This window comes from Thermococcus prieurii (genome assembly GCF_054657655.1).
Genome location: NZ_BAAHYH010000002.1, coordinates 1,480,924 through 1,534,703, shown reverse-complemented (window position 1 = coordinate 1,534,703; position 53,780 = coordinate 1,480,924). Strand labels below are relative to the sequence as shown.

The 53,780-nt window shown below is 55.7% G+C and carries 63 protein-coding genes and 2 tRNA genes (2 of these 65 only partly in view); 29 read left to right on the top strand and 36 right to left on the bottom strand.

Annotated elements, in window-relative coordinates:
- A protein-coding gene (locus ACYQ04_RS11730) for a replication factor C large subunit (protein WP_460129749.1) crosses the window boundary here: on the bottom strand, positions 1-228 show its 5' end (the start). It extends 1,290 nt beyond the left edge of the window; the window shows 228 of its 1,518 coding nt (coding positions 1-228); the start codon lies at positions 226-228; its stop codon lies beyond the left edge, outside the window.
- The gene (locus ACYQ04_RS11725) at positions 228-2,828 is read right to left on the bottom strand and encodes a replication factor C small subunit (protein ID WP_460130230.1); all 2,601 of its coding nucleotides are present in this window, start codon (positions 2,826-2,828) and stop codon (positions 228-230) included. The genes ACYQ04_RS11730 and ACYQ04_RS11725 overlap by 1 nt, the downstream gene beginning before the upstream one ends.
- Before the next feature lie 48 nt (positions 2,829-2,876).
- Between ACYQ04_RS11725 and ACYQ04_RS11720 the strand changes: the two genes are divergently transcribed.
- From ACYQ04_RS11720 to ACYQ04_RS11710, 3 genes are all read left to right on the top strand, one after another.
- A complete protein-coding gene (locus ACYQ04_RS11720; RefSeq protein ID WP_460129747.1) occupies positions 2,877-3,335 on the top strand; it encodes a metal-dependent hydrolase in 459 nt (152 codons plus the stop codon).
- Between the two features lie 55 nt (positions 3,336-3,390).
- On the top strand, positions 3,391-4,578 hold the full coding sequence (locus tag ACYQ04_RS11715) for a glycine C-acetyltransferase (protein ID WP_460130229.1): 1,188 nt from the start codon (positions 3,391-3,393) through the stop codon (positions 4,576-4,578).
- A gap of 165 nt (positions 4,579-4,743) precedes the next feature.
- Complete coding sequence (locus tag ACYQ04_RS11710) at positions 4,744-5,127, top strand: hypothetical protein (protein WP_460129744.1); 384 nt, start codon at positions 4,744-4,746, stop codon at positions 5,125-5,127.
- A gap of 69 nt (positions 5,128-5,196) precedes the next feature.
- Here ACYQ04_RS11710 and endA read toward each other — a convergent pair whose 3' ends face one another.
- Complete coding sequence (gene endA, locus ACYQ04_RS11705) at positions 5,197-5,703, bottom strand: tRNA-intron lyase (RefSeq protein ID WP_099212332.1); 507 nt, start codon at positions 5,701-5,703, stop codon at positions 5,197-5,199.
- A complete protein-coding gene (gene rimI, locus ACYQ04_RS11700) occupies positions 5,703-6,203 on the bottom strand; it encodes a ribosomal protein S18-alanine N-acetyltransferase (protein ID WP_460129743.1) in 501 nt (166 codons plus the stop codon). Before rimI ends, endA begins: the two co-directional genes overlap by 1 nt.
- Positions 6,204-6,359: 156 nt before the next feature.
- On the opposite strand from rimI, the gene ACYQ04_RS11695 reads away from it, so the two are divergent.
- Genes ACYQ04_RS11695 through thrC form a run of 5 tightly spaced genes read left to right on the top strand, consistent with a single transcriptional unit; the run spans position 6,360 to position 11,065 of the window.
- Complete coding sequence (locus tag ACYQ04_RS11695; protein WP_460129741.1) at positions 6,360-7,445, top strand: FecCD family ABC transporter permease; 1,086 nt, start codon at positions 6,360-6,362, stop codon at positions 7,443-7,445.
- Positions 7,429-8,160, top strand: a complete 732-nt coding sequence (locus tag ACYQ04_RS11690) for an ABC transporter ATP-binding protein (RefSeq protein ID WP_460129739.1) — start codon at positions 7,429-7,431, stop codon at positions 8,158-8,160. Before ACYQ04_RS11695 ends, ACYQ04_RS11690 begins: the two co-directional genes overlap by 17 nt.
- A gap of 42 nt (positions 8,161-8,202) precedes the next feature.
- Positions 8,203-8,796 carry an archaeal proteasome endopeptidase complex subunit beta gene (gene psmB, locus ACYQ04_RS11685; RefSeq protein ID WP_460129737.1) on the top strand — a complete coding sequence of 198 codons (594 nt, stop codon included), beginning with the start codon at positions 8,203-8,205 and terminating at the stop codon, positions 8,794-8,796.
- Between the two features lie 45 nt (positions 8,797-8,841).
- Positions 8,842-9,942, top strand: a complete 1,101-nt coding sequence (locus ACYQ04_RS11680) for an eCIS core domain-containing protein (RefSeq protein WP_460129736.1) — start codon at positions 8,842-8,844, stop codon at positions 9,940-9,942.
- Complete coding sequence (gene thrC, locus ACYQ04_RS11675) at positions 9,932-11,065, top strand: threonine synthase (protein ID WP_460129734.1); 1,134 nt, start codon at positions 9,932-9,934, stop codon at positions 11,063-11,065. The genes ACYQ04_RS11680 and thrC overlap by 11 nt, the downstream gene beginning before the upstream one ends.
- A gap of 1 nt (position 11,066) precedes the next feature.
- Here the strand turns inward: thrC and ACYQ04_RS11670 are convergent, their stop codons facing one another.
- Complete coding sequence (locus tag ACYQ04_RS11670; protein ID WP_460129732.1) at positions 11,067-11,354, bottom strand: hypothetical protein; 288 nt, start codon at positions 11,352-11,354, stop codon at positions 11,067-11,069.
- A 109-nt stretch (positions 11,355-11,463) separates the two neighbouring features.
- Here ACYQ04_RS11670 and ACYQ04_RS11665 point away from each other — a divergent pair, with 109 nt between their 5' ends.
- The 3 genes from ACYQ04_RS11665 (at position 11,464) to ACYQ04_RS11655 (ending at position 14,880) form a co-directional block, all read left to right on the top strand.
- The gene (locus ACYQ04_RS11665) at positions 11,464-12,255 is read left to right on the top strand and encodes a DODA-type extradiol aromatic ring-opening family dioxygenase (protein WP_460130227.1); all 792 of its coding nucleotides are present in this window, start codon (positions 11,464-11,466) and stop codon (positions 12,253-12,255) included.
- Between the two features lie 281 nt (positions 12,256-12,536).
- Positions 12,537-13,541, top strand: coding sequence for a hypothetical protein (locus tag ACYQ04_RS11660; RefSeq protein WP_460129730.1), 1,005 nt, complete (start codon positions 12,537-12,539; stop codon positions 13,539-13,541).
- A 61-nt stretch (positions 13,542-13,602) separates the two neighbouring features.
- Positions 13,603-14,880, top strand: a complete 1,278-nt coding sequence (locus tag ACYQ04_RS11655) for an ATP-binding protein (RefSeq protein ID WP_460129728.1) — start codon at positions 13,603-13,605, stop codon at positions 14,878-14,880.
- Here ACYQ04_RS11655 and ACYQ04_RS11650 read toward each other — a convergent pair.
- Positions 14,834-15,295, bottom strand: a complete 462-nt coding sequence (locus tag ACYQ04_RS11650; RefSeq protein WP_460129726.1) for an alanyl-tRNA editing protein — start codon at positions 15,293-15,295, stop codon at positions 14,834-14,836. The two genes, ACYQ04_RS11655 and ACYQ04_RS11650, sit on opposite strands and share 47 nt — an antisense overlap.
- A gap of 207 nt (positions 15,296-15,502) precedes the next feature.
- Between ACYQ04_RS11650 and ACYQ04_RS11645 the strand changes: the two genes are divergently transcribed.
- Both ACYQ04_RS11645 and ACYQ04_RS11640 read left to right on the top strand, forming a co-directional pair.
- The gene (locus tag ACYQ04_RS11645) at positions 15,503-16,852 is read left to right on the top strand and encodes a cyclic 2,3-diphosphoglycerate synthase (protein ID WP_460129724.1); all 1,350 of its coding nucleotides are present in this window, start codon (positions 15,503-15,505) and stop codon (positions 16,850-16,852) included.
- Positions 16,853-16,883: 31 nt separating this feature from the next.
- Entirely contained in the window at positions 16,884-17,135 is a 252-nt protein-coding gene (locus ACYQ04_RS11640) for a hypothetical protein (protein WP_460129722.1), read from the top strand.
- 206 nt (positions 17,136-17,341) lie between these two features.
- On the opposite strand, the gene ACYQ04_RS11635 is transcribed toward ACYQ04_RS11640, so the two are convergent.
- Both ACYQ04_RS11635 and ACYQ04_RS11630 read right to left on the bottom strand, forming a co-directional pair.
- Positions 17,342-17,752, bottom strand: a complete 411-nt coding sequence (locus ACYQ04_RS11635; protein ID WP_460129721.1) for a secondary thiamine-phosphate synthase enzyme YjbQ — start codon at positions 17,750-17,752, stop codon at positions 17,342-17,344.
- A complete protein-coding gene (locus ACYQ04_RS11630) occupies positions 17,749-18,636 on the bottom strand; it encodes a thiamine-phosphate synthase family protein (RefSeq protein ID WP_460129718.1) in 888 nt (295 codons plus the stop codon). The genes ACYQ04_RS11635 and ACYQ04_RS11630 overlap by 4 nt, the downstream gene beginning before the upstream one ends.
- Before the next feature lie 115 nt (positions 18,637-18,751).
- Between ACYQ04_RS11630 and pyrB the strand changes: the two genes are divergently transcribed.
- Positions 18,752-19,678, top strand: coding sequence for an aspartate carbamoyltransferase (gene pyrB / locus ACYQ04_RS11625; RefSeq protein WP_460129717.1), 927 nt, complete (start codon positions 18,752-18,754; stop codon positions 19,676-19,678).
- Between the two features lies 1 nt (position 19,679).
- Positions 19,680-20,135 carry an aspartate carbamoyltransferase regulatory subunit gene (pyrI, locus tag ACYQ04_RS11620; protein ID WP_099209260.1) on the top strand — a complete coding sequence of 152 codons (456 nt, stop codon included), beginning with the start codon at positions 19,680-19,682 and terminating at the stop codon, positions 20,133-20,135.
- Positions 20,136-20,163: 28 nt separating this feature from the next.
- Here the strand turns inward: pyrI and ACYQ04_RS11615 are convergent, their stop codons facing one another.
- From ACYQ04_RS11615 to ACYQ04_RS11590, 6 genes are all read right to left on the bottom strand, one after another.
- A complete protein-coding gene (locus tag ACYQ04_RS11615; RefSeq protein WP_460129716.1) occupies positions 20,164-20,787 on the bottom strand; it encodes an ECF transporter S component in 624 nt (207 codons plus the stop codon).
- A gap of 68 nt (positions 20,788-20,855) precedes the next feature.
- Positions 20,856-21,467, bottom strand: coding sequence for a hypothetical protein (locus ACYQ04_RS11610; RefSeq protein ID WP_460129715.1), 612 nt, complete (start codon positions 21,465-21,467; stop codon positions 20,856-20,858).
- 60 nt (positions 21,468-21,527) lie between these two features.
- The gene (locus tag ACYQ04_RS11605) at positions 21,528-22,433 is read right to left on the bottom strand and encodes a hypothetical protein (protein ID WP_460130225.1); all 906 of its coding nucleotides are present in this window, start codon (positions 22,431-22,433) and stop codon (positions 21,528-21,530) included.
- 56 nt (positions 22,434-22,489) lie between these two features.
- Complete coding sequence (locus ACYQ04_RS11600; RefSeq protein WP_460129714.1) at positions 22,490-23,617, bottom strand: ATP-NAD kinase family protein; 1,128 nt, start codon at positions 23,615-23,617, stop codon at positions 22,490-22,492.
- 4 nt (positions 23,618-23,621) lie between these two features.
- Complete coding sequence (locus tag ACYQ04_RS11595; RefSeq protein ID WP_460129712.1) at positions 23,622-25,058, bottom strand: potassium channel family protein; 1,437 nt, start codon at positions 25,056-25,058, stop codon at positions 23,622-23,624.
- A 24-nt stretch (positions 25,059-25,082) separates the two neighbouring features.
- Positions 25,083-26,027 (bottom strand): radical SAM protein, encoded by a 945-nt coding sequence (locus ACYQ04_RS11590; protein ID WP_460129709.1) that lies wholly within the window; start codon positions 26,025-26,027, stop codon positions 25,083-25,085.
- 93 nt (positions 26,028-26,120) lie between these two features.
- Between ACYQ04_RS11590 and ACYQ04_RS11585 the strand changes: the two genes are divergently transcribed.
- Positions 26,121-27,764 (top strand): bifunctional aspartate transaminase/aspartate 4-decarboxylase, encoded by a 1,644-nt coding sequence (locus ACYQ04_RS11585; protein WP_460129708.1) that lies wholly within the window; start codon positions 26,121-26,123, stop codon positions 27,762-27,764.
- A 15-nt stretch (positions 27,765-27,779) separates the two neighbouring features.
- Here the strand turns inward: ACYQ04_RS11585 and ACYQ04_RS11580 are convergent, their stop codons facing one another.
- The gene (locus tag ACYQ04_RS11580; protein ID WP_099209268.1) at positions 27,780-28,022 is read right to left on the bottom strand and encodes a DUF4405 domain-containing protein; all 243 of its coding nucleotides are present in this window, start codon (positions 28,020-28,022) and stop codon (positions 27,780-27,782) included.
- 3 nt (positions 28,023-28,025) lie between these two features.
- Positions 28,026-28,817: a hypothetical protein gene (locus ACYQ04_RS11575; RefSeq protein ID WP_460129706.1), complete on the bottom strand. Its 792-nt coding sequence runs from the start codon at positions 28,815-28,817 to the stop codon at positions 28,026-28,028.
- 94 nt (positions 28,818-28,911) lie between these two features.
- Here ACYQ04_RS11575 and ACYQ04_RS11570 point away from each other — a divergent pair.
- The 4 genes from ACYQ04_RS11570 to lplA all read left to right on the top strand — a co-directional run bounded on the left by ACYQ04_RS11570 (position 28,912) and on the right by lplA (position 31,521).
- Positions 28,912-28,989 (top strand) — tRNA-Ala (locus ACYQ04_RS11570).
- Positions 28,990-29,035: 46 nt separating this feature from the next.
- Complete coding sequence (locus ACYQ04_RS11565; protein ID WP_460129704.1) at positions 29,036-29,581, top strand: hypothetical protein; 546 nt, start codon at positions 29,036-29,038, stop codon at positions 29,579-29,581.
- The gene (locus tag ACYQ04_RS11560) at positions 29,574-30,686 is read left to right on the top strand and encodes a M20 family metallopeptidase (protein WP_460130223.1); all 1,113 of its coding nucleotides are present in this window, start codon (positions 29,574-29,576) and stop codon (positions 30,684-30,686) included. Before ACYQ04_RS11565 ends, ACYQ04_RS11560 begins: the two co-directional genes overlap by 8 nt.
- Before the next feature lie 85 nt (positions 30,687-30,771).
- A complete protein-coding gene (gene lplA / locus ACYQ04_RS11555; RefSeq protein ID WP_460129702.1) occupies positions 30,772-31,521 on the top strand; it encodes a lipoate-protein ligase large subunit in 750 nt (249 codons plus the stop codon).
- Between the two features lie 6 nt (positions 31,522-31,527).
- On the opposite strand, the gene ACYQ04_RS11550 is transcribed toward lplA, so the two are convergent.
- Genes ACYQ04_RS11550 through ACYQ04_RS11540 form a run of 3 tightly spaced genes read right to left on the bottom strand, consistent with a single transcriptional unit; the run spans position 31,528 to position 33,868 of the window.
- Entirely contained in the window at positions 31,528-31,857 is a 330-nt protein-coding gene (locus ACYQ04_RS11550; RefSeq protein WP_460129700.1) for a HepT-like ribonuclease domain-containing protein, read from the bottom strand.
- Positions 31,854-32,147 carry a type VII toxin-antitoxin system antitoxin protein adenylyltransferase MntA gene (gene mntA / locus ACYQ04_RS11545; protein WP_042690912.1) on the bottom strand — a complete coding sequence of 98 codons (294 nt, stop codon included), beginning with the start codon at positions 32,145-32,147 and terminating at the stop codon, positions 31,854-31,856. Before mntA ends, ACYQ04_RS11550 begins: the two co-directional genes overlap by 4 nt.
- Before the next feature lie 44 nt (positions 32,148-32,191).
- The gene (locus tag ACYQ04_RS11540) at positions 32,192-33,868 is read right to left on the bottom strand and encodes an ABC transporter ATP-binding protein (RefSeq protein ID WP_460129698.1); all 1,677 of its coding nucleotides are present in this window, start codon (positions 33,866-33,868) and stop codon (positions 32,192-32,194) included.
- Between the two features lie 277 nt (positions 33,869-34,145).
- On the opposite strand from ACYQ04_RS11540, the gene ACYQ04_RS11535 reads away from it, so the two are divergent.
- On the top strand, positions 34,146-34,313 hold the full coding sequence (locus tag ACYQ04_RS11535) for a hypothetical protein (protein WP_460129696.1): 168 nt from the start codon (positions 34,146-34,148) through the stop codon (positions 34,311-34,313).
- Entirely contained in the window at positions 34,310-34,540 is a 231-nt protein-coding gene (locus tag ACYQ04_RS11530) for a hypothetical protein (protein WP_460129695.1), read from the top strand. The genes ACYQ04_RS11535 and ACYQ04_RS11530 overlap by 4 nt, the downstream gene beginning before the upstream one ends.
- A 25-nt stretch (positions 34,541-34,565) precedes the next feature.
- Here the strand turns inward: ACYQ04_RS11530 and taw3 are convergent, their stop codons facing one another.
- Positions 34,566-35,195, bottom strand: a complete 630-nt coding sequence (gene taw3 / locus ACYQ04_RS11525) for a tRNA(Phe) 7-((3-amino-3-carboxypropyl)-4-demethylwyosine(37)-N(4))-methyltransferase Taw3 (protein ID WP_460129693.1) — start codon at positions 35,193-35,195, stop codon at positions 34,566-34,568.
- A 142-nt stretch (positions 35,196-35,337) separates the two neighbouring features.
- On the opposite strand from taw3, the gene ACYQ04_RS11520 reads away from it, so the two are divergent.
- A tRNA-His gene (locus ACYQ04_RS11520) sits at positions 35,338-35,414 on the top strand.
- Positions 35,415-35,805: 391 nt separating this feature from the next.
- On the opposite strand, the gene ACYQ04_RS11515 is transcribed toward ACYQ04_RS11520, so the two are convergent.
- The 5 genes from ACYQ04_RS11515 to ACYQ04_RS11495 all read right to left on the bottom strand — a co-directional run bounded on the left by ACYQ04_RS11515 (position 35,806) and on the right by ACYQ04_RS11495 (position 41,755).
- Positions 35,806-36,630, bottom strand: a complete 825-nt coding sequence (locus ACYQ04_RS11515) for a DMT family transporter (RefSeq protein ID WP_460129692.1) — start codon at positions 36,628-36,630, stop codon at positions 35,806-35,808.
- A gap of 125 nt (positions 36,631-36,755) precedes the next feature.
- Entirely contained in the window at positions 36,756-37,952 is a 1,197-nt protein-coding gene (gcvT, locus tag ACYQ04_RS11510) for a glycine cleavage system aminomethyltransferase GcvT (protein ID WP_460130221.1), read from the bottom strand.
- A 44-nt stretch (positions 37,953-37,996) separates the two neighbouring features.
- Positions 37,997-39,220: an ABC transporter permease gene (locus ACYQ04_RS11505; protein WP_460129691.1), complete on the bottom strand. Its 1,224-nt coding sequence runs from the start codon at positions 39,218-39,220 to the stop codon at positions 37,997-37,999.
- Positions 39,213-41,066 (bottom strand): COG1361 S-layer family protein, encoded by a 1,854-nt coding sequence (locus tag ACYQ04_RS11500; RefSeq protein ID WP_460129689.1) that lies wholly within the window; start codon positions 41,064-41,066, stop codon positions 39,213-39,215. Before ACYQ04_RS11500 ends, ACYQ04_RS11505 begins: the two co-directional genes overlap by 8 nt.
- A complete protein-coding gene (locus ACYQ04_RS11495) occupies positions 41,063-41,755 on the bottom strand; it encodes an ABC transporter ATP-binding protein (protein WP_460129687.1) in 693 nt (230 codons plus the stop codon). Before ACYQ04_RS11495 ends, ACYQ04_RS11500 begins: the two co-directional genes overlap by 4 nt.
- 92 nt (positions 41,756-41,847) lie before the next feature.
- Here ACYQ04_RS11495 and ACYQ04_RS11490 point away from each other — a divergent pair, with 92 nt between their 5' ends.
- Positions 41,848-42,684, top strand: a complete 837-nt coding sequence (locus ACYQ04_RS11490; RefSeq protein WP_460129685.1) for a universal stress protein — start codon at positions 41,848-41,850, stop codon at positions 42,682-42,684.
- A gap of 89 nt (positions 42,685-42,773) precedes the next feature.
- Here ACYQ04_RS11490 and ACYQ04_RS11485 read toward each other — a convergent pair whose 3' ends face one another.
- Positions 42,774-43,361 carry an endonuclease dU gene (locus tag ACYQ04_RS11485; RefSeq protein ID WP_460129683.1) on the bottom strand — a complete coding sequence of 196 codons (588 nt, stop codon included), beginning with the start codon at positions 43,359-43,361 and terminating at the stop codon, positions 42,774-42,776.
- Positions 43,358-43,672 carry a divalent-cation tolerance protein CutA gene (gene cutA, locus ACYQ04_RS11480; protein WP_460129681.1) on the bottom strand — a complete coding sequence of 105 codons (315 nt, stop codon included), beginning with the start codon at positions 43,670-43,672 and terminating at the stop codon, positions 43,358-43,360. The genes ACYQ04_RS11485 and cutA overlap by 4 nt, the downstream gene beginning before the upstream one ends.
- 69 nt (positions 43,673-43,741) lie before the next feature.
- Between cutA and ACYQ04_RS11475 the strand changes: the two genes are divergently transcribed.
- A complete protein-coding gene (locus tag ACYQ04_RS11475; RefSeq protein ID WP_460129678.1) occupies positions 43,742-44,017 on the top strand; it encodes an acylphosphatase in 276 nt (91 codons plus the stop codon).
- On the opposite strand, the gene ACYQ04_RS11470 is transcribed toward ACYQ04_RS11475, so the two are convergent.
- Positions 44,007-44,594, bottom strand: a complete 588-nt coding sequence (locus tag ACYQ04_RS11470; RefSeq protein ID WP_460129676.1) for a regulator of amino acid metabolism, contains ACT domain protein — start codon at positions 44,592-44,594, stop codon at positions 44,007-44,009. The two genes, ACYQ04_RS11475 and ACYQ04_RS11470, sit on opposite strands and share 11 nt — an antisense overlap.
- 107 nt (positions 44,595-44,701) lie before the next feature.
- On the opposite strand from ACYQ04_RS11470, the gene ACYQ04_RS11465 reads away from it, so the two are divergent.
- The 4 genes from ACYQ04_RS11465 to ACYQ04_RS11450 all read left to right on the top strand — a co-directional run bounded on the left by ACYQ04_RS11465 (position 44,702) and on the right by ACYQ04_RS11450 (position 47,434).
- The gene (locus tag ACYQ04_RS11465) at positions 44,702-45,574 is read left to right on the top strand and encodes an ADP-dependent ribose-1-phosphate kinase (RefSeq protein WP_460129674.1); all 873 of its coding nucleotides are present in this window, start codon (positions 44,702-44,704) and stop codon (positions 45,572-45,574) included.
- A 125-nt stretch (positions 45,575-45,699) separates the two neighbouring features.
- Positions 45,700-45,987 carry a hypothetical protein gene (locus ACYQ04_RS11460; RefSeq protein WP_099209284.1) on the top strand — a complete coding sequence of 96 codons (288 nt, stop codon included), beginning with the start codon at positions 45,700-45,702 and terminating at the stop codon, positions 45,985-45,987.
- A 135-nt stretch (positions 45,988-46,122) separates the two neighbouring features.
- A complete protein-coding gene (gene tfe, locus ACYQ04_RS11455) occupies positions 46,123-46,662 on the top strand; it encodes a transcription factor E (RefSeq protein WP_099209285.1) in 540 nt (179 codons plus the stop codon).
- Positions 46,663-46,702: 40 nt separating this feature from the next.
- Positions 46,703-47,434, top strand: a complete 732-nt coding sequence (locus tag ACYQ04_RS11450; protein WP_460130219.1) for a DUF2110 family protein — start codon at positions 46,703-46,705, stop codon at positions 47,432-47,434.
- Here ACYQ04_RS11450 and ACYQ04_RS11445 read toward each other — a convergent pair.
- From ACYQ04_RS11445 to ACYQ04_RS11410, 8 genes are all read right to left on the bottom strand, one after another.
- Positions 47,421-48,779 carry a hypothetical protein gene (locus ACYQ04_RS11445; protein ID WP_460129672.1) on the bottom strand — a complete coding sequence of 453 codons (1,359 nt, stop codon included), beginning with the start codon at positions 48,777-48,779 and terminating at the stop codon, positions 47,421-47,423. The two genes, ACYQ04_RS11450 and ACYQ04_RS11445, sit on opposite strands and share 14 nt — an antisense overlap.
- 129 nt (positions 48,780-48,908) lie before the next feature.
- Positions 48,909-49,805: an Mrp/NBP35 family ATP-binding protein gene (locus ACYQ04_RS11440; protein ID WP_460129669.1), complete on the bottom strand. Its 897-nt coding sequence runs from the start codon at positions 49,803-49,805 to the stop codon at positions 48,909-48,911.
- Between the two features lie 79 nt (positions 49,806-49,884).
- Positions 49,885-50,406, bottom strand: coding sequence for a hypothetical protein (locus ACYQ04_RS11435; RefSeq protein ID WP_460129667.1), 522 nt, complete (start codon positions 50,404-50,406; stop codon positions 49,885-49,887).
- Positions 50,403-50,678, bottom strand: coding sequence for a hypothetical protein (locus tag ACYQ04_RS11430; protein ID WP_460129666.1), 276 nt, complete (start codon positions 50,676-50,678; stop codon positions 50,403-50,405). Before ACYQ04_RS11430 ends, ACYQ04_RS11435 begins: the two co-directional genes overlap by 4 nt.
- 95 nt (positions 50,679-50,773) lie before the next feature.
- Complete coding sequence (porB, locus tag ACYQ04_RS11425) at positions 50,774-51,769, bottom strand: pyruvate synthase subunit PorB (RefSeq protein ID WP_460130217.1); 996 nt, start codon at positions 51,767-51,769, stop codon at positions 50,774-50,776.
- Between the two features lie 10 nt (positions 51,770-51,779).
- Complete coding sequence (gene porA, locus ACYQ04_RS11420) at positions 51,780-52,964, bottom strand: pyruvate synthase subunit PorA (protein WP_460129664.1); 1,185 nt, start codon at positions 52,962-52,964, stop codon at positions 51,780-51,782.
- 11 nt (positions 52,965-52,975) lie between these two features.
- Entirely contained in the window at positions 52,976-53,293 is a 318-nt protein-coding gene (gene porD / locus ACYQ04_RS11415; protein WP_014122958.1) for a pyruvate synthase subunit PorD, read from the bottom strand.
- Positions 53,294-53,363: 70 nt separating this feature from the next.
- On the bottom strand, positions 53,364-53,780 hold the end of the coding sequence (locus tag ACYQ04_RS11410; protein WP_460129659.1) for a 3-methyl-2-oxobutanoate dehydrogenase subunit beta. Its footprint extends 519 nt past the window's final position; 417 of the gene's 936 nt are visible here — the last part of the coding sequence; its start codon lies beyond the right edge, outside the window; its stop codon occupies positions 53,364-53,366.

Below are 53,780 nucleotides of genomic sequence, written 5' to 3'. Positions count from 1 at the left end.
CGCGTTGAGCTCGATGACCTCGAAGCCGTACTCGTTCGCCAAAGCGTAGACGGTCGTCGTCTTTCCAACACCGGGAGGTCCGGCGAGGATTAATGCCTTCTTCTTCGGCGGATTGCCGTGGAGCCAGGCCTCTATCCAGGCCCTAACCTGCTCTATGGCCTTCTCCTGGTTCACTATCTCACTCAGCTTCCTCGGCCGGTATTTCTCAACCCATGGCTTCATGGCCATCACTTGCCCATAATCGTGAACTGGGCGAGCAACGCCTCGAGCTGTATCATCTCGTTGGCCCCTTCAACGAGGCGGAAGTTGTACTCGCCTATCTTGTCCGCCAAAGCGACCTTCTTGTCCTCGGGAATCGGCAGGTTAAAGACCTCCTTGTGCATCTGAATCAGCACGTCCTCACCGCTGAGGCCCTGCTTGAGGAGAACCTCCCTCAGCTTCTCCCTTGCCTTCAGGAAGTTGCCCTCCAGAGCCAGAGTCATCATCTCACGAACGTCCTCGGGACGAGCCCTGCTGGCAACGAGGAAGACGTTCTCGTCGGTTATCCTCTTGTCGAGAGCCGCTGCCGCCTGGAGGACGTTGATTGCCCTCCTCAAATCGCCTTCCGCAACGTAGAGAATCGCCTGCAGGCCCTCCTCGGTGAGCTCAAGCCCCTCCTGCTGGGCGATGTATTTTATGCGCTTCGCTATGTCCTCGTCGTTGAGGGGCCTGAAGCGGAAGATTGCACACCTCGACTGTATCGGCTCGATTATCTTTGAGGAGTAGTTACAGCTCAGGATAAAGCGAACGTTGTTGGAGAACATCTCCATCGTTCTCCTCAAAGCCTGCTGGGCGTCCTGCGTTAGAGCGTCTGCCTCGTCGAGGAAGATTATCTTGAAGCTCGCCCCTCCTATCGGCTTCGTCCTCGCGAACTCCTTGACCTTCTCCCTAATCACGTTTATTCCGCGCTCGTCGCTCGCGTTGAGCTCTAGGAAGTTGTGGCGCCAGTTTTCGCCGAATAACTCCCTAGCAAGGGCTAGAGCGGCCGTTGTGTTGTGGAGAACCGTCGGAAGGTTGCCGCCTATGAAGTTGTGGTAACCGGGCACATGGAGGTCATAGATTACGAAGTCACCCTTAAGCTTCTCGACCTCAACTATCTCATCCCAGAGGAGCTCGTTCTGGGCGAGGAATATCAGGTAAGCGACACCCCTTTTGAGCTTTTCGTCGTTGAGTATCTCCCTTAAAAGCTTCAGCTCGGCCTTTCTAATCTCTTCAAGGGCCTCTATCTTCTCGGTGTTGCTCTCAAGGACAATCCTCACGCTTGAGTTCCAAGTTCCGACGAGCCTTCCAATCTCGGCATAGCTTGAGTACTTCCTCGCAAAGGTGCGCATGGCTTCTATCGTTTCTTCCAGCTGAATTCCAAGGGCACCGGCAATCTTAAGGTAGTTCCTCAGGCTCGGCTTCCGCTTGCCCTTAATGTATTCAAGAAGTCTGTCAGGCCTTATACCTGTCTTCTCAGCTATCTCCTTTCTTCTCCTCGCGACCTCGTTCCAGTCTATGAGGATGCTCCTCGACAGGGCCTTCTCAAGCTTTTCGAGCTCGTCAAGGCGGTAGTAGATTTCCTTCATCAGCTCCCAGGCTATCCTCTTGGCCTTCTCCGGGCTCCACCGGGCCTTGTCATCGTAGAAGTTCAACTTGAGCCTGTCCCTGACGTAGGAAATCAGCTCCCTGTCGGCGTAGAGCGAGCCGAGGTTGGGGTTCGGCTTCTTCACCAACGCCTCAGCCTTCCTCCTCTTCTCCTCGACCGAGAAGCCGACCTCCCTGAGGAAGCGCGATATGTTCTCGGAGCCCGAGATGACGACGTAGTAGTAGGTGAGTCCTTTGACGGCCTTGCTCCTCACTTTGGCGACCACTCCAAGCCCCGCCAACGCGTAAGAGACCTGCTCTGCCATCTCTCTGCTCGCGGTTGAGAGAACTATCCCGTTCTTCTCAACGCCCGCGTCGCAGTCGAAGTAAGCCCTCAAGAAGGAGCGCAGGCCCTTCCAGCCCTGCCCGGGTATGTAAACCCTATCCGCCTTCCTGCCGGCGAGGCCGAGGCTCTCAACGAGCTCCTTTGCCATCTTTGAGTTCACGTAAACGTCAGGGGCACGGTCCTTGTGGATTCTCTCCTTAATCCTCGCGTCCGGGAAGAGCCTTTCGGTGAGCCCCATGAAGCGCTTTCTGAGCTTCTCGTCCGTGTTGGTGAAGGTTATGGCGTTTGTTTGAGCGTCGGCGTGGCCGTCGCCGATGAAGTAGCCGAGCCACTCGGCCAGGGGGTCCTCATCGAGAATCGCCGGGAGGAAGCGCGGAACTGCTAACCTGTCCCCAGGCCTGAGCTCCTCGGCCTTGACCCACTCTATTCTCCCGTCCTTCCTGTTCACGAGGAGCGGGTGGTATGGGGTTACCTTGAGCTCCCTGCCGAGTCTCGTTCTTATCCTGACGAGCTCATCGGTTCTGTCCTTGTAAACGTACTCAACTGGCAACTCTCTGAGTTTTCCATCCTCATCAACGCCGAGAACAGTTAGACCCTTGACGGGGGTTGGACCAAATCTACCGTTGCTCAGCCTCTCGACGAGTTCACCTATGGTGGTCAGCTCACCGTTGATTACAACCTTAGCATCTCCAGTAAGGCACTTTCCAACGCCGGGAGGTCCAGCGAAGAGCAGGTGGGGCATCGAACCGGTTTTAGCGTAGTGTTTGAGCCTCTTGACTATGTGCTCCTGACCAACGATGTCATCGAGCCTCTGAGGGCGGTACTTTTCAACCCAGGGCTTCTCGAGAACCTTAACCTCTCTAATCTCCTCGGCCATGTATTCCACCTAAACCTTTATGAGAGCCAAGAGTTTAAGGGCTTTGCCATGGACCCGCTTGAGCACGCCTCGATTCCGAGCCTCGTTTATCTCTCCCTCTCAAGCGAGCCGACGATAGCGGGACTCACCGCCCTCGTCCTCGGCGCGGTCTTCCCTGACCTCGATGCCCTCGCCAGGGAGCACCGCTCATACCTCCACTCCCTCCTGCCCTTTCTCCCGGCCCTTCTCCTCGGCTTGAACCTCGGCGGTCCATTCCTCCTCTTCGCCCTCGGCTGGGGAAGCCATCTCTTCCTCGACTTCTTCACCGGCGTCGTGCCCGTTGCTTATCCGCTCTCGCGGAGGGGCTGGGGGTTGTCAATTATCGTCATTGGACAGGGGAATTTTAGAATTAAGGTCGAGCTAATCGAAAGGTATCCGGACAGAAAGCACGATTACAGGCTGGAAATCGGCGGGAGCTTCGCACTCGCCCTTTTGGCAATCCTCACGGCAATAATTAGACTGCACTAACCGGTTCAGTGCAAAACTTTTATACCTCGATGTCCAACTAGGACCGGTGGTTCTCATGGGGAAGCTTGATTGGATTAGGGAAGAGCTCCAAGAGCTCAAGGATAAGGGCCTCTACGTGACCATAAGGAAGCTTGAGAGCGCCCAGGGCCCGTGGGTCGTCGTCGACGGCAAGAAGGTTCTCAACATGTGCTCCAACAACTACCTCGGCCTTGCCGCGCACCCGGAGATTAGATACGCGGCCATAAGGGCCATTCTCGACTACGGTGTCGGTGCCGGCGCGGTCAGGACAATAGCCGGAACCATGGAGCTCCACGTCGAGCTCGAAGAGAAGCTGGCAAAGTTCAAGAAGAGAGAGGCCGCGATACTCTTCCAGAGCGGTTACAACGCGAACCTCGGAGCCCTAAGCGCCCTCCTAACTAAAAAGGATGATGGCGTCTTCATCAGCGAAGAGCTCAACCACGCGAGCATCATAGACGGAATGCGCCTCAGCGGTGCGCCGAAGGTAATCTACAAGCACCTCGACATGGAGGACCTCGAGAGGAAGCTCAAGGAGAACAAGGACAGGAAGAAGAAAATCATCGTCAGCGACGGTGTCTTCTCGATGGACGGTGACCTCGCCCCGCTCCCGGAGATGGCGGAGCTGGCGGAGCAGTACGACGCGATACTCTACATAGACGACGCCCACGGTGAGGGTGTTCTCGGAGACAGCGGGAGAGGTATCGTCGACCACTTCAAGCTCCACGACAAGGTTGACTTCGAGATGGGTACGCTCAGCAAGGCCTTCGGAGTAATTGGCGGCTACGTTGCCGGTCCCGAGGAGGCCATCGAGTACCTCCGCCAGCGCGGAAGGCCGTTCCTCTTCTCGAGCGCGCCCAATCCGCCTGACGTCGCGGCGGCAATAGCGTCCGTCGAGATTCTCCAGAGGAGCGATGAGCTCGTCAGGAAGCTCTGGGACAACACCCACTTCCTCCAGAACGGGTTGAGAGACCTCGGCTACGACCTCGGGAACACCAAGCACCCGATTACGCCGGTCATGCTCTACGACGAGAAGCTCGCCCAGGAGTTCAGCAGGAGGCTCTACGACGAGTACAACATCTTCGCTCAGGCGATAGTTTATCCGACCGTCCCGCTCGGAACGGCCAGAATAAGGCTCGAACCTTCAGCGGCCCACAGCAAGGAGGACCTCCAGTACGTTCTGGACGCCTTCGAGGACCTCGGGAAGAAGACAGGGTTCTTGAAGTGAGGTTTCTCTTTTTCTTCCATTATGCCCTGTGGACAGTGGTTGTTGCCAGGGAATCCCTTCTGCATCCCCGGGAATCCACAAAACCCATTTTTGGCAAATCAGGAGGACGTTATTTGATGGTCTTTAGTGGTAAAACTTATAATTGACCTCGTTAAGAAGAACGTGGTGGTTATGGTGAGAGCAAAACGGGTGTTTTTTGTGGAGGGGTTTTTGTCTGTGCTTCATCCTTGGTTGGCGGTTGTCGTTTTGGTGCTCAACTGGATAATTAAGCCCCAAATGAAGTACTACTCGGAGAGACCTGCGAGCATTCAGTTCCTAGCGGGAATGCCAGTTGGATTCATACTCAGCTATGGAGCATTCAGAGGGGAATACCTCCAGTGGTGGCTAGATTACAGAGGCGACCTCCTCAGGATAGTCGCCGGAAGCAGACCCGCCTGGGTTCTCGCAGTACTGGCAGGACTCGCACTATGGGGACTCACAAAGAAAGGAACTAAAAATGAAACAGGTAGTCCGGCGTTAACACCCAAGCGCCATTCCCTAAACAGGTGACGGGAATGGGGATGACCAGAGTCTGGGTCTTAAAAGGGTCGTGGAAGCACTGAGCAGAAAATAAGGTCCTCAGAACTTCGTCCACTCAACCCTGTAGTATGTAACGTCCGCATCTTCGTCAACTATCGCCATCACCATGTTCTTCCTGACGCCGTGGGCGACCCTGACGCGAGCGGTTATGTCGTTCGGGCTCAGGCGGGAGTTCTCAGGCAGGACCCACACGAGCCACTGGGAGTGCTCGTCCATGCCCCTGCGGTAAACTCGGAAGTGCGAGCCGAACTTGAGGCCGGACTTGACGGTGTAGCCCCTGTCGCGCAGGTCCTTGTAGACGAGGTACTTGGCGTCGAACAGCTCGTCCCTCTTCCTCCCGAGGTTCATGAGTTCCTCGACGGTTAGTTTTCTCTTCCCGTCCCTGACCTCTATCTTGCCCCTCTCGACGAGATATGTAGCTTCAAGTAGCGAGAGGAAGAGCTTGCCCTCCACCAGCTTCCCAAAGTGGCGCTTGTTGTAGAGGCCGTTTATCGCGTTCTGGTCGGTCGAGAAGACCCTGTCCCCGCTCAGGTAAAAGACTATCATCAGCTTCCCCTCCACTCTTCAGCAGGCAGGAGCATGTAGTATGCATCTTCGCCGTCCGAGTAGTAGCCGATAATCCGCTTCACCTTCCGGAAGCCAAAGCGCTCGTAGAGCTTTATGGCCTTTTCGTTGCTCACGCGAACTTCGAGGCCGATGTAGCGGGCCCCCCGCGCGATGAGCCTGTCTATCGCCTCGGCGAGCAGAGCCGAGCCTATGCCGTTTCCACGGTAGCGTTTGTCAACGGCTATGCTCATTATGTGCCCCTCAAGGTCCGGACGGAGGTAGGCCATGACGTAGCCGATTACCCTGCCGTTGTACTCGGCAACGAGAAACGTATCGGGATTGTTTTCAAGGAAGACTAAGAATATTCCCCTCGGGTAGGCCTCGCGGAAGGACTCCCTCTCGATTCTCATCACGTCGCTTATGTCGAAGAGCTTCGCCGGCCGTATCGTGACGAGTGCCAGCGGTATTCTGGCCCTCACTTCCCTCGCTGAGACGCTCATGTTAATAACTCTCCCCCAAGGCTTTTAAGGCTTGAGGGGACTCCCTATGGGGTGGCCACCCCAACGTGATGAGCACTCTCGAACCTGACCCCGGGATGATGACCGGATTCCTGGCTGATGCATCAACTTTAAAAGGCTGGACAAAAACTCCAGCACATGCGAAAATGGCTTCCGGCACTCCTCGCACTTTCCGTGATTTCAATATTCCTCGGCATCTACTTCGGCCCGGTTAGCTTGAGTTTTCACGACGTCGCCGAAAGCGTGGATTACGGGGTAAAAACGACCATCGCGAGCTGGCTCTCGTGGGTTCTCGACAAACTTGCCCTGGTTATCCACTCGAACGTCCTCGCGGAGGAGGCCAAGTACGTAGCGGAGAGGGCCTCCGGCCAACCCCCAGAGTACTTCACCATAGTGTGGCAACTCCGCCTTCCGGAGGTCCTCCTAGCTTACTTCGTTGGCCTCGCGCTGGCGAGTGCGGGAGTCGCGAGCCAGGCCCTCTTTCGAAACCCCCTCGCGGACCCTTACATAATCGGAATAAGCTCCGGTGCTGCGCTCGGGGCGGCGATAGCGACGCTGATTAACCCCCTCTACATGGCTCCGTTCGCGCTCGTCTTTTCGTTTCTCTCGGTCTTCATCGTCTACGCGATAGCGAGAACGAACGGCGCGGTTCCCGTTGACACCCTCCTCCTGGCGGGAATAGCATACGGCTTCCTTGCAAACGCAATAACGTGGTACATCTACGTCACCCACCCGCAGGAAAGCCATCTCGGCTGGATGTGGCTTCTCGGAAGCTTCAACGGGAGTACCTGGCGGGACGTCGCGGTAATGCTCGTCGTCTCGGTTCTCGGTGTCCTGTTCCTCAGCTGGCGCTGGCGCGAGCTCAACCTCATTCTGCTCGGCGAGGAGAGCATAGCCCTCGGCCTCGACCTCCACATGTACAGAAAAATCTTCCTCGGCGTCATAGCGACGCTTACTGCTTTCGCCGTTTACACCGCCGGAATAATCGGCTTCATCGGACTGGTAAGCCCCCACATAATGCGCCTCCTCCTCGGACCGAACCACAGGGAGTTAACGCCAGCAACTGCCCTCTTCGGCGGAGTTCTGCTCGTCGTTGCGGATTTGCTCGCGAGAACCGTGGCGAAGCCCACCGTAATCCCCGTCGGCATAGTAACGGCCCTCATGGGCGCGCCCTTCTTCCTCTACCTCCTGATGAGGCACAAGAGGGGTGAGCTCGTTGCTTGAGGCGAGAATCTCTTTCGCATACGGTGAGAGGAAAGTCCTGAGAGACGTCGAGCTCAAAGCCGAGAGGGGTGAACTGCTCGCGGTAATCGGGCCCAACGGAGCCGGGAAGAGCACGCTCCTCAAGTGCCTCGTCGGAATTTTAAAGCCGATGGGAACGGCAAGGCTCGACGGCGTTGAGCTGACATCGCTCAGGCCGGCTGAAAGGGCGAGGCTGATAACCTACGTCCCCCAGAGTTCCCTTCCCCAGTTCGCCTTCACCGTCGAGGAGTTCGTCGAGATGGGCGCCTACATAACGCGGGGGAGCGTGAGGGATGCCCTTGAGAGGGTCGGCCTCTGGAAGAGGCGGAAAGAAAAGGTAACCAGCCTGAGCGGTGGAGAATTCCAGCTCGTCCTCATCGCGAGGGCTTTAGCACAGGGGAGCAGGGCAATCCTCCTCGACGAGCCCACGAGCCACCTCGACGTGAACCACGCACTCATGGTGATGGAGTTGCTTAACGAGCTTAAAGGGGAGAAGATTATCGTTGCGGTCCTCCACGACCTCAACCTCGCGTTAAGCTACGCCGACAGGGTTCTCGTCCTGAAGGACGGCGAAAAAGTCTGGGAGGGACCGTCGAGGAAGTTGGAGCCAGCGGTGATAGAGACCACCTACGGGATAAGGGCGAAGATAATCGAGGTCGAGGGGAAGCGCCTTCTCGTGCCGGGACTGAAGGGCTAAGGTTTAAAACTTCGGCGCGTTTCTTACTTCAGGTGAGAGAAGGTGGAGAAGAAGACCGGAACAACAACGGTGGGAATAAAGGCCAAGGACGGGGTGGTTCTCGCGGCTGACACTCAGGCCTCGCTCGACCACATGGTTGAAACCCTGAACATCAAGAAGATACTCCCGATAACCGAGGGGATAGCGATAACCACCGCGGGAAGCGTCGGCGACGTCCAGGCTCTGGCGAGAATGCTGGAGGCAGAGGCGCGCTACTACCAGTTCACTTGGGGAAGGCCGATGACGGCCAAGGCGATGGCCCATCTGCTCAGCAACATCCTCAACGAGAACAAGTGGTTCCCCTACATGGTGCAGATTATCATAGGTGGCTACGTCGAGGAGCCCACCTTAGCAAACCTCGACCCGCTCGGAGGCCTCATCTTCGACGACTACACGGCCACTGGCTCCGGCAGTCCCTTCGCGATAGCCGTCCTCGAAGAGGGCTTCCGGAAGGACATGAGCGTCGAAGAAGCAAAGGAGCTCGCGGTTAGGGCCGTCAGAACCGCCGGAAAGCGCGACGTTTACACAGGGGACAGGAAGGTTCAGGTAGTAGTCATCACAAAGGACGGAATGAAGGAGGAGTTCGTCGAGTTTTAGATTTGCACCAAATCCCTTTTTAACTCCCCCATCCAATCTTCTCCGATGGGAATGAAGGAGAAAGCGCTCGCGGTTCTTCTCGTCGCGACGGTCGTTCTGTCGCTCTACTCGGCGGTTGACCTAGCATACTCCACCGACGCGATTCTCGACCAGATTAACGATATCATCGAGCAGGTTCAGGAAATCAGGGGATTGCATTTCAAGGAGAAGCCGAAGGTAATCGTCATCAGCAGAGCGGAGGCCATAAAGCTCTTCGGGCCCGGAAGCCAGAACGAGGAGGAGCTGAAGGTTCAAGAACTCACCTACAAAATGACCCTCCTTCTGCCGGGGAACTACTCGTTCAAACGGGAGGAAAGCCAGCAGGTGGCGGGGTGGATAGCGGCGACGGTTGGAGACACAATCTACGTCATCGAGGAAAACTTCGAGGGGAACCCCGCGGTTGCAAGGAGAACCCTCGCCCACGAGCTCACCCACGTCCTCCAGAAGCAGTGGTTTAACGCGAAGTACGGGGCCAGCACGTTCGACGGAACCCTCGCGGTGAGGGCGCTGGTTGAGGGCGACGCCGACCTCGTGGCCGACCTCTACTGCGAGCGGAACGGGATTCCCATATACAAGATACGCTCCCTCAGCGGGAACCCGCTAACGGACATCGGCATCTTCCCCTACGTCTTCGGCGACAGGTTCGTCCGCTACCTCTACGAGAAAGGTGGCTGGAGGCTTGTAAACGAGGCTTACAGGCACTATCCCGTCTCAACGGCCCAGATAATGCACCCCGAACTCTATCTGGAGAACGTGACGCCCGTGAACGTCTCGCTGAGCGTTCCGGCAAACTGGAGCGTTATGAGGGACGACAGGATGGGTGAGTTCTACGTCTACGTCCTCCTCAGGGACGTTGCCAAGCTCGACAACGGGACCGCGTGGAACGTTTCGAGCGCGTGGCTCGGCGACCATCTAATCCTCGCGACCAATGGAACCGACTACGTCCTCCTCTGGAAGGTTGAGTTCTCCAGCGCAAAATCCGCGAAAACCTTCGCCGAAACCCTCAAGAGCCTCTCCGAAAAGGATACCTATGCGAAGTTCACAATCGCACTCGACGGGAAGACCGTCACCCTAAAAGCCGTGAGGAGGGTTAGAGTTGAAGCTTAGGTGTCCAATCTGCGGTAAGACCTATAAGAAGCCCGTCCAGAGGTGCGAGTGCGGTGGGCCGGTCGAGTTCGAACTCTTTGAGGGAGAACCCTATATCGGAAAGAGCGTCTGGGAGCGGTTCTGGGACTTCTGGCCGGTCGAGCCAGCCCTTGAGTTTTCGCTCGGCGAGGGCGACACCCCGCTGGTGAAGTCGAGGCTCGGCGATGAGTTCGGCGTTAGGCTATACCTCAAGAACGAGACAGTCAACCCGACCTGGAGCTTCAAGGACAGGGGCACCTTCCTCGCGATGAGCTACGCCCTCAAAGCCGGATACAAGACCGTCGGAACCGTCTCGACCGGAAACATGGCGGCGAGCGTTTCGGCTTACGCTTCACGCTTCGGGTTGAAAGCTAAAATTCTCGTCTCCGAGAGCGCAAGCGACGAGAAATTAAAGGCCGTCTCGGTCTACGGCGGAGAAGTGATAAGAGTCCTCGGGGATTACGGGAGGCTCTACTTCGAGAGCCTCAAGCTTGGGGAAAAGCTCGGGGTCTACTTCATGAACTCCGATAACCCCTTCAGAATCGAGGGCTACAAGAGTATCGCGTTTGAGATAGCCGAGGAGCTTACCCCGGACTACGTTCTAATCCCAACCAGCTCGGGTGGTCTTTTCAGGGGGATAGCCAAGGGCTTCCTTGAGCTTTACGAGAGTGGGCTGATTGAAAAACTTCCAAAGCTGATAGCGGTTCAGGCGGAGGGCTGTTCTCCGATATGCCGAGCCTTCCGCGAGGGGAAGGAAAGGGTGGAGCGCTTCGAGAACCCGAGAACGATAGCGAAGGCAATAGCGAACCCCTATCCGCCGAGCGGGAACGCGGTTCTGAAACTCCTGAGGGAGTTCGGCTGGGGTTGCGTTTCAGTTTCGGACGATAAAATCAGAAAAGCCCAGGAAAGGCTCGCTCATGAGGGTCTCTTCGTCCAGCCGGCGAGCGCGACGGGGATAGCGGCCCTAGAAAAGCTAAACCTTCCCGAAGGAGTTAAGGTTGTCTCGATTCTCACGGGTTCCGGGTTGAGGACCCTGAAGGATGCCCCGGCGGGGAAGATAACGGAGTGCCCGCTCGAAAAACTCGAAGAGTTGCCCAAAGGATAACTCAGAGGTACTTCCCGAAGTTTTTATTCCTCTCACTCTGAACGGCGGTGATTGTTGAGTTATCTCCCACTGACCCAGGATCCTCCCCAGAGATGAAACGGTATAGGCGTCGGATTACCATCTCAACCCCGATATACCCCACAATCAACAACCCAACGAGTCTAGTCGCCACGTGGGTAAAGAACAGTGGAATCCCACCTATGAAACCGAACGTAAAGGCTGTCATCAGCCTAAGAAGCACGTTGTAACCGTAACGTTCCATAAAGAGGGTGATATCCATGGACGTCACCTAACTTTTACATTGATGTAAAAGATTATAAACTTTTAGCCAGATAACGACGTTCGTAATGATAAAACGACTTAAAGACAATGAGATGTACATTCAAGAGGTGATTGAGATGCTCGTCGGAATAGGCCTGATGCCCCACGGCAACCCGGTTCTTGAGCCTCCAGACGAGGAAACCGAGAGGCTCGCGGAAGTCCTGAGGAGAATCGGCGAGGAGTTCAGAGATGCGGACTCCTACGTCCTGATAAGCCCGCACAACGTGAGGATGAGCGACCACCTCGGCGTTGTTCTGGCGGAAAACCTCGTTGCATGGCTCGGCTTCGAAGGGAAGGAGCTACCTGGAGAGTGGAAAACAGACAGAGAGCTTGCGGAGAAGATTTATCAAGCCGAGAAAGAGGCGGGAATGCCAGTGGTAGATTTGAACTTTGCCGCGCTCAGTGGGGAATACTCACGCTGGCCCCTGAGCTGGGGCGAGCTGATTCCGCTCCAGTTTCTCGAGAAGAAATCGCTCGTCCTGATGACGCCGTCGAGGGGAGTTGACAGAGAAACGCTCGTCCGCTTTGGCGAAATCCTCGGCGAAGTCCTTGAGCGGGAGGAGAAGAGGGTTGCGCTGATAATCAGCGCCGACCACGGGCACGGACACAGCGAGAAAGGCCCCTACGGGAAGGTGAAGGAGAGCGAGGAGTACGACAGGCTGATAATGAAGCTCATCAACGAAGACCGCCTTGAGGAGCTTCTCAGCATCCCCGAGGACCTCGTTAGGAAGGCCCTCGTGGACAGCTACTGGCAGATGCTGATAATGCTCGGGGCGATGAGGAAAGCCGAGTTCGAGCTAAAGGCGAGCGCTTACGCCTGCCCCACTTACTTCGGCATGGCCGGGGCGCTGTGGGTGCGGAAGTCTTGAACGTTAGTTTCTTCTTTTTCTATTTCACCAAAGAGGACACCCCCAACAATCGGAAGTTGTTCATCTTCGAGGGCGACTTCGCGGTTCACGAGGGCTCATTATGGTTCTCAAACGTTGAGAACAAAATTTTTAAGTCATCCCAAGTAATTCCAACTTGGTGATAGTATAAAGTGACGATGCAACCGCGGAGGCTTGCAAATGAAGACAACCGTACCAATTGTGGCGATGTTTATTGGGATTACGCTCCTTCCTTTAGCCATGGCAGGTGATAGGCTGGAGATATGGGGGCTCGCCTCCAACGGAACGGCCGCGATGGTAACGTACTCTACACTGGAAGCGAGTTTCATACGGTCCTCTACGACGGAAAAACCTTCTACGAGGTGCCCATTCCCTCAGGAAGAGAGGACATGAAGAAAACTCCCTTTTCCCTCCAGCCCAAAGACTGGACCTACTTTGATAGGCTGAACCCCTACGTCATCGGCTACTTCAAAGGCCTATGGATTTTCGGCGGCGTCGAAAGGGTCGCGACCTTGAACGGGAAGACGTTTAGGGTGTATTCAAACCCCGGCTGTTCAACTTGCCAGCCAATCGAGTTCAGAGCGGGACGTGATAGGGCGGCGCTCGTCATGGAGAAGACCACCATGATGACGTTTCAAATCCTAGTCTGGTTCAACGGGACGGACTTCGAGACGACGAACCTGACGGCCGACGAGATACACGTCGCGCCCATCGGGAACGAATGGCTTGTCTACACCAAGACCGGAAACCGAACGTCGCTTTACCTCCAGCAAAACGGCTCAAAGCTCCCAGTAGAGTGCCCAAGCGGGCTTGAGGTCTACTCGATGTCGTCGAACGGCTCGGCGGTTCTAATAGCCACCAACAGGGGTCTGTACGTTTACAGGGGTGGAAGAAACCTATCCAAGATTTCGGAGGCGGGTGCGAGCTTAGCAGTCTGGAACGGGCGCTGGTTCTTGTTCGATGGAAGCAAAGTCCTCGAATACGATGGAAGCCACCTAAGGGAGGTCGCCCAACTCAACATCACACCAACTTATGTGGCCCCATTCAAGGGCTCCGTTCTCGTTGCGGGCAGTGTGGGAACGAGGAAGTGGAAGCTGCTCATGGTCTCAGCGGATGGGAAAGTCGAGGACCTAACGAAGGAAATGACATCTCCTAAGCCATGGACGGATAGAAACGAGGAAGAAGGGCGGAGAATCTGCGGACCGGGACTGCTCGCGCTCCTGACGGTGGTTTTTGGAATGCTTGGGTATCGGTTCACACATCGATGACCCCCCTATTGTGTATTAAAAATACACAACCTTTTTATATTGTTGTGTATTAGTAATACACATGATTTCGCTCACGGAAATCACCGAGGAGTACCTCGGCTCGCTCAGGTTCATTGAGGAGATTCCAAGGGAAGTGCCGTTGCCCACTGGAAAGGATATAAAAGCTGTAATCGGGCCAAGGAGAGTTGGCAAAACGTTTCTCCTACTCAAAAGGGCGCAGAAACTCCGGAAAGAAGGAAACGTCATTTACGCCCCCTTTGACGAGCCGGAGCTTAGGAGGCTCTCCGTGAGGGAATTCGCAGAGGCCGTCAGGGAGGAGTTTCCAGAGGGGAAGGTAACACTATTCCTCGATGAGATACAGGAGTGGGAGGACTGGGACGTCAAACTCCGCTGGCTTCACGACGTTAAGGACTTTGACATATACGTTTCCGGGTCTTCATCAAGCCTCATGTCCTCGGAAATCCCGAGCAGGCTGCGGGGAAGGCACGTTTCAAGGCTCGTTTTGCCTCTCTCCTTCCGAGAGGTAGGCGGTGAGAGCCCAAAGACGTTCCGGAAAAGGGGAAAGATACGAAAGCTGCTAAAGGAGTACCTTCGATGGGGAGGTTTTCCAGAGGTCTGGACGACGAGGTCGAGGGAAAAGATAATCTCAATCCTTGAAACAATGTTCTACCGAGATATGGTCGAGCGCTTTGCCTTCAGGGACGTCAAGGAGTTTCAGGAGGCATTCTACCATATTATCTCCCTTTACGGGAGCTATCTCACATACCGCTCCCTTCAGCGGGCGTTGAAGAGTATGGGGATTGACGCCAACGTCAAGACCGTGATGAGCTACCTCCGGGCCATGGAGGAGGCATTCCTGGTCTTTCAGCTCCCCGTGTTTGCACCCTCGATGAGAAAAATCCTGAGAAGCCCGAGAAAGCTTTATCTGGTTGATATAGCATTCACAAACCTCTTCTTCAAGGGTCTCGACGAGGGCAGGAGAATCGAAAACATCGTTTTCATCGAACTCCTCAGGAGGAAGAGCTATTGGAAGCCTGAGATTGAGCTGTCGTACTACTCCAACGGGGACATTGAAGTGGACTTCGCTGTTAGAGTCGGTGGGCACATCGAAGAGCTTGTTCAGGTGACCTACGAACTAAACGCATCCAATTACGAGAGAGAGGTTAGAAACCTCGTTAAAGCTGGAAAGAGACTAAGGGCTGAAAAGCTAACAGTTGTAACGCTTGAAGATGAGCGTACCATTAGAGAAGGGGGAAGAAAGGTAGAGGTCGTCCCATTGTGGAAGTTCTTGCTCAGAGCACCTCAAACCCAATCTCAAGCAGTTCCTTGCTCCTCCTGAAGCGAACCTTTCTAATTCTTATCTCCCCTATTTCGCCCGTCGTCTTCGTGTGCTTCTTATTGCACGCGTTGACGTTCCAGCCCTCGATGACGACCACTTTAAGAGTTTTAACCTCCTCCGGAACGGGAAACAGGTCGTACATGTCCTCTCCAAAACGCTTCTCCGCTTCCCCGCGCGGAAGCTCGTAAACTCTAACCGGAACGTTCTCCTTAACTTTCTCATTGGCGAGGCGCTCTATTTCCTCTACCTCCTCGGGCGCCGGCTTCCGGTCGAACTTAACGACCAGAACCCCGCGGTTGCCTTTGACGTAGGTCGAGGCCGTCCACTTGGCCTTTTCACCGAGGACCTTCACAACGGCCCCCTTGAGGACATGCAGGGCCGTGTGAGTTCGAACTTCAACGTCCCCACTAACCATGACAATCCCCGAAGCTAACTTCGTCAATCGTTTATTAACCAATCGGGTAATCCCGGAACGGCAGGGGTTCAGCGTTTTTTGAATGTTTTTCAAGAAACACCAGCTAATTTCGAAGGAGTTACGTAAAAGCCTTTCACCAATAAACGAAAACCGTTATAAGTGTAAAGCTCAATACACCAACGAACGAAGTTTTAGAGGTGAACGAAAATGGCCGAGAAGAAAAAGAAGAGGGTTCTGATTCTCGGAGCGGCCGGAAGGGACTTCCACAACTTCAACACGTTCTTCAGGGACAACCCTGACTACGAGGTCGTGGCCTTCACCGCAACCCAGATTCCGGACATAGAGGGAAGGATTTACCCGCCCGAGCTCGCCGGCGAGCTCTACCCGAACGGCATTCCGATATGGAGCGAAGACGACATGGAGAAGATAATCAAGGAGCACAACATCGACATCGTTGTCTTCGCCTACTCGGACGTTCCCCACGAGCACGTCATGCACCTCGCGAGCAGGGCCCACTCAGCCGGCGCCGACTTCTGGCTCCTCGGCCCGAAGAGCACCATGCTCAAGAGCACCAAGCCCGTCGTTGCCGTTACTGCCATAAGAACCGGCTGTGGAAAGAGCCAGACCAGCAGAAAGGTCGCCCAGCTCCTCCAGGAGATGGGCTACAAGGTCGTTGCCATAAGGCACCCGATGCCCTACGGTGACCTGAGGAAGCAGGTCGTTCAGAGGTTCGCCACCTTCGAGGACCTCGACAAGTACGAGTGCACCATCGAGGAGCGCGAGGAGTACGAGCCGTACATTGAGCGCGGTATGGTTGTCTACGCGGGCGTTGACTACGAGAAGATTCTCCGCGAGGCCGAGAAAGAGGCCGACATAATCCTCTGGGACGGCGGAAACAACGACTTCCCGTTCTACGAGCCCGACCTCTGGATTACGGTCGTTGACCCGCACAGGCCCGGCCACGAGCTCAAGTACCACCCCGGTGAGACCAACTTCAGGGCCGCTGACGTCATAATCATCAACAAGATTGACACCGCCAACAGGGACGACATCCAGACCGTCCGCGAGAACATCGAGAAGATTAACCCGAACGCCACCGTCATTGAGGCGGCTTCGCCGATATTCGTCGACAACCCCGAGCTCATCAAGGGCAAGCGCGTTCTCGTCGTCGAGGACGGTCCAACCCTCACCCACGGCGGTATGAAGTACGGAGCCGGCTACGTCGCCGCCAAGAAGTTTGGAGCGAAGGAAATCATCGACCCGAGGCCCTACGCCGTCGGCTCAATCGTCGAGACCTACAAGAAGTACCCGCACCTTGACCTCATTCTGCCGGCCATGGGCTACGGCAAGAAGCAGATTAAGGAGCTTGAGGAGACCATCAACCGCGCTGACGCCGACGTCGTCATCATGGGTACCCCAGTTGACCTGCGCAGGTTCATGAACCTCAACAAGCCTGCCGTCCGCGTCAAGTACGAGCTCGAGGAAATCGGCCAGCCCAAGCTCAAGGACGTCCTCGAGAACTGGGTCAAGAACTGCGAGAAGCTCAAGAAGGAGTGAAGTTTTTAACCTCCACTCCTAATTTTTCTTCATGTTCGACGTGGTCATCGGAATCTGGGGTGTGATTTGGGTTCTCAACATCGTGGGCTTCGCGTGGGTCACCTACGACGTCATCAAGAAGCAGAAGCTTATGCCGGAATCAGAGAGGCTCGTCTGGATTTTCATGGCGTTTCTGTTCGGTTCGCTCATCGCCCTCGTCTACGCCATCTCAATTAAGCTGAGCGGGAAGTACGAGGAGGTCGAGCTCGAGGAGAACGAAAACAAAGAGGTCAAAGTGTGGTAGAAAGCCTTTTATGGTGAAAGGTCCAACCCAAATCGCCCGGGGAGCACCGCCGAAGGCGGAGTCAATGAACTCGGGCGGGTTATTACCCCCTTTCATGGTGTTTTTTAGGTTTCAATACATAACAGAAAGGGCTCTTTGTGATGATGTTATAGCCTCTGAGAAGTGCAAGTTCTCAAGATTTATAAAGGTATGAGAACTTCGGGTTCTCACTCTCCAACGACCTGCACGATAACGCGCCTGTGCCTCGGCCTCACATCGAGCTCGACGAAGAAAATCTGTTGCCACGTTCCGCGAACGAGCCGGCCGTCTATGACGGGGAAGCACTCGCTCGCGCCGAGAAGGGTCGCACGCAGGTGGCTGTGGGCGTTGTCGTCTATCCTGTCGTGGAGGTAGCCAGCGCCTTTTGGTATCAGCTCCCTCAGGGCGCGTTTGAAGTCCTCCAGAAGGCCCGACTCGTGCTCTATAGTGACTATCGCGCCGGTAGCGCCTGGAACGAAGACCAGAACGTGCCCGTTCTGGATTCCGCTCTCCTCGACGACCCTCTCCACCTCGGCCGTTATGTCCACGAGGTCAATCTCGCCCCTCGTTGAAAACCGGAGCTCCTTGCTGTAAATCATTTCATCACCCCCAACAGGGCTTTAACCTTCCCGACGACGTCGAGGGGATTCCTGCCGAAGATGTAGGTGAGTGGCTCAACGCCCTCCCCACCCCAGTCGAGGACGAAGTCAGGGGAATCGTTCTCAAACAGGCTCGCTATCCTTTCTATGGCATCTTCGTCACTCAGGCCGCCGGTCCTAACCTCTGCATAACGGAACGGCAGTTTCCGAATAGCCCTGGCCACGTTTTCATCAAGCCTGACGTTCATGACGCTCCGCACTTCCGGGGCCTTCCCTGAGACCGAGAGGATTAGGGAAGCGGTAAACTTACTCGCGCCGGGCTCCGGCGGAAGGGCGTAGGGCCTGCCCTTGACGAGGGTTATCCTGCCGGGAATCGCGATTACATCGGCGGGACTCTTCGCTCCTGGGGGCGCGTAGGCCAGGTTACTCCTGACCTCGGGGATGAGCTTTGGAAGCCCAGGCAACGAGAGGAGCTCGCGGAGGGCCAGCCTCATCTCCTCAACAGCAGATGAATGGGTTGGGGCAAAGAGAGACCTGCAGGTATCTTCGCTCACCCCAGCGTACTTGGCATAGTGTCTGCAGAGTTTACCGGAAGAGAAAAGCTCAAAGAGCCTCCTTGAGGTGAAGACTACAATCTCATCCTTCGCAGCACCCGTCAGGATTAGCCCGGCAATCTCCTCGGCTATCGTATCTAAGAGCACGGCAACTTCCTCGGGAGGACGCTTGTACGTCCCCCCAAGATACTTGCTCACCATCGCCTGAGTTATGCCAAGGTAGCTCGCTATCCTCGACTGCCTGAACCCCTCACGGTAGAGAATGCCCGCTATCCTCGCGCGCAGATAGGGCATGAGCTCTTCGGCGATGTAAACGCTCGGCGTCTTCATACCATCACCCTAAAACCGAGTTATTAAACCGCGGAGGATTTAAATCGTTATTGTCCACAAGTTGATGTCAAAAAAGGCTTAAAAACCCATCGGATTTTACACCGGAAGGGCTCTTATGGACTGGAAAGGAAGGGACGTTATAAGCGTTAGGGACTTCTCGAAAAGCGATATTGAGTTTGTTTTGAAGGTCGCCGAAAGGCTCGAGGAAGAACTCAGGGAGAAGGGCTCGCTCGAATACGCGCGCGGGAAGATACTCGCGACGCTGTTCTTCGAGCCTTCAACAAGAACAAGGCTGAGCTTCGAGAGCGCGATGCACAGACTCGGCGGTTCGGTTATAGGCTTCTCCTCGGCCTCGAGCACGAGCGTCAAGAAGGGTGAAAGCCTGGCCGACACGATAAGGACTGTCGAGCAGTACAGCGACGTTATAGTTATCAGGCACCCAATGGAGGGCGCCGCGCGGCTGGCTGCCGAAGTCGCAGAGGTTCCTGTCATCAACGCGGGCGATGGGAGCAATCAGCACCCGACTCAAACCCTCCTCGACCTCTACACGATAAAGCGCGCCTTCGGAAGGATTGACGGCCTCAAGATTGGCCTGCTCGGCGACCTCAAGTACGGAAGAACCGTCCACAGCCTCGCGGAGGCCTTAGCATTCTACGACGTCGAGCTCTATCTGATTTCACCCGAGCTCTTGAGGATGCCGAAGCACATCGTCGAGGAACTGAAGGAGAGGGGCGTTGAGGTCCACGAGACGACCGACCTCGAGGACGCGATTCCAGAGCTTGATGTCCTCTACGTGACGAGAATCCAGCGCGAACGCTTCCCTGACGAGGAGGAGTACCTGAAGGTCAAGGGTAGCTACCAGGTGAACTGCAAACTTTTGAAGAATGCCAAGGAAACGCTCAAGGTCATGCACCCGCTCCCGAGGGTGGACGAGATTCACCCCGAGGTTGACAAGAGCGAGCACGCGCTCTACTTCCGTCAGGTCTTCTCCGGCGTGCCGGTTAGAATGGCGCTTTTGGGCCTAACGCTGGGGGTGCTCTAAAATGCCCGAGCTGAAGGTTGAGGTAATCCCCGAGGGAACGGTAATAGACCACATTCCGGCAGGAAAATGGCTCAAGGTCATCGAAATCCTCGGCCTGACGAAGCCCAACGGTGGAACCCTCCTCATAGCCTCGAACGTTCCCAGCAAAAAGCTCGGCAGGAAAGACATCGTCAAGGTCGAAGGACGCTACCTGAGCGAGGAGGAAGTGAACAAGATTGCCCTCATCGCACCCAATGCGACGGTGAACATCGTCAGGGACTACAAGATAGTGGAGAAGTTCAAGGTCTCGATTCCGGACGAGATAGTTGGAATCCTCACCTGCCCGAACCCCAACTGCGTCAGCAACCACGAGTACGTAAAGCCACGCTTCAAGGTCGAGAGCAGGGACCCGCTAAAGCTCCGCTGCCACTACTGTGAGAGAACTATCGAGGGGGACGAGATACTGGGGAACCTTTGAATCCTTCTCTTTTTTCAAAAATTGAGAATCAAAAAGCGGTCTCCTCAATGTCATCACCTGGAACATCCTCAACACCAAGGTGAGGCAACCTTCTGAGAACGGGAACCGCAACCGCGAGACTCAAGAAGACGTCTATAACACTCTGAACCGCGTTTGGCAAACCGATTGCCACCCAAAACGGGACGTGGGTCCAGTTCTCAACGGCCTGGACAACCTTTTCCCTCGGAAGGCCAAGCCAGATGGGAAGAGCTACGTAGTAGTTGAGCAGAAGCATCAAGGGGACCCGTATAACCACGCCGACGATGTACGCGACAACGCCGAAGAGGAGCAACCTGCACGGGTTCCTGAAGTCCAGACCAACCGTTCTCCTCGCGAACTCAAGGCCCAGTATGACGGCGAAGGTTGCCGTTACCTTCATCATCGCCCCAAGCCAGCTCGCCGATGAAACCACGCTGAGGCCTATGAAGAGCAGACCGAGGGCGAAGAGGCTTCCCCAGAAGCCAAGGATGAAGTAAACGATTACTATCGGCACGGCGACGACGTCAATCTTCATGCCCCAGACAGTCGGGAAGTCTATTGGAGCAACGTCGAGGAGGAGCGCGAGGCCGAGCATTACGCCTGAAATTGCAATCTCCCTTGGGCCGAGTCTCATTCCTCACCACCGGCCCAAGTTTGTTCCAGAACTTTAAAATTTTTGTTCCAAAAAAGAGACAAAAAGAGTTAGGTTCCAGGACCCCCTCCCTCACCAGTCATCACGAGCACGGTAAAGTCGAAGTCAAACTTCCGGGTCAAAACTGAACCCGGAGACTGAGGCCAGATAATGTAGAAGCTCTCACTCCCGGTAACCTCTCCGGAGCTTACATTGTACACACTGACCTCGACTACTGGGAGCAGGAGGAGCGGCCTCACAACGGCAACGAACTCAATCTTCTTGTTGAGACCAAGGGAATGGCTTGGCCCCACGTCCTGGACGAAGTACACCCACATTGGACCAAATGAGGGGACGTTGTACTTTTTCAAACTCTCTGAGAGCGTTGGATAGTACGACAGGGGCTTGGAAGAGAGAATACAGGAGGAAGTCATGCAGAACTGCGAATCGGTTGGAGAGTGAATGTACAGGTATTTACCAACCAGCTGGGCACCCATGAAGGATGTTACAATTGATGCAAGAAGAAGCAATATTATAAGCTGTTTTAAGTGATAGTTCCCTTTTTGTATGTACGCGTTGTACTTCCAGAACCATGCTATGACCGCCACGAAGAAAGCAACGTAGTAAATCACGAAGAGCGTCCCAAACACAACCGGGGTGGTGGTGTGTGTATAATACACCATGTTTACTCACCAGTAAAAGTACGCGAGACCTTTAAAAAAGTTATTGAAGGGCTGAGATGTTCACCGAAGAACACCTTCGGGCAACTCGCCGTGGAGGACGTCAACGCTCTCCGGGCTCCTCGTTATCAGCGTTCCGGCCTTTTTGCCAACAAACTTCCTCGTCGGGCCCGGTGGAACACCGCTCGTCTCGTAAACGAGGGACTGGACGTCGGGGTCGTGGTAGAGGAGAAGCGTCGGGCCGGCTATGTTCAGAAGCGAGTCGAGGGCGTACTGGCTCGCAACAACGGTGACCCTGTGCTTTAACGGCCTCGTGAGCAAAGGCATTGCCGCGCTTCCAGCCGTTGTGTAGCCGAGAACGGCGCCGTCAACGAGGCCAACAACCGTCTCGCGCCTCTTCTCAAAGGCCGCCGCGAGGGTGAGGAACGCTATGCCGACGAGGGTTATGCTCCTGGTCTCGCCGAGGTTCACCCTAACGCTTCCCTCAAGCTTCGGTGGCTCGTCGCTGTACAGCGCCTCGTCGAGGGGAGTGTAGCTCTCGAGGATGACCTCCGAGTACTTCTCGTTCCTCTTGACCGCCTCGGGAACACTCGAAATCTTGCCGAGGAGCACGTCAACGTAGAGCCTGTCCGTTAAAGCCCTGTCGAGGCCGTACAGTGTTTGGACGATTGTGACTGCCGTGTACGGGTCGAAGTAGCCGGCCTTGTAGAGCTTTATCGGGTCGAGGCCGAGATTTGCACCGTCGCGAACCTCTATTACCTCGTCGAAGTCCCCCTCAACCTCTCCAGTGGTGTCGAAGACGACCGCCGAGTAGCCGAGCTTCCGGTACTCACCAATCACGTAGGAAAGGAACCTGACGGGGTAATCGTCCATCCCGAAGACCTTCAGCGTCCTGCCGTGGTAAACTGGGTCATAGAAGACGGGTTCCTCACCGTCGAGAACCTTAACCGCTATCCTGCTGTGTCTCATGAGAACCACCGGGGAAAATAGGAAGAGGTTCTATAAACGGCTTCCGGTTTAAACGCCTAAACGACTTTGACGAGCCTCTCCATCCAGGGACTCACGCGCACCCTAATGTAACCCCTGAACTTCCCGTCAACTTCGCGGTCGCCGGTGTAAACGCGAATCGGGCCGGTCAGCTTGTCCGGCGTCGCCACAACGATTACGTTCTCCTTCGGGAGTCTCCTGAGGACTTCGGCCGAGAACTGCTGGTTGCCCCTGCCAAAGAGGAAGTTTGCCCCGCCGATTACCGTGACGACGACCTTGGGATTCCTATCAGCAAACCGGAGCAGGTCCTTCTCAGTGGCGTCCTTGACGAGGAGTTTGGCCTCTCCGTCCCTTACCTCAACGACGTCAACGCCGAGGAGCGTCCCGTCTACCCCGAGCCTGTCCTTTATCCTCTTCACCGTCGAGCCCGAGCCGAGGAAATAAATCCCATCGCTCTCAAGGATTTCCTCCGCGACGGCCTCAGCTAAAGCTTCAAGCTCCTCGGCCTCGTCGGCCTTAATAGCTTCCTTGCTCCCCTGCACGAGGTTCTCAACGACCGGAACGAGGGCCTTTCCATAGGTCTTCGCCCTGACCTCGTCCCTCCTGAAAGCCTCTTCGTCGATGTCCCTCACTTCCCTCTCCTCAAGTTTGGCTTCCCCGCGCAGGAACCTAACGAGGACTTCAGCGGCATTCTCCGGCGAAACCGCAAAAACGCCGGAGTACATCTTGACCCCCGTCGGAATCCCTAGGATTGGAACCTTCCTATCGACCACACTAACGATGTCCCTCGCAGTCCCATCACCGCCGGCGAAGACTATGAGTTTAACTTTACCGGCCATCTCGCGGGCAAGCTTTTTTGTGTGCTCCGAGCTCGTGTCGGGAATTCTAACGCCGTTGACCTCGCGGTAGCGGAACTCGATGGGGATGACCTCAAAGCGAAGGCTGAACTCCCGAAGGTAGTCCTCACCGAGCGGGCCGGGGCCAGTGAGGAAAGTTATCGAGCGGGCCTCGGGGTAGTGGAAAAGCCCGCGCAGGAAGAGCCGGACAAGGTCCGGAGAAACCGGCCTGGCTCCCCGCCTGATGGCCTCCTCGACCACTCCGTCGGTGCCCTTGAGGGCCACCTTACCGCCCATTCCCGCTATCGGGTTCACTATCAGCCCTATCACGCTCTCACCTCATGTACTTCCTCGCGAACACCGTCAGGAAGACCGCCCACATGAACATTCCGAAGAGCGCCTCAACCGACGCTATGACCCTGCCGACTCCTATCGGGTGGTAGTCACCGTAGCCGAGGGTCGTCGCGGTCACTATGCTGAAGTACTCGTAGTCGAGGAAGCTCAGACTGTTGGAAAGCCCCTGAACGCTCCTCGTGACGAAGAACAGGACGGGAAACAGGACGTTGACGGCGAAAAGCCATATCATTATCGGCCTCTTCCAGTCGGTTCCGTACTTGCAGGTCAAGTCCGCGAAGAGCCACTCGAAGCCCACTTCAAAGCGGTCCACGAGCTTTTTAATGCCCTTCCGCCTCGCCCTCAGGCGCGCCTTCCTCCTGGCGACCATCTCAAGGTAGTAGTACTGGTCTGCCCTCTCGAAGTCCCCGCTACGCTCCCAACTCGTCCTCGCGAGGCGGTAGAAGACCTCCTCCGCGTAGGGGTTGTTGAAACGACAGTCCTCGATTATCATGAAGCCCTCAACGGTGAGTTCAAGGGGCAGGCTCGGGAGGACCGTCATAATCCACGTTGAATCCACGTTGACCTGGCTCTTCCGGATTATCAGGTTGCTGTGGACGAAGACGTGAACGAACTCTGGGCTCTTCAGGTGGCTCCACTTGACCTCAACGTGGCCGAAGACGTCAAGGTTCTCTAGAACGAGGTTTCCGGAGAACCCCGCGATTGAAAGCCTGACCTGCCGCTTGAACCTCGGCGCAGTGTCGAAGGAAACGTCGCGGATGACGAGTGAGCGAACCTTTACCGTCCTCCTGCCGGCCTCCGAAACGTTGACCCCATGCTCCTCGAGGATTTTCCTCAGAAGGGGATAGCGGGAGTTTATCCCGATTCTCCTAACGTCACGGAGGTTTGAAAGCTCGATTAAGCCCTTGGCACTCTTCCCCCCGTAGGTTTCCTCCTCTCTCTCGCCTACGTACTGGGTCGAGTTCAACATAAGGTACTTGACGCTTGAATCTCTGATTGAGATGTTGCTGGAGAAGTCCACGCGGAGCACGTTGAGACCAAAAACCGTCGAGTCCTTGACGAGGATAACCTCAACCTTCGACTGGAAAAGAATGACCCTGTCCACGGTCGAGTTCAGCAGAACGAGACCCTTGAAGTTCGAATCCTCTATGACAAGGCTCTTGATTTGGGAGTTCTTGAAGACTAAAATCCTCTCGCTCCGGTAGTCCTTAATCGTAACGTCGTAGAGGTAGACGCCCTCGAAGTAACTCTGGCCGACCTTGAGCCTCCGCTTGAACGTCTCGGCCTTCAGCTCTTTTATGCCCTCGCCCAGTAGGGACTCGCCCTCGTCGTAGGGAATATGGAGGAGGCAGTACTTCGACCCCTCAACGGGCTTCAGGCGACATTTTTTGCCGTTTTCGTAGACGTACTCGCACATCGTTCCGAGTTCTGAGGGGGACTATTAAGGTTTTCTGCTCTTCAAAGCCCTCATGTAGAAAGCCTCGCCCCGGTAGTTCAGCCTTATCAGCTTCCCCTCCTCCAGAAGTTCCTCGACCATGCCCCAGTCGGCGTTGTTCTTCCTTAGAAGCTCCCTCAGCGCTTCCTCGCGCATCGGGTGAACGGCGGTGATTGATAGAATGTCCTCGACGACGTTTCCGGTGCTCGCGAAGGCGTTGCCCTCGTAGCCGATGAGGTACTCAACCCTCTCGCCGAGGCGCTCGCTGAAGAGCTGGTAGGCGAGGTTTATCGTTTCCTCCTTAGCGGGCTCAACCCACTTCTCCGCCGGTGGCCTCGTGGGGACGGCTATGTAGGCCTTATCCGGTTTAAGCTCCGCGAGGAAGTCTGCTATCCGCTCGAGCTCATCGCCGTAGTCGATGTTAATGAGCATCGTCTCTGTTACAAGCGTTCCATCGAAGTCGTCCCTAAAGGCCAGCATGCCGTCAAGGATTCTCTCGAGCGAGAGACTCTTGTGGGGCCTGTCTATCCTCCGCCAGAGGGGCTCGCTCACTGCATCGAGCTTGAGCGAGACGAAGTCGAAGGCCGAGAGGTCCTCCCTCACGTCGTCGCGCCAGATGAGGGAAGAATTCGTCAGTATCGCGAGCGGGACCTCGAGTTCCCTCAGAAGCTCGACCTCGAGGCCGAGGTTTATGTCAAGCGTCGGCTCGCCGTCCGGAACGAAGGTGATGTAGTCAATCCTCTCGCCCTTCCCTCTCGCTTCCTCAACCTTCTTCGAGACCTCTTCGAAGAGGAACTCCGGCTCGTAGAAGGGCTTCCTCTCGATTTCCATCCTCAGAGTTCTGCCTATCTGGCAGTAGGCGCAGGCATAGGAGCAGACCTTGTCGGGTATGTTGTTGACTCCAAGGCTTCTACCGAGCCTCCTCGATGGGACGGGACCGAAGGCGAGCATAACACCACCGAATTAGGTTGGCCTAAGGGCGTATAAGGTTTGCCCAACCCTTTTATATTCCCTGGGAGAATTACAACGGATGAGGTGTCAAGAATGAACCCCGTGAAGGAAAAAGACGACCTCGAATCGGTTCTGAAGAACCTGAAGAAGCTCGAGGAGCTCAGCCCCTTCGAGTTCAAGGAACTCCTGATAAGGCTCGCCAAGAGGAAATCCGAGAGAATGATGCTCAACGCGGGCAGGGGAAACCCGAACTTCCTCGCCCTTGTTCCGCGCTACGCCTATTTGCAGCTCGGAAAGTTCGCGCTGAGCGAGGCCGAGCGACACTTCGGCTACATGGGCGACCTCATAGGAGGCCACAGTGACAGGGAGGGAATCGAAGCGCGCTTTGAGATATTCGTCAGGAACCACTGGAACGAGAGGGGAACCGCTTTCCTGAACTCGGCCGTCAGCTACGTTAGGGATTATCTCGGCTTCTCCGCCGGGGACTTCCTGCACGAGATGGTCCAGGGCTACCTCGGTTGCGACTATCCCTCACCGCCGAGGATGCTTCCCCTCGCTGAGAAGATAGTCGCGAGGTACCTCATGAAGGAGATGGGTGCAGGTTACGACCTCGGCTACTCGCTCGTTGACGAGACCCAGCTCTTCGCGGTCGAGGGCGGAACGGGGGCGATGGCGTACCTCTTCGAGTCCCTGAACGCAAATCACATTCTCAACCCGGGCGACAAGATAGCGATAGCGGTTCCGATATTCAGCCCCTACCTCGAGATTCCGAAGCTCGACACCTACAGGCTGGAGATAATCGAGGTCAGGGCGAAGGAAGAGCTCGGCTACCAGATACCCGACGAGGAACTCGAGAAACTCCGCGACCCGGAGATAAAGGCCTTCTTCCTCGTGAACCCGGGCAACCCCACCTCGGTGAAGCTCGAGGATGGGGTTCTCGAAAAGCTCAGGGAGATAGTTGAGGAAGATAGAAACGACCTCATAATCATCACCGACGACGTCTACGCAACCTTCGCTGACGACTTCAAGTCAGTCTACACAGTTCTGCCTCACAACACGGTACTCGTCTACTCGTTCTCCAAGTACTTCGGCGCGACCGGCTGGCGCCTCGGCGTGGTGGCACTTCACGAGGACAACGTCGTTGACAGGCTCATAAGGGAACTGCCCGAGGAAATCCAGAAGGAACTTGAGAGGCGCTACGCCCCGATAACGCCGAACGTCAGGGAGCTGAAGTTCATAGACCGCCTTGTGGCAGACAGCAGGAACGTCGCTCTGAGGCATACGGCGGGCCTTTCAACGCCCCAGCAGGTCCAGATGGTCCTGTTTGCGCTCTACGCCCTCATGGACGAGCAGGAGAAGTATAAGAACGCGGTGAAGCACGTGCTCAGGAGGCGCTACCGGGCGCTCTACCGGGGTCTCGGCCTCGAACCCGAGGAGAACCCGAACCTCACCTACTACTACACCCTCCTCGACACGGAGAAGCTCGCGGAGAGGCTCTACGGTAGGGAGTTCGCCGAGTGGTTCATCAGGACCCTGCCGATAGAGGAGTTCATCGTCCGCCTCGCCCTCGATGCGGGCGTTGTTTTACTGCCGGGCAGGGGCTTCGAGGTGCTCCACCCGTCGGCGAGGGTCTCGCTGGCGAACCTCAGGGAGATAGACTACATAAAGATAGGCCAGACGATAAGAAAGCTCATAGACGAGTACTACGAGAAGTTCAAAGAATCGAAAGGGGAGTGACCCTTTTCCTTTTCTTCACGACCTCAGCCTTCTGAAGTAGCTCTTGAGGGCGCTCCAGTTGAGGGCTATGTGGACTATCGAGAGGCCGAAGAAGGCGAAGCCAAAGTAGATGTGCAGTGTGTCGGCGGTCGAGACCGGCAGTGGGTGGCCGAGCTTTGCCGTCAGCGGGCCGATGAGGAGTATCGTGCCCGTTATTCCCGTGATTAGCCAGAGGGCGAAGAGCAACAGCGAGACGCACATTCTAAGGTTGCACTTCATAGCTCACCCCTTCCTGTAGGTTTTCCCGTCTATGACTATGACGTCGGCCTTGAGCGACCCGTCCTCCTCGCTGGCGAGTATCGTCACCCTCTCACCGGGCTTCAGCAGGGCGAGCATGTCACGCCAGGTGAGGCTCTCGTTGTTCGGCCCGGTCCAGCGTCCGCGTATCTCTATCGTGTAGTTCTCCACGACGACGGCCCTGAGAGCAGTGTCAACGGCCTTTATCACGCCGGTGACGTTCACGGAAGTCGTGTTCAGAACCTCCTCCGGCGAGGGGGCGCTCTGGTTGAGCTCGGTGCCGTTGGGGGTTCCTATGTAGAACTCCACTGTGACCCTCTCCTCGGTTCCGTAGGGACAGCCGGTGCCGTAGTGGAAGACCACATCGATGCTCCCGTTGCCGAGGACCTTCACCGTGTACTGCTTGAAGGCAGTGTATGCGTCCTTCAGCTCGGTCTTGGTCTCGCTCACGACCTCGACGTTAACAGGGTTCTCGGTCGTTATCTTCCAGTCGGAGTACTGGCAGGGCTGGGCGTGCTTGAACTTGACGGTGACGTTAAGCGTTACGAGCGTTCCGGGCTTCTCGACGTAGGCCTGGCCGGGGACAACGTAAAGAATGTCGTCACCCTGATGCGACGTGGCGAATCCAACGTAGTATACCCCGTTGACTGGCCCCGAGGGAGGTGACGGAAGCGGTGTTGAACCGGTGTCGATTCTCTCGTTGGCGTAGTTCACCGCAAACGGGAGTGCCGTGAAAAGGATGCAGAGGATTATGGAAAGGGCTATCTTCCGTTCCATAACATGAAATACATATGCAAAAAATTTAAACTTTTCGGGGATGGGAAATACCAAAACTTTTTAAAACCCTGCCCCACCCAGTATAAACGGGAGTGGGCCGGTAGCTCAGCCTGGTACGAGCGCCGCCCTCGCAAGGCGGAGGCCGCGGGTTCAAATCCCGCCCGGTCCACCAGCAAAACGTTTTTACGCCCCTTTTCCAACACATCCCAGGTGGTTGGATGGCTCCCCTCGGGGGCTTCTTTGAGGAGTGGGACGAGGGTGCGTTCCTCGAGGCCGTTTCAAAGCTTCCGCCCAAGGAGGTTCTCAGCTATTTAATTGAGGTATCAAAACGCGTTCTGGCAGTTTATGCACGAATGAGGGACTCCCTCCCCAAAGGATACGGATGGATGAGGTTCTCAGAGTTCGTGGAAACCAAAGGGAAACAGGTAGAAAAGCTGTGCAAAATCGCCCTGAGACTGTTTCCCGAGGCATTATCCTCGGAGGCCAATGTAGAAAAGCTGGAGTTCTCCGTAAAAACCGTCGGGGATTATGTAGAGGTTCTGAGGGAGACGATAAGGCTTGAAGAACTTCAGCTCAGGGCTTGCAGATACCTCGAAGGGCACGTCGAAAATCAGGATATGAAAGCCATCCTCTCAGACTTGGCGGAGGAAATAGAATTAAACATTCGAAAACTTGAGGAAGAACTTGAAAGGGTCGAAAAGTTCGAGAGAAAGGCCAAGTTCTCCGAGTTCGTGAGGGAGTTGGTCGGTGATAGGGATGGATGAGGTCGAGCTCCTGAAAAAGCTTGTCTCGATAGAATCCCCCTTCGGGAAGGAAGAAGGGATTTCCAAGTTTATAACCTCGCTCCTTGAGGAAAACGGTTTCAGCGTGGAAAGGATTCCCGTGGAAGGATTCGGCGACGACGTTCTCGCCAGGCTTCCTGGAAAGGGACCAACGGTTGTCCTGAACGGCCACATGGACACGGTTCACCTCTCCCCAGGCTGGAGCAGGAACCCGTGGGGCGAAGTTGACGGGGACCGTCTCTACGGCCTTGGAAGCGCCGATATGAAGGCCGGCCTTGCGGTCCTCCTGAGCCTCTTCATCGAGATGGGGGAGCTCCCAAAACGCGAGAGGCCCAGTCTGATATTTACGGCCGTCAGCGATGAGGAGGGGTTCTCCAGGGGAACATGGAAGCTGATAGAGAGCGGCAAGCTCAGGGACGCCGACATAGTGCTCATTGCGGAACCTACGAACGAGAGACTCATGCTGGGGGCAAGGGGACGTTTCGTCATAAAAATCAGCGCAAAAGGGAGGAAGGCCCACGCAGCGAGACCACAGAATGGTATCAATGCAATTGAAGAGCTGGCAAAGGTTGTCTCGAACCTCGGCAGAATACGGCTTAGAAAACACCTAAAACTCGGGAAGGGCTCCTACTGTACGCTGTCGTTCAGGGGAGAGGCCGACGGTCTGAGCGTTCCCGACCGCGCGGAGGCCATCGTGGACAGACACACGGTTGTTGACGAGAACTGGACCAAGGTGCGGGAGGAGATTGAAAGGCTCGCCAAGAAGCTTGGAGTAACCGCGGAGATTAGAGTAGAGAGGTACCCCCGCCCAACGCCGGAGATGCTGCCGTACGCGGTCAGGGAGAACCTGCGGGAGGTCAAACTCTTCAAGCGGGCCATGAAGGAGATGGGCGTGGAGCCTAGGGTCACGTACGGGAAGAGCGTCGGCGATTTCAACTACTTCGCCAACTACCTAAGAAGAACAACGCTCGTCTTCGGACCGACGGGGGGCAACTGGCACGGAAGCAACGAATGGGTCAGCCTCAGCTCGGTGAGAAGGGTGAAGGAGGTGTACAGGGAGTTTCTAAAGGGTTTAGCTCAGTGGTGACCGCTCTCATCACCCCTCAGGAGGGCTTGGGCGTCATCATCGCTGGGCTTAAAAACTCACCCGACCTTTTAACGTTGGTGATGGCATGAGGTTCATCCCGCTCATCGTCGCCAAACCGGAGGTTCAGATGGCGATAGACGAGGCGATAATGATTGCCAGAATCGAGGGAAGGGTTCCCGACACGGTAAGGCTCTACGCCTTCTCGCCGAGTTCTGTAACGATAGGTCGCTTCCAGAGCGTCGTCCACGACGTCAACCTTGATGAAGCCAGAAGGCTCGGCATCCCGGTCGTGCGCAGGATAACCGGCGGGGGGAGCGTTTTCCACGACGAGTTCGGCGAGATAACCTATTCAGTCATCGTTGGTGAAGACCTCCACCCGGCTTTGAGGAACGTTGAGACGAGCTACCGCTATCTGGCGGGCCCGCTTGTGGACGCTTTAGAGAGCCTTGGGCTTAACGCGGGCTTCTCCGGCCTCAACGACATCGTCGCCAACGGGAAGAAGATAAGCGGCTCCGCTCAAACGAGGAGGAAGGGGGTAATCCTTCAGCACGGAACGTTCATGTACGCGACGCGCGTTGAAATCCTCGGAAAAGTCCTGAGGGCTTCCAAGGCGAAGCTCGCTGACAAGGGCGTTTCGAGCATCTGGGAGCGCGTTACGACCCTGGAGCGCGAGGGAATAAAGCTGAACCGCTGGGAGGCCTACGAGCTGTTGAGGGAGCACTTTTTCAACGCCTTCGAGCTAGAGGAGGGCGAGCTGACGGATTACGAGCTTGAGCTGACTGAGGAGCTCATTGAGAAGCGCTACGGAAATCCAGAGTGGAACGAGATGAGATAAGACACGCTAAAGGAGCCCCTCAAAAATCTCTCTCAACCGAGGGATGTCCTCTTTAATTGTTCTCCACACAACTCGGAGGTCAACGCCAAAATACGCGTGGATGAGTTTGTCCCGCATTCGTGCCATCTCCCGCCAAGGCACTTCAGGGTGCAGTTCTTTAAATTCGGACGGAATTGCTTTTGATGCCTCTCCAATAACTTCCAACGCACGGATAACGGCAAACTGAGTCTTTTTATCACGTTGGAACTCTTCAAAGGACATTCCCCCAGTAAACTCTTCAATGAGGGTTATCGCTTCTACAATGTCGTTGAGGTAATCCTCGTGGGTTCTCTTCATACGTAAACGACCTCCCTGCCCACACCTTCGGCAATCTTTGGTTTGAGGGCGGATTTCAGGACGAGGTCTACCCTAATCCCGAGGAGGCTCTCGAGGTACTCCTCAAGCTCGATGAACTTCAAAAGGGACGGCACCTCGTAGAAATCCACGAGTATATCCACGTCGCTCGCTTCGGTTGCCTCCCCCCGCACGTATGACCCGAATATGCCGATTTCACGAACGCCGAAGCGCTCCTCAAGCTCCCGCTTGTGGGCCCTCAGGATTTCCTCAATCTCCTTCAATGTCCTCATGGTTGAGAGTCTGAATTAAGGAGGGATAAAGTTTACGGGGGAAGTCAGCCGCTCGCCCCTTTCTCCTGCTCCCTGAAGAGCTCGCGGTAGCGCGGACAGTCCTCGAACAGCTCCCCGTGAGTTCCCCTGCAGACGATTCTCCCGTTATCGAGGACCCATATCTCCTCCATTCCGCGGACAGTCGAGAGCCTGTGGGAGATGACGATTAACGTCATATCCCTCTCCATCAGCCGCTCTAAAATCCTCGCCTCCCTTTCGGAGTCCATGCCCGACGTCGCCTCGTCGAGTATCAGAATCCTCGGGTCCCGCGCAAGGGCCCTCGCGAGGCCAATCCTCTGCCTCTGCCCCAGCGAGAGGTTCTTACCCCCTTCTTCAATCCGGTAATCAAGGTCGAACTCCTCAAGTTCAACGGCCCTCAGGAGTTCCCTCAACCTCCCGTCCGGGATTTCCCTGCCGAGGGCCAGGTTCTCGCGCAGAGTTCCCGTGAAGAGGTAGGGGTGGGAAGGAACGTAGATGAGCGAATCACCGAGAAGGGCTAAAGGAGGACAGCCCCCGACGCTCACTTTTCCCTTGGTCGGCTCGATGATTCCCGCCATAATCAGTGCGAGCGTCGTCTTTCCGACTCCGGAGGCACCGACGATGCCAACCTTTCCGCCCTCCGGAATTCTCCCGCTTATCCCGTTGAGAACCTTTGAATCCCCATAGGACAGGGAAACATCTTTCAGCTCGATATCGTAGGATTTCGGTGAGCAGGAGGGCTTTTCAAGCTTTGGCGTTTCCCTTTCAATGACGTCCCATATCCTCTCAATTATCCTCTCAATGATTGGAACGGCGCGGTGGTAGCTACTCCAGAGGAAGGCAAAGCGCTCAACCGGGTAGTAGACCCTTCCGAGGTAGGAAAAGACGGCCACGGTGGAGGAGAGCGTCGCCATGCCGTTCTTGACGAGAACAACTCCAGAGAGGAGGACTAAGAGCGGGAGAATCGTTGAGAGGTAAGATTGAAGGCCGTAGTTGGCCGAACTGTAAAAAGCAACCCTCTTCGATGCCTCGACCCACTCGTCGAGCTTCTTCGAGACCCCCTCCACGAGGTAGCCGAAGGCGTTCAGCGTTTTTGCATCGAGCCTGCCGTCGAGTCCCTCCTTGAAATACTCTACCGTCTCTGCGTAGCGCTTCCTCTCCTCGGCAGAGGCCGTTTTGAGCCCGTGCACAAAGGCCCTCAGCGAGAAGCCGTAAACCGGCAGGGTGAGGAGAGTTATGGCACCGAGGTAGAAGTTCAGCCTGAAGACGACGATGACCGAAACGATGAGCGAGAAGGCTTCGATAACCACAGCCGGAATTAGAGACATGCCCATCCGACCGACTATCTCCGTGTCGGACTGAATGCGCGAGAGTGCATCCCCCGTGTCGAGGTTTTCGGAGAGGAGCGTTGAGATGAAGAGCTTCCGTTTGAGCCACGCGGCCGCCTTAGTCTCGGCGAAGTTACTCATGAAACCGCCGTAGAGGTAAACGATTGTCGAAGCCGTGTAGAGAAGGACGATTATCCCGATGTAGCCGAGAATCTCCCGTGTGCTCAGATTTTCAAGGTTTGCCAGTAGGTCCCGTAGATAGAAGGGCACCATCGCCGAGAGGAGAGTCGAGAGCGCCCCGAGAATTATCAGAAGAACAGTGTAACGCTTGTGCGCAAGCCCGATTTGGAGAACCCTGCGGACGTTCTCGTTCACATGGAGCACCTCCAAACATTGAGTACAGATTTTTGTAGTACAATTTTCTGTACTCAACTGGCGTTGTTTGTATATAAAAATTTACCGGTTTACCGACATAAAGGCTCACCGTCAAACAAGAGACGCCGGCTTCGCCTTGGCCTTCCTTCTCGGCTATAGCCCGTGTATCCGGGTCTATGGTCGAGTTCTTGGTCGGCTACGTGGTCGGATTGGCAGTTCTCCCCTGGCTGGCGTTAGGGTTTTATACTTAGGCGAGAACAAGAAGCGAGGGAGCTTTATGGGAGCGACTAAGAGCGAGATTGTGGTTGAGGTTCCCAAAGGAATGAGCGTTAGCGAGATTCGTAAGATGGTGAGGGAGATTGTCCTCGGACACCTCCGTGAGAAGGGTGCGAGCGAGGAGGAGCTGAAAAAGGTGAGGGTTAGAGTGGAGGTGCTTGAGAAGTGAGGGTTAGGGTCAAGGTGTATGGTGGCTCGATTCCGGAGCGGGTTCTTGCGAGGGAGTTAAAGCGTGCGCTTGAGATTAAGAAGACGGCGAGCGAGTTGTATGAACTTCTATCGGAGGAGGAGCTCGATGAAATCAGAAGGGAAGTCTCAAAGAGGAGGGTCTCGTTCAGGGACTTCGGGGATATTGATACGCTGGGGATAGATTTCAAAAGAGAGACTCAGCCTTAAGAGAAGTGCCAAAACTCCCAAAGTTCTAAATTACTGGTTCTATCCCTAACTCCTCCGCCAGCTCGTAGAACAGCTCGTCCTTGCCAAGCTCCTCGTGGAGTTTTTCGAAGTTCTTCATCAGTCTCGGAAGCCTGCCCTTCGAGCGCCTCAGCATCGAGTTGCCGATTTCGAGGGCGAAGCGCAGGTACTCGTCGGTGGCCATTATCCTCCCGTCCCTGCCGAGTGGGGCAGTTAGATACTCGGTGGCGTTTATCTCGACGAGGTAGCGGCTGGAGATTACCTTGAAGGTCGTGTACTTGAAACCGCTGGCGAGGCCGAGCTCGTGGAGCCTCTTCGCTTTCTCAAGGTCCTCAGCGACGACGTGAAAAATTGGGGGCTGGCTTTTGAGGAATATCAGTCCCTCCTTGGCATTCTCAAGGGCCTTCTTGGCCTCGGGAAACGTCATCTCGCGATGAACCTTAATCAGCCACCTGCTCAGGGGCTTGGCGCCCAAAGCTGGCTCCTCGATGATTCCAATCCTGCCGGAGCAAGAGCTCGTCGTGTAGATTCCTTTGATAGAGTTGATGAGCAGGAGGAGGTCTATTATGTCCTCGTCAACCTTGCCCTCTCTCATCGCCGTGAAGAGACTGACCAGCGCTTCCCGCTTTGCCTTCATTCCTTAGCCCCCGGTGAGGTTTTCAATCGGTGTTAAACTGCACGCGCGCCCTAATCTCGGGTGAAGGCGAGATTTACCACCTCTGCTCCCGCCATCTGACGAAAACTTTATAAAGCTAACCCAAAAGCTTAAGCTGGACGTGGCCGGGGTGGTGTAGCCTGGTCAGCACAGGGGACTGTGGATCCCCTAGCCCGGGTTCAAATCCCGGCCCCGGCCCCATAACAGCCCTTGCTTCGCAAGCGCTGGCGGAGAAACTTTTCTGGTGAAAAGTTTCATCAAAGTGGGCATGCTTTTTGAATGGTTTGTTTTCATGAGGGTTTACTCCCAACTCGCCATTCGCAAGCGTGTTTTCACCTTTAGCGCCCTTCGGGCGCGTTACAAGTTAAACATCTTTCCCAAGAGCCCTTATTAAAGCAAACCCAAAAACTAACGAGTCACTTGGAGAGGCATGCAATCTATCTTCGCCCTCTCCAACGGTTTGACTCTTTTGGTCAAGCTTTTCCCAAAAGCTTCTTCATCAGCCGTTCCCAAAGGCCGTTAAAAACTTCAGACCGTTCTCACTCGTTCAAAAGTCCCCGACTGATAGCGAAAGATAAAGCCAGTTAAGCGCCTACTCCTCCCTTCCAAGAAGGATTCCCACCACTATCAGAATCAAGCCCAGAACGGTTGTCGGTTCTATCCTCTCACCGAGGATGAGGGAGATGAAGAGCAGACTAAGAAACGGGACGAGGTAGGCGAGGTTCGAGGCAAAGGCAACGTCGCTCTCAACCGCGCGGTACCAGAGGAGGTAAGTAACGCCCATCTCGAACAGGCCGACGTAAATCGCGCCGGCAATGCCCTTCAGGGGAGGCAGTGGAAAGCCCGCGAAGGGCACCAGCAGGGAGGCGTAGAAAAGGGCAAAGGCGAAGTTCCAGAACATCTTCTCCTCAAGCCTCCTGCCGTCCCGAACGTTCAGGAGCCAGTAGGCGGCCCAGATTAGGGCGCTTCCGAGGCCGAGGACATCCCCGACTGGATTCGAAAGGCCGAGAGATAAAAGCCTGCCCCGGGTTGCAACGATAAGGGCACCGAGAAAGCCAAGAAAGAGGCCAAATAATGTCTTCAGGGCGAGTTTTCTCTTAAGCAGGGGGACGGAAAGCAGAACGAGCGCCAGGGGCCAGGTGTAGTTGAGCGCCTGCGCCTCCTGGGCGGGAAGAAGGTCGTAGGCCGAGAAGAGGACGGTGTAGTAGAGGAGGAGTACGAGGCCAAGGTAGGCCGAGCGTAGGTTTTCTCTGGAGGGCCTGAAGCTCCGGAAGTAGAGGGCACCGTAGAGAACGAGCGACGTCAGAAATGCCCAGAAGAGGAGCTGGAGCGGGCTCATGTAGCGGAGTGAGAGCTTGAAGGCGCTTGCAACCGTTGACCAGAGGAGAACGGCACCGACGGCGTGTTTTTTGGACATGGCATTAACTCATTTTTGGAGAATATAAATTCAGCGATTTTAGTCCCCCAATAAAATTTGGTTCTGCCCCCAGGACCAGGTAACGCCCCCATTACCTAAAAGGGTTTTGGAGAAAAGAAAAAGAATCACTCCTCCCTGAAGAGGCCGTACTTCTTGGGGTCGTAGAACGGCGGTGCAACTGTTACGGCCTTCTTGGGCTTGCCCCTGATTTCCACCTCGATTTCGAGGCCGGGCTTCGCGTACTCTTCCTTCACGAAGGCTATTCCGATTCCTATGCCGAGGAGCGGCGAGAGCGTTCCGCTCGTGACCTCGCCGATGACATCGCCGTTCGCGTAGACCTTGTAGCCCTCCCTCGGGATTCCCTTGTCGGTCATCTTGAAGTGGACGAGCTTCCTTCCCAAACCGCGCTCCCTCTGCTTGAGGAGTGCCTCCTTACCTATGAACTCCTTGTCCCAGAATATCGCGAAGTCGAGGTTGGCCTGGAGCGGGGTTACTTCGTCGATGTCCGTGCTGAGAAGCTGTAACTCCTTCGTCTCGTTGCCGTAGAGCGTGTAGCCGGCTTCAAGCCTGAGCGTGTCGCGGGCGCCGAGTCCGGCCGGCCTTATGCCGTACTTCTCGCCCTCCTCAAGGATTCTCTCCCAGACGTGAAGGGCCTTCTCCGGTTTACCCCTCTTCTCGGGGTCGGGGTGGTAGGGGTTCGCATCTTCGATGTAAACCTCGAAGCCGTTCTCGCCGGTGTAGCCGCTCCTCGAGAGGAGCATCTTTATTCCGTCGAGCTCGACCCACCTGGCCTGGAACCACCACATCTCGTTGATGTCTATGCCAAAGAGGTCCTTGGCTAAGTCTCTCGCCTTCGGTCCCTGGACGGCGAACATGGCCATGTCGTATGTTTTGAGCTCAATCTCAAGGTCGAGTTCGGTGTACTGCTCCACCATGGCCTTGAGGGAGGTGAACCAGGCGTAGAGCTTCTCGAAGGCGTCGCTGTCACATATCATCAGGTACTCGTCGTTACCCATGTTGAATATCAGCGTCTCGTCTTTGATGGCCCCCCTCTCGTTGAGGACGAGCGTGTAGGTTCCGCTTATGGCGGGGGGCTTGCTAACGTCGTTGGTCGTCGCGAACTGGAGGAACTTGAGGGCATCCTTTCCGCGGAAGAGTATTTCACCCATATGAGAGGTATCGAAAACGCCGACCGCGTTCCTAACGGCGAGGTGCTCCTCCTTTATGCTCGAGTACCAGATTGGCATCTCCCAGCCAGCGAACTCCTCAACCTTCTTGGCGTGCTCCTTATGCCAGTCAAATATGTGCACCCTTTTGACCATGGCAATCACCGTTCAAACTTGAACCTGAACGTTATAACCCTTTCTCACTCGACGTGCCTTATTGCCTCGGCTGGATTGAGGTCGGCGGCTTTCTTGGCGGGGTAAACGCTCGCGAGGATTCCTATCAAGAACGTTATCCCAAAGGCTATCGCAACGACTTTCAAATCAACAACGGGACCGGGCAAACCGGGGGTTTTTGCCCTCAAAACCTGAACGACGACATTGGCGAGAACGACACCAGAAGCGAACCCTATAACGCCACCTATTATCGTGAGCATGATGCCCTCGAGGAGTATCATCTCCAGGATGAACCTCTTCTTGGCGCCGAGGGCCCGGTACGTGCCAATCTCCCGCGTGCGCTCTGTCACGGAGGTCAGGAGGGTGTTTACGACGCCAAGGGCCCCGACTATAAGGGCTATGCTCCCTATCCCTAGGAGCAGGTTGTTGAGCATGTTCTCAATCTGAACGACGACCTCTATCCCCTGTCTCTCCGTTATAACGGTAGCGCTGGGCAGAATGCGCTGGATTCTGGCCTTGACGTAGTCCACGAAGTTTACGTCGTCCACCCAGACCTCGATGAAGCTTATCCTGCCCGGCTCGTTGTACATCTCCTGTAGGGTACCGAGGGGGACGAAAACGCTCGTGTCTATGAAACCCCCGATGAAGCTCTGACCGCTCTCCTGAAAGTTGCCGGAAACCTTGAACTCCCACGGCCTCCCGCTGGAGTCGTAGAGCTTTATCGTCTGGCCCGGGAGTATCTCCCAGTTCAGCGTTCCGCCGCCCTGCTTCTGAATCCGCCCGTTGGCTATCGAGTAGCCGAGCAGAGCTTTGAAGCGCGAGCCCTGGGGGATGAACTGACCCCTCTGGAGCTGGGGGCCGGTTAGGGCGTAAAACCTCTGCGCGTCCCGCGGAACGATTCCCATGGCGGTGACGGGAACCTCCCAGCCGCGGTACTCCATGACGGTGAACTTAACGAGAACGGGGTTTATTGCCTCAACATGGTTTATCTTGGCTATCTCACCGGCAACGCTCTGGTTTAAGGTGCTGGTCCCTATGGTCCAGATGGAGGCGCCCATACCCGGGAGGACTATTATCACGTTGCTCGTGCTCTGAAGGGTTCTGCTTATCGAGAGCTGGAAGCCCTCGGCGATTGATATCAGGGCCGTAATGGAAGCTATCGCTATGATTATGCCGAGCATCGTGAAAAAGGTTCTGAGCTTTCTTCTGTGAAGGTTCCGGAAGGCTATCTTCAGAACTTCCCTATCCACGGCCCCGCCTCCAGAGCAGGATTATTAGGAGCACGGCTAGGGCCGCCCCGAGGTAGTAGTAGCGCCTGTCCTTCGACGGCTCGATACCTGCGGGAATCTGAACCTCAAGCGTCTCGTTGAAGCTCACGAACCTACCGTTGGGCGTCATGTAGGTAATCCTGACGACAACGGGGTACCTGCCAGCTTTAAGGGTCGAGTTGAGGATGACGAAGTTAACGCTGTCGTAGTCCATGGGCTCAACGCTTCCCACGTAGCGCTCACCGAGCGGGAACAGCCTCAGGGTAGGGGAGCTTATCGAGACAGTAACTCCCCTCGCTGGAGCCTTCCCGTCGTTCGCGATGTCAACCTCGAAGTTGTACCTCCCGTCGCTCATCCAGACGTTGCCCACGTAGGCCTTCAGCTTGGGGAAACCTTCCACATGGACTCCAAAAGTTGCCTGGGACTTGTATTCCACCCCGTTTTCATCGTAGTACGTTATAACCACGTAGAGCGGGTATATGCCGTTGGACACGTCCTTGACCGCAAAGCTGAGGTTTCCCTTGACGGTGCCGTTCGCGGGAATCTCTTTGAAGTACAGAACGCTCTGCCTACCTATCGGGTAGATGCTGGGCTCCTCAGGGGGCGTCTGTCCCGTGGGAAACAGGGAGTAGCTCTGGCTCTCCTCCTGGGGTTTGCTCGGGAGAACGGCGACCTTAACATTGTAAGCGGGGGCGTTGCCCACGTTGGAAACAGCGAGACTGAGCGTGAAGTTAGAGGAGGGTGAAACCGGACTTGGCTTCGACTTGAAGAGGACCACCTCAACCTTCGGCCGCGAAACGTCGCTGAGGGGTATGCCAACCTCCACCTCCTCCTCTTTCGCTATACCGTTTTCATCGGTGTACTGCAGCTTTATGTAGAGCGGATAGACGTCGGGCCGCACGGTCTTCGAGGCTATGAGGAGGAAGTGAAGCGTCCTCGTCTGACCCGGGGCGAGTACGTCGGTGTACTTAACGGGGCCTTCCCTGTAGACGGCGAACGGTATCTCCTGGGTAAACGTGGGAACCGTGAGCGTGGGAAGGAGGGTTTTCTGGGGCTTTTCACTGCTCTGGACCACAGGCTGGGTGTAGAGGGAGACCTTAACGAAGCGGGCGAGCTGGTCGCCGACGTTTTTAATCGTGATGTTAACGCCGAAGATTCCGCCCACCTCAACGGGGGGAAAGCTCACGTTGGTTACAACGACAGCGGCACCGTTCAGGGGGATGTATGCGATGTACTTAGGGGCAAGGATTTTGAGGGAGACGCTCTCGTTGGTCACGTTGTAAACGGTGACCTCAACCTCGTGCCAGTAGTGCGGCCCGGGGCCGAAGTAAGCGTAGTCCACGAAACCGTCCCGGTAGTAGCGCATGAAGACCTTGCCGTCCCTCTGGCCGAGGACGGACAGGGAAACCGGGCCGTAGGAGAACGTCGAGTTGTAGCCCGTAGTGCCGGAGAACACCGTCGTTGGACGCGAGTAAATCGCCACGTACGCAACCCGGGTCTTGGCGGGCTGTTTCAGGTAGACCAACGTTATCTTGATGTCACCGTAGGTAAAGGACTGCCCCTCCTGAAGGGAAAACGTGACGACGCTGAAGTTCGAGTTGTCCCTCAGTTTGAACAGAACTATCGGATTCGAGGACGAGACCCCGTAGAGAAAATCAACGAGGGTGAGCGTGTAGTTCCCGAAGCTAATCGACCGGCCCATCCCGAGGTAGCCGGAGAAGACCTCCAAGTAGCCGGGCTCCCCCGAAGAACTGGAAGAACATGAGACACCGGGGAGTAGGGGAAGCAGAAGAATGAGCACGATTGTAAAAACGGCAACGCGCCTCATAGGTTCTCCACCTCGTAGAGCTTTCCGTCCCTAATCCTCAAAACCCTATCGGCTTTTCTGGCGACGTCAAGGTCATGAGTGACGACGACGAAGGTGGTTCCCTTCTCGCGGTTGAGTGTTTTCATGAGAGAAACTATCTCCTCCGAGGACCTCGTGTCGAGGTTTCCAGTCGGCTCGTCCGCGAGGATTATGCTCGGCTCGTTGGCGAGGGCCCTCGCTATGGCAACGCGCTGTTGCTGACCGCCGCTCATCTCCGTTGGCTTGTGCTCTGCCATGTGGGGGATTCCAACGAGTTCGAGGAGACGTTTTGCGCGCTCGACCCTCTCCCTGGGAGGAACCCCCGCCAGAATCATCGGGACCTCAACGTTCTCAAGGGCGGTGAGGATTGGGATGAGGTTGTAGTGCTGGAAGACGAAGCCGATTTTCCAGAGCCTCATCTCGGAGAGCTCATCATCGTCGAGCCCGATAACGGACCTGCCGTCAATGTAGAGTTCGCCGGAATCAGGAGTGTCCAGAAGGCCGAGGATGTTGAGGAGCGTGGTCTTACCGCTACCGCTCGGCCCGATGATTGCCACGAACTCACCGGCCCGAATCTCAAGGCTCGCCCCCCTGAGGGCCGGAACCGTTACCCTGCCGAGCTTATAGCTCTTGTAGAGCTCGACAGCTTTTAAAACGATTTTTTCACCCATGATTGAAACTCAGAGAGGAGGCTATTAACTTTATCCTCGAAACCTCGGAAGTTCTAAATACGATGACGCCCTATAGAATACGAGGTGATGTCATGTTTGAAAGAATCCTCTACCCAACCGACTTCTCAGACGTATCGCTCCACGCCCTCAGGCACTGCATCCCCAAACTCTTCGAACTCGGTGCCAAGGAGCTCTACCTCCTCCACGTCATCGACATAACCGTTGCGGAGCTTGAGGCGTTTGAGCTCGAAGAAATCTACCGCGAGAAGCTTGAAAAGCTCGCCGAGGAGCTGAGAAAGGAGGGAATCAACGCCAAGGCCGACGTGAGGGTGGGAATTCCATCGCTCGAGATAGCGGAGGCGAGCGAGGAAGCAGGGGTTGACCTCGTCGTGACGCCGAGCGTCGGTGAGAACGTGTGGAGGCAGATGTTCATGGGGAGCACCGCCTCGAACCTCGCGAGGGCCACCAAGAGGCCGGTCCTCCTGCTCAAGTACGTCAAGAAGGACGACTCCTACGAGCTGGCCGTTGACTGCTCCGAGCTCTTCAGGAGGCCTCTGGTTGCAGTGGACTTCTCAAAGTGCTCAATCAAGATAGTCAAGACCGTCCGGAAGTTTGAGGAGCTAATAGAGCGGGGAATACTCCTGCACTCTGTCGACTACGGCAAAGTTGACGAGCTGGAGCACAACATCGAGATAGCCAAGAAGAACCTTGAGAAAACGGCGAAGGGTGTCAAAGCAGAGTTCGAGCTCGAGGTCATGGTCGGAACCGCGAGCCAGGCGATAATAGGAACGGCACTTGCGAAAAATGCAACGCTCATAGTCATCGGCAAGAAGGGCAGAAGCGTTCTCAAGGATTTGATACTCGGTAGCACGGCGGAGAGGGTCATGCGGGACTCGAAGCTCCCGGTCCTCCTCGTCCCGTGCGAATAGCCTCAGACTGGAACGGCTTCCTCATCAACTCGGTAGCTACCCTGTTGCCATCATCGGCTGTCCTTCCCTATTTTTCCGGCCTTATAAAGCTACTCCTTCGTGCTTTCTCCGGTCATAAAGGCACTCGCCATTATGTGCGCCAGGCGGAGTGGTTCAGGAATCAGGCCAGTCTTCGTGGTTACCCTGACGACCTCAAAGGCGACCTCCGGAGAAACGCCGAGTGCCTGGACGTAGAGCTTTCCGGGAATCATCTCGAAGAGCGGGGGAGCCTTCCTCAGGAGTTCAACCCTCTCCTCCCAGTCCGGGAAGTGCTTCCTAAGCGCGAGCTCCATGGCGTTTAAATCGGGCCTCGTCCTCACGACGACGATTACCGGAAGGCCGGTCTCGCGGTGAAGCCTCTCAAGGTCAACGACGTTGAAGCCCCCGTAGGTTATCCCCTTGAGCATAACAACCCTCAAATCCTTGAAGCGAGACTCGTTCACGGCATCAATCAGCTTCTCGGTTGCATCTGTCCCGTCGACGGTTATCCACCTCGAAACGGCCCCGACGACCTCTTTTGAGCCCTTCATGACGACACCGAAGAGAACCGTCTTTCTTCTTTCAAGCTTGGAAGAAAAGGAGAACGTCCCGTCGTCGAAGCCAACGACCCTTATCTCGGGCTTCACCTTGCGAATCATCCGAACAGCACCCTCGCCATCCACTCCGAGTACTCCCTGTTGAGCTTGTCGAGGTCAATCCTCGCTATCAGCGGGACGTCATAGGGGTGGAGCTCCCTCAGCGCGTCCCTCAAAGCCTTCCACTTGCTCACCTCTGTCTTGAGAAGGGCTCCAATCTCCTTACCCTCCTCTATCTTGCCCTCCCACCAGTACATTGCCTCGTGCTCCCTCATGTTGGCGCAGACGATGAGCTTCCTCTCGAGGAGCTCCCTGACGACTTTCCTGGCGCTCTCCCAATCGGGGAAGGTCGTGTAGACGAACACAGCCTCCATCGGACACCCCTGAGTTAGTGGGCGGGTAAAGCTTAAATCCCTTGTGGAGAACTTGAAACGGGATGGTGTATGGCGAGGGTCAGAGCGCACCTCAGGATATACGGGCGCGTTCAGGGGGTCGGCTTCCGCTGGAGCATGCAGAGGGAAGCGAAGAAGCTCGGGGTTTCCGGCTGGGTCAGGAACCTGCCGGATGGGAGCGTTGAAGCCGTTGTGGAAGGCGAGGAAGAGAGGGTCGAGGCGTTGATTGGATGGGCCCATCAGGGACCGCCACTGGCAAGGGTAACGCGCGTCGAGGTAAAGTGGGAAGAACCGGAGGGACTCGAAGGCTTCAAGGTCACCGGTTGAGGGCCTCTATGAGAACCCTCTTCGGGCAGTACTTGACCTCACAGTAGTTGCAGACGAGCTTTTCCTTCTCCTTCTCCGGCGTGTGGAGTATGAGCCTCTGGAAGCCGTGGATGTCCTTTATCTTTGCGAAGGTCTCCACGGGGAGCGTTCCGTCTATGACGATGAATATCTTGCTGGTCTCCTCCCTCAGGTTCCTGCCGAAGACCTCCATCACCGGAACGCCGTTCTCCGCGAGAATCCTCATGACCTCGGCGAAGGCCCCCTGGTAGTCCTCCTTCTCCACGTCAATCTCAAGCACTTCCCAGCCCATGAGGGGGGCGACGTCTATCAAGCTGGGTAGCGGGTTGAGGCGCTCGAAGATGAGCTTTAGCGGGTAGGTTTTCTCGATGTACTCGATTGTGTGGTAGATTATCTTCCTGTTGACGCCTATGGCTCGAGCGAGCTCGCTTATCGGAACCTCAACGTTCTTGAGGTAGATTTTACCGTTTTTAACGCTGAGTCCGTTCTCGAAGAGGAACTCGGCGACCTTCCTCCTGGCAGGGTAGTTCTTGAAGTAGGCCTCAAGTATGAGCATCATCTTTGTTCACCTCTTACTCATACCTGGGTAGAAATGGATATTTAAATCTTTCCCTGGACAAAGGTTATAACGTCCAACACCGTATTGGGGATTCTGGAGGTGGTGGAATGCTCGACGTGATAGGCATGGGAAACCTCAACTACGACATAATCTTCCTGCTCGACCGCTTTCCCGAGTTCCACGAGAAGGTCGTCTCCAGGGAGGCCCACTTCGGCCTAGGCGGTGCGGCTGGAAACACGATAAGCTGGCTCGCAACGTTCAGCCTGAAGACCGGCTTCATCGGGACGGTTGGAAGGGACGAGATAGGAGAAGCTCACCTGAAGTACTTTGAGAGGCTCGGCGTCAATACAGGTGGAATAGACGTCGTTGACGTTCCATCGGGAGTGGCCGTTGCGATGGTCCACGGGGACGATAAGAGGATAGTCAAGCATCTTGGAGCGAACTCCCTCAGGAAGTTCAAGCCGGACTACGCGAGGAAGGCCAGGTTCCTGCACCTCTCGTCCAACCCACCGGAGCTCATCGAGGAAGCCGTTCGCTTCGCCAACGCCAGTGGGATTCCGATTTCGGTAGATATCGGAGAGGCAACGCTACCCAGGGAAGTGGAGGGAATGATTGATTACCTCCTCATGAACGAGGACGAGTACAGGAGAAAGTACGGCTCGCTCGACACCTCCCTCAGCAACGCCAAGAACCTGATAATAACGCTCAACGGGGGCGGGGCGATAGTTCGCGAGGGGGATGAAACATTCGAGGTTCGTGGACTGAGCGCGAAGGTCGTTGACAGCACCGGTGCCGGCGATTCCTTCGACGCGGGCGTAATCTACGGAATCCTGAGGGGATGGTCACTCAGGGATTCGGCAAAGCTCGGCATGCTCCTGGCGTATCTCACCGTCCAGAAGGTTGGGGCGAGGAGTGCAATAGTTCCGCTTGATGAGGTGGTCAAACTGTCAAAGGAGCTGAACCTCGATTTGCCGTGGTGATATCCCTGACCTCCTCCCCGCCCTGAAGGGCGAGGCTTTCAAAAGAAAGATGTAACCCCTCGGAAAACCTTAAAAATTCGGGTTTCAAAAAAGGTTAGGGAGCCGGAAGAGCGGAGGTGAGTCCTTTGGAAATAGTGATTGACAACTTCAAGCCAAAGATAACCAGACCCTTCAAGAGGAAGAACGAGTACTGGGTCAAGCTCATCCTTCCCGAGGGAGAGGAGTACATAATGAAGTTCAAGAGCCCCCTCGAGGCGGAAGACGCCATCTACGGCATGCTTGACGACCTTCAGGTCTACGGGGGTAAGGTCAAGCTCAAGCTCCGCGAGGGAAACGTTATCGAGGAGATTAAGGTTCTCGAACTCTACAAGCCGTCCGCGAAGGAACTCCTCAACGAGTACTTCAACGACTAACGTCCTTTTCTGTTCATTATAGTTGTCGTTTTGACAGGAAACTTATATATATCCCCGCACCCAATAGTTCTATTGGGGTCTACCCGTTTAACCAAACGTTGGACGTCTGGTTTAATGCTTTTGGAGGTCGTCCCAGTGGCAAGGCGAAAGAACAAGGAGCTCATTGAAATAGCGCGGGACATAGGCGGAGACGAGGCCGTTGAGGTAGTCAAAGCCCTCGAAAAAATGAAAGAAGCCACCGACGAAGAACTCGCCGAGAAAACTGGAATCAGGGTGAACACCGTCAGGAGGATTCTCTACCAACTCAATGACCAAGGTTTAGCGGACTTCAAGAGAATCCGCGACCCCGAGACGGGATGGTATTACTACTACTGGCGCCTTGAAACCAAGAGACTGCCCGAGATAATAAAGGCCCGAAAGATGGCCGAGCTGAAAAGGCTCAAGGAGATGCTTGAAGAGGAGACCAGCGAGATTTACTACTGGTGCGGCGAGGAGGGCCATCCGAGGCTCACCTTCGACGAGGCGATGGAGTACGAGTTCCAGTGCCCGATATGCGGCAAGATGCTTATGCAGTATGACAACAGTCGAATTGTCGAGGAGCTCAAGAAGCGCATAGAGGAACTTGAAATCGAGCTCGGCATCAGGAAGAAGCCGAAGAAGAAAAAGAAGGGTTGAAATAAGGGAATGGTTCCAATGAACTTCGGGGATGGTGAAGATGGAAGACGTGGTTATTCTGGAGAAGGTTTACGGTGACAGGAGTGGTTTTGACAAGCTCCACAGGAAGCTCCGCTCCCTCCTGGGAGATTTGGAGGTTGAGTGGAAGTTATCGGCAACGACCAAGAACTGGGTTAAGGTCAGCCTCAGCGGTGAGGACGAGGAAATCAGCGCGAACCTCGTCAGGGACGAGTTCGGTGAGGTTCCCCACAGCCTCAAGAACGTTGAGGTGGGGAAGACTTACTGGGGACGCTTCATAGACCTCGGCAAAGTCGGCTACGGCGCCTACGTTGACATTGGAATCTTCAAGCCGAAGCCCAAGGACGCGCTGATTCCGCTCTACTACCTCAAGAAAACCTTCGGCGACATGCCCGTGAGGCAGATGATTCGGGAGTTCGGCTGGGTGGACAACCTGCCCGTGGAGGTCGAGGTGACGAACGTTGAGTTCGGCGCCAGGGAAGTGGAGTTAGCCTTCAGCGACGCCCAGCTGAAGAGGATTAAGGAATGGTTGAGCGACGGCTACGACAAGCTCTTCATAACGGGGACGATAAGCGAGAAGGTTGAGGAGGCGCTCATCAAGACCGGCCACGGCAGGGACGTAAAGAGAATGGAGGAGCTCGGTTTAATGGAGACGCTACTCGTCCTCAAGAAGGGAACCCAGGCCCCAGGAATCATCAAGGCAATCGGCCCGCACCTGAAAGGGGCCGTCTTCGGTGCAATCAAGTTTGAATGACAGAGTGAACGAGCCTGACGGCGAGTATCGAAACGAGGGTTAGGGCATAGGGGAAGAAACCGCCCACGAAGGGAGCAATTGCCAGAAATGCCAACGTTGCAAGGGTTATGAAGGCCGTCGGGCCCCTCCACCTTATTCTTCTCAGTCCTGTTAACAGGGCGTAGAAAATCACGATGAGGCCAAGAAGAGCCTGCTCAATAAGAGTTTTTAGGAAGGATGCGTGAAGAGAGAAGTGAATCCATCTCGAAAGCCAATCAAAACCGTAAAGCCTGCAGACAAACCAGAAGCCTAACCAGACCAAGAGGAGATAAGAGAGGTTCCGCAGCTTCCTGCCGGGGTACGTGAGGGCAAAAAACAGAGGAAAGAGAAGGATGTAGGGATTGAAAAAGGATGCCAAAAGCGTCACCATCGAAAGCAGGAGTATCTCAACAGTTCTGCGCAGACCGGGCAGGAAAGAGGCGTTCGTCATTATAACGATAGAGAGGAGCATGAGAACGATTCCTGGAAGAGACGTTCCAACGGTTGCAACGTGGGAGCGAAAAGCCGGCGAAGAGAAGACCAGGCCAAAGGCAAGAAAACCCAGCTCCCTCTCGCGCCTTGGAGCAACGTAGAAGAAGAGACCCGTGAGGACCATAAGAAAAAGCCAGTGGGCCAACCAAAGGTTCTCATCAATCGGCGGAACGATGGATAGAACACCGCCGATTATTGCGCCGAGGGGGGAACTCGGGGTTGAGCCGGCCGCGACGGAGAGAGCCTTGAAGAAGACGCCCAAAAAGGCCCCCGACACCTCAGGCCTCTCGGAGAGCGTAAACCACACGAAGATTAACGAGAGCCCAAGGAGGAAGAACCTCGCGGAGTAACTCCTGTCCCTCCTGAGGCTGAGGCCAAAGACGAGCAGGAGCAGAAAGGAGAAAATTGAGAAAACCAGAAGCGAGACCACAGGGGGGTTCCATATCTCAGAGAAAGCCTCGTGCGTGAGGTAGATGTTGTCCTTGCTCCCCGTGATGAAAACCGTGCCGTTGAGTACGATTACCATGGGAGAAAGCGAGGCACTCTGAGGAAGGCCCGTCAGGTTCCAAAGCCTCTTCATCTCGGGGTTCTCGTAGACGTTTCCGACGAGAACGAGCGTGCCGTTCCCGTGCTCAAGGACTTCACCGAGCTTGGCGTCAACGTAGCGGGCCCAGCCCTTTGCCCAGTAATCCCTGCCCGAAACAACACGGTAGGTTGCGTTGGAGTGTATGAAGCGTGTAAAACTGGCCTTATCGGGATAATAGCTAACCCCACCGGCCGAAACGAGCGGTGAAACGAGCAGGAGGAGCAAAATCAAAGCCAAAGCCCTTCTCATCCTCTCCCCGGGATAGGTAGGGGAAGGGGTTAAAAAGCTTAACGTAGCCTGGTCCAGCGCGGCCCCATCGCAGCGGCTCCCGCCGGCCTGAGCCGCGCCCGGGAAAGAATGAGTAGAAGGAGTTAAAAATCACTCGGTTTTCTCTTCGCTCTCCTCGCCCTTGAGCTCCTCGAGCTTCTTCACGAGTTTCTCCGCGAGCTCCATGAAGGCTCTCGCGGCGGGGGTGTCATCGTAGAGGACTATTGGAATGCCGGCGTCGCTTGCCTCCCTCGCCTTGAGGTCTATCGGAACCTCACCGAGGAAGTCAACGCCCTCCTTTTCGGCGAGCTTCTTGCCCCCGCCCTTGCCGAAGAGGTCAATCTCGTTGCCACAGTGCGGGCAGATGAGGTAGCTCATGTTCTCGACGACGGCTATGTATGGAACCTCCATCTTCTTCATCATGTTCACTGCCTTGCCGGTGTCAAGTAAAGCAACCTCCTGGGGGGTAGTGACGATAACTGCTGCATCGAGCTGGACGTTCTGGACGACGGTGAGGATTTCGTCGCCAGTTCCGGGCGGGAAGTCGATTATCATGAAGTCGAGCTCGCCCCACTTGACGTCGCCGAGGAGCTGTTTGATGGCCTTGGTGACGAGGGCACCGCGCCAGATGATAGGCTGGTCCTCCGGAACGAGGAAGCCCATGCTCATGACCTTGATGGGTGTTATCTGACCCATGAAGTCGGCCATCGGCGGGAGCATCTCGAAGCGACCGTCTTCCAGCCTCTCCGCCAGAACGTCAGCCTTGTCCACGCCGAGCATCTTTGCAACGTTCGGACCGTGTATGTCCGCGTCGAGCAGGCCGACGTAGTAGCCCTTCTTCGCGAGTGCCGTGGCAAGGTTCACCGCGACGGTGCTCTTTCCAACGCCACCCTTACCGCTGAGAACCGCTATCTTGTACTTCCACTTCTTCTGCTTCTCCTTTATCCTCTCCGTGAGCGGGTCAGCGCCCAGACCACCTATGTTGAGGGTTGGAGCCTTAATCGTCATCTTACACCACCGACGAGAATAGTTCGGTGAACTTAAAAACCTTTGTCCCAAAAAGGGTAAGATTGGTCAAAAATGGGTATCATTTTGCGCTCGATTCTATCGCGTCAAGCACGACGCAGACGTGGGTAAAGTAGACCTCACCGAGGTGCCTGAGCTCCGAAACGTCCCACTCACTAAGCTCCTCGTGATTCGAGGCGTAGGATTCGATTGCCTCAAGCACGACACTCTCGGCACGGTCCCTAACATCCTCAAGATGGGTGAAGAAGCAGTAGATATCATCGAGTCTGAACTCGAATATCGCGAGGGAGCCGGCCCCTATGAAGTTAATCCTGAAGCATCCCCCATCGGCGGTCCCTTCACCGAAAGGCAGGTCAAGGTTGGTGGTGTATGAGCGGTTGAGCTTCCTTGAGGTCAGCTCAACCAGCCTCTGAAGGCGTTTCTTTTCAAGGAGCCGGTTGGTCACCTCTAGGAGCTCGACGTAGAGGTATTCAAGTTGTTTCTTCTGCTCTTCCCTGCGCTTGAATAGCTCTCTGAGCTCACCGCTGACGCGCTCGACGGCTTCTTCCGGAACGCTAGCCTCAACGACGAACGATGCCCTCATGGTATCACCTCCAGGTGCTTGATGGCCTTCCCAACGTCGAGCTTCTCGAAAATCTCCGAGACCTGGGAATCAACGACCTTCAGGGAGTCCACGATTAAACTATACCTCTCGACTCCGGAAGGAGGAATCTCATCTAGGTTTCTGTTGAGCATCATCCTGAAGACATCAACCCTTTCAACGGAGCGAAGTACCCTCTCGAATCTCTCAAAAACCTCCTCAAGCTCACCGCCGTCATCAACTTCAACCCTCACAATCACTGTCATCGCAATCACCCCCGGATTTTAGTCTCCAGGGGAAAGAAAAAACGTTTTTGGTTCAACGGTCTTAAACAACCTTAGAAGAGGAAGAAAAGGTGAAATAAGGAAGCTCACTCCTCCGGCTTCGGGAGGGTGACCTCGACGCCGAGGACCTTCCACATGGCCTTTATCTGCTCGCGCATCACGTCTATCGCTTCCGGCTGCTTGAAGAGGTGCTTGAACCTGCCCTGGAGCTTGAGGTACTCCTCGATGGGCTTCTTGAACTCGATGGCAACGATTTTGCCTCCCTCGCGCTTGACCTTCGCGCCTCCTCCGGGGCTCTGTATCTTGATGTTGTGGAAGTCGCCGTTCTCAATCTCGAAGAGCGGCCAGACGCCGGTCTCGATGGCGAGCCTCGCTATCTCAACGCCCTTCTCGAGCGGGCTCTTCCATCCAGTCGGACAGGTACAGTGAACCTGGACGAAGGCCGGGCCGTCAACCTTAGCGGCCTTCTTCATCTTCCTGACGAAGTCGAAGGGGTTGCCTATGCTCGCGGTGGCGACGTAGGGTATCTGATGGGCTGCAGCTATGAGGGCGACCCACTTCTTGGGCTTGTCCTCACCGATTGAGTACTTGCCGGGCGGTGAGGTGGTGGTCCAGGCTCCGTAGGGGGTTGAGGAACTCCTCTGGATTCCGGTGTTCATATAAGCCTCGTTGTCGTACATCAGATAAACGACGTTGTGCCAGCGCTCGAGCATGCCGCTGAGGGCCTGCATACCGATATCGGCGGTTCCACCGTCACCGCCTATGGCAAGAATCTTGCCCTTGAGTCCCTTCTTCTTCCAAGCTGCGTCTATGCCACTCGCAACGGCGGCCGCGTTCTCGAAGGCGACGTGAACCCACGGGGCCTTCCAGGCGGTGTACGGGAAGACGGCGCTAACAACTTCCATACATCCTGTGGCCTGGGCTATGGCGAAGGCATCGGGGTCGCCGTACTTCTCCTCCATAGCCTCACTAAAGGCCTTGGTGGCAAGCCTGAGAGCGGCGGCACAGCCACAGCCGGCACAGGCGGCGTGGCCCGGTGCCCAGTACTCGCGAGTGGTAACGGGGGGCTTCCTAACGGCCATCTTCATCACCTCACAGAATCTCCTTCCTAAGGCCTATCCAGTTGACCTCGTCAAACTCCTCTCCGTTGAGGGCCTTCTGCGCAATCGCGAGGGTCTCGTCAAGGTCCTTGAAGGTGACGTCCCTGCCTCCAAGGCCGAGTATGAAGTCCACTATGACCGGCTTCTCCTTCTCGTTCACGAGTGTCCTGCTGAAGTCCTGGAAGAGGGCTCCACCGACGCTGAAGGTGACGTTCTTCTCGAGGAGAGCGAGAACCTTAGCCTTCTTGGCCAGCTCGCGAACCTCTTCAATCGGGAACGGCCTGTAAACGGTCATCTTCGCGGCTCCGGCCTTTACCCCCTTCTCGCGGAGGTGGTCGACGTACTCCTTGACGGTTCCGGCGAGTGAACCCATGGTGACGAAGATTATCTCGGCGTCGTCAGTCCTGTACTCCTCAATCTTCTGGTACTTCCTGCCGAACTTCTTCTCGAACTCCTCAAAGACCTCGTCGATGACCTTCCTCGCGTTCTCGTTGGCCTCCCAGACCTTGTAGCGGGCCTCCATGTAGTGGGCCGGGAACGCTAAAGTACCCTGGGTTATCGGCCTCTTCGGGTCAAGGTAAGCGTGCTTCGGCTCGTACTCACCGAGGAACTCGTCAACGAGCTCCTGGTCCGGAATCTCGACGGGCTCGACGGTGTGGGTGAGGATGAACGCGTCGAAGCCGACCATCGCCGGGAGAAGGACTCTCTCGTCCTCGGCGACCTTGTAGGCTATCAGGATGAGGTCCAAAGCTTCCTGGTTGTTCTCGGCGTAGAACTGGAGCCAGCCCGTGTCGCGCTCGCTGATGGTGTCCTGCCAGTCGTTCCAGATGTTAATTGGAGCTGAGAGAGCCCTGTTTCCAACGGCTATGACTATCGGAAGGCGCATTCCAGCGGCGATGAAGAGTATCTCGTGCATCAAAGCGAGACCCTGGGAAGCGGTCGCGGTGAAGGTCCTAACACCCGCCGCTGAGGCACCGACACAGGCCGAGATGGCCGAGTGCTCGCTCTCGACCTTGATGAACTCCGCGTCGAGCTCGCCGTTGGCGACGAACTCGCTGATTTTCTCGGGAACGAGGGTTGACGGCGTAATCGGGAAGGCCGCTATGACCTTCGGCTTGGCAAGCTTCGCGGCCCAGGCGGCCGCCTCGTTGGCTTTCATAACCGTCCTAATCGGCATCTTTCACCACCTCACTTGGTCTCCCTAACCATTATTATCGCGTCGGTCGGGCACTCGTTCGCGCAGATTCCACAACCCTTACAGTAGTCGTAGTCGAAGACCGGGTAGTTCTCCTCGTCGAGGTAGATAGCCGGCTCCGGGCAGTAGATGTAGCAGAGGTAGCACCTAACGCACTTGTCCCTGTTGAACTCCGGCATGAACACACGCCAGGAGCCGGTCTTGTTGATTACGCTACTCCCCGGGATGTAGGCAATCGCTCCCGGCGTCATCTTTTCGCTATACTCCTTCTGAACCCTCTCTATGTCGGCCTTAAACGGGCTCTCAGCCATATGTATCACCTCTAGTGAGTTATCAGCATGGAAACTTAAACTTTGCGTGGACAAATATGAAATGAAAGGCTCAGCCAAAGACCTCTGCAAGCTTCTTCAGCTTCTCCCACTCCTTCAGCACCCAGCTCTGGAGGTACTCGATGTCCTCCTTGGTCATGTACTTGAACCTGCCCTGGAGCTTGAGGTACTCCTCTATCGGCTTCGGCTCCTTCTTGGGCGAGGGCATGTTTATCTTGTACTTTCCGTTCTCGTACTCGAAGAGCGGGAAGTAAGCGGTCTGAACTGCCAAGCGGGCGAGCTCGATGCTCTTGTCGGTCGGGCTTCTCCAGCCGGTCGGACAGGGGGCGAAGAGCTGTATGAAGGCCGGACCCTCGACCTTCCTGGCCTTCTTGAGCTTCCTTATGAAGTCCTCCGGGAAGGCGACGCTCGCCGTGGCCGCGTAGGGAACCTCGTGGGCGATGACGATGTCAATGACCTTCTTCTTGTG

Coding starts and splice junctions, on each gene's coding strand:
- ACYQ04_RS11470 (WP_460129676.1), bottom strand. CDS start 44,594: ATGATGCTCATACTTGAGGCCTACTTCAAGAACTACCCTGCCAGGAGG.
- ACYQ04_RS11610 (WP_460129715.1), bottom strand. CDS start 21,467: ATGGTGTATTATACACACACCACCACCCCGGTTGTGTTTGGGACGCTC.
- ACYQ04_RS11580 (WP_099209268.1), bottom strand. CDS start 28,022: ATGAAGTGCAACCTTAGAATGTGCGTCTCGCTGTTGCTCTTCGCCCTC.
- ACYQ04_RS11575 (WP_460129706.1), bottom strand. CDS start 28,817: ATGGAACGGAAGATAGCCCTTTCCATAATCCTCTGCATCCTTTTCACG.
- ACYQ04_RS11490 (WP_460129685.1), top strand. CDS start 41,848: ATGTTTGAAAGAATCCTCTACCCAACCGACTTCTCAGACGTATCGCTC.
- ACYQ04_RS11635 (WP_460129721.1), bottom strand. CDS start 17,752: ATGATTTACAGCAAGGAGCTCCGGTTTTCAACGAGGGGCGAGATTGAC.
- ACYQ04_RS11640 (WP_460129722.1), top strand. CDS start 16,884: ATGTTCGACGTGGTCATCGGAATCTGGGGTGTGATTTGGGTTCTCAAC.
- ACYQ04_RS11650 (WP_460129726.1), bottom strand. CDS start 15,295: ATGGTTAGTGGGGACGTTGAAGTTCGAACTCACACGGCCCTGCATGTC.
- mntA (WP_042690912.1), bottom strand. CDS start 32,147: ATGAGGACATTGAAGGAGATTGAGGAAATCCTGAGGGCCCACAAGCGG.
- ACYQ04_RS11615 (WP_460129716.1), bottom strand. CDS start 20,787: ATGAGACTCGGCCCAAGGGAGATTGCAATTTCAGGCGTAATGCTCGGC.
- ACYQ04_RS11500 (WP_460129689.1), bottom strand. CDS start 41,066: ATGAGGCGCGTTGCCGTTTTTACAATCGTGCTCATTCTTCTGCTTCCC.
- ACYQ04_RS11630 (WP_460129718.1), bottom strand. CDS start 18,636: ATGAAGACGCCGAGCGTTTACATCGCCGAAGAGCTCATGCCCTATCTG.
- ACYQ04_RS11565 (WP_460129704.1), top strand. CDS start 29,036: ATGGCTCCCCTCGGGGGCTTCTTTGAGGAGTGGGACGAGGGTGCGTTC.
- ACYQ04_RS11590 (WP_460129709.1), bottom strand. CDS start 26,027: ATGCTCGCCTTCGGTCCCGTCCCATCGAGGAGGCTCGGTAGAAGCCTT.
- ACYQ04_RS11715 (WP_460130229.1), top strand. CDS start 3,391: ATGGGGAAGCTTGATTGGATTAGGGAAGAGCTCCAAGAGCTCAAGGAT.
- ACYQ04_RS11450 (WP_460130219.1), top strand. CDS start 46,703: ATGGAAGACGTGGTTATTCTGGAGAAGGTTTACGGTGACAGGAGTGGT.
- ACYQ04_RS11605 (WP_460130225.1), bottom strand. CDS start 22,433: ATGAGACACAGCAGGATAGCGGTTAAGGTTCTCGACGGTGAGGAACCC.
- ACYQ04_RS11560 (WP_460130223.1), top strand. CDS start 29,574: ATGGATGAGGTCGAGCTCCTGAAAAAGCTTGTCTCGATAGAATCCCCC.
- porA (WP_460129664.1), bottom strand. CDS start 52,964: ATGCCGATTAGGACGGTTATGAAAGCCAACGAGGCGGCCGCCTGGGCC.
- lplA (WP_460129702.1), top strand. CDS start 30,772: ATGAGGTTCATCCCGCTCATCGTCGCCAAACCGGAGGTTCAGATGGCG.
- ACYQ04_RS11595 (WP_460129712.1), bottom strand. CDS start 25,058: ATGTGCGAGTACGTCTACGAAAACGGCAAAAAATGTCGCCTGAAGCCC.
- ACYQ04_RS11465 (WP_460129674.1), top strand. CDS start 44,702: ATGCTCGACGTGATAGGCATGGGAAACCTCAACTACGACATAATCTTC.
- taw3 (WP_460129693.1), bottom strand. CDS start 35,195: ATGAAGGCAAAGCGGGAAGCGCTGGTCAGTCTCTTCACGGCGATGAGA.
- ACYQ04_RS11645 (WP_460129724.1), top strand. CDS start 15,503: ATGGCCGAGAAGAAAAAGAAGAGGGTTCTGATTCTCGGAGCGGCCGGA.
- gcvT (WP_460130221.1), bottom strand. CDS start 37,952: ATGGTCAAAAGGGTGCACATATTTGACTGGCATAAGGAGCACGCCAAG.
- ACYQ04_RS11655 (WP_460129728.1), top strand. CDS start 13,603: ATGATTTCGCTCACGGAAATCACCGAGGAGTACCTCGGCTCGCTCAGG.
- ACYQ04_RS11485 (WP_460129683.1), bottom strand. CDS start 43,361: ATGATTCGCAAGGTGAAGCCCGAGATAAGGGTCGTTGGCTTCGACGAC.
- ACYQ04_RS11695 (WP_460129741.1), top strand. CDS start 6,360: ATGCGAAAATGGCTTCCGGCACTCCTCGCACTTTCCGTGATTTCAATA.
- porB (WP_460130217.1), bottom strand. CDS start 51,769: ATGGCCGTTAGGAAGCCCCCCGTTACCACTCGCGAGTACTGGGCACCG.
- ACYQ04_RS11720 (WP_460129747.1), top strand. CDS start 2,877: ATGGACCCGCTTGAGCACGCCTCGATTCCGAGCCTCGTTTATCTCTCC.
- ACYQ04_RS11660 (WP_460129730.1), top strand. CDS start 12,537: ATGGGGGCTCGCCTCCAACGGAACGGCCGCGATGGTAACGTACTCTAC.
- ACYQ04_RS11550 (WP_460129700.1), bottom strand. CDS start 31,857: ATGAAGAGAACCCACGAGGATTACCTCAACGACATTGTAGAAGCGATA.
- ACYQ04_RS11585 (WP_460129708.1), top strand. CDS start 26,121: ATGAACCCCGTGAAGGAAAAAGACGACCTCGAATCGGTTCTGAAGAAC.
- ACYQ04_RS11515 (WP_460129692.1), bottom strand. CDS start 36,630: ATGTCCAAAAAACACGCCGTCGGTGCCGTTCTCCTCTGGTCAACGGTT.
- pyrI (WP_099209260.1), top strand. CDS start 19,680: ATGCCCGAGCTGAAGGTTGAGGTAATCCCCGAGGGAACGGTAATAGAC.
- endA (WP_099212332.1), bottom strand. CDS start 5,703: ATGATAGTCTTTTACCTGAGCGGGGACAGGGTCTTCTCGACCGACCAG.
- ACYQ04_RS11495 (WP_460129687.1), bottom strand. CDS start 41,755: ATGGGTGAAAAAATCGTTTTAAAAGCTGTCGAGCTCTACAAGAGCTAT.
- pyrB (WP_460129717.1), top strand. CDS start 18,752: ATGGACTGGAAAGGAAGGGACGTTATAAGCGTTAGGGACTTCTCGAAA.
- ACYQ04_RS11435 (WP_460129667.1), bottom strand. CDS start 50,406: ATGAGGGCATCGTTCGTCGTTGAGGCTAGCGTTCCGGAAGAAGCCGTC.
- rimI (WP_460129743.1), bottom strand. CDS start 6,203: ATGAGCGTCTCAGCGAGGGAAGTGAGGGCCAGAATACCGCTGGCACTC.
- ACYQ04_RS11445 (WP_460129672.1), bottom strand. CDS start 48,779: ATGAGAAGGGCTTTGGCTTTGATTTTGCTCCTCCTGCTCGTTTCACCG.
- ACYQ04_RS11680 (WP_460129736.1), top strand. CDS start 8,842: ATGGGAATGAAGGAGAAAGCGCTCGCGGTTCTTCTCGTCGCGACGGTC.
- cutA (WP_460129681.1), bottom strand. CDS start 43,672: ATGGAGGCTGTGTTCGTCTACACGACCTTCCCCGATTGGGAGAGCGCC.
- ACYQ04_RS11475 (WP_460129678.1), top strand. CDS start 43,742: ATGGCGAGGGTCAGAGCGCACCTCAGGATATACGGGCGCGTTCAGGGG.
- ACYQ04_RS11535 (WP_460129696.1), top strand. CDS start 34,146: ATGGGAGCGACTAAGAGCGAGATTGTGGTTGAGGTTCCCAAAGGAATG.
- porD (WP_014122958.1), bottom strand. CDS start 53,293: ATGGCTGAGAGCCCGTTTAAGGCCGACATAGAGAGGGTTCAGAAGGAG.
- ACYQ04_RS11725 (WP_460130230.1), bottom strand. CDS start 2,828: ATGGCCGAGGAGATTAGAGAGGTTAAGGTTCTCGAGAAGCCCTGGGTT.
- ACYQ04_RS11665 (WP_460130227.1), top strand. CDS start 11,464: ATGCTCGTCGGAATAGGCCTGATGCCCCACGGCAACCCGGTTCTTGAG.
- ACYQ04_RS11440 (WP_460129669.1), bottom strand. CDS start 49,805: ATGACGATTAAGGCTCCAACCCTCAACATAGGTGGTCTGGGCGCTGAC.